We start from the raw sequence: 42,013 nt of genomic DNA on the forward strand, positions 1-42,013 counted from the left end.
CAAGTAACAGATCGTCTGTTTTCAAACTAATCAAAATTAGCAGTCTCCCTTCCATTATTCGAATTTTAGTAACCCTTTATTTGACTAATGGGTTACTAATAGCTATAATAACACTGTTTTTGAAAAATCCATACTTGGAGTGATCATATTGAAACGTAGTAACACCACAAGATTATTAACGTTATCTGCAATGATGGTAGCAATCTTAATTATATTAGGCTTCTTCCCTGGTATTTCGTTGGGATTTATTCCAGTACCTATCGTTTTACAAAACATGGGAGTGATGATGAGTGGTGAGTTGTTGGGACCTAGGTATGGGACCATCTCAGTATGTCTATTTTTATTATTAGCCTTCATCGGTATGCCCATACTTTCTGGTGGTAATGGTGGTATGGCTGTCTTTATTGGACCAACTGGCGGCTATCTTATAGCTTGGTTATTTACGCCATTACTAATTGGTCTATTAATTAATCGTTTTCAGATTTACAATAAGTCTTGGATATTTGAACTGCTCATTTTATTATTAGCCGGAGTGATTTTTATTGATTTGGTGGGTGCTATATGGCTCTCTTACCAGTCTCACATTACGCTGATTGCCGCTCTTATTTCAAACTTAGCATTTATACCAGGAGATCTTATTAAAAGTGCTTTAGCAGTTATTATTGTTCGCCGTATTAGAAAAGCAATGCATTTAAGCTTATTTTAGTTATTGTTTATCGCTATTTAATTAGGAGGTGGTTTGATGAAAAATAAATCAACCCAAGAAAAAGTGGTGTTAGAACTTTTGACTAATTTAGATACGTGGGTATCTGGTGACTATCTAGCTAAAAAGTTTCAAGTCAGTCGTGAAACCATCTGGAAGGCTATTAATAATTTAAAAAACAAACGAGATTATCCAATTGTTAGTCGTAAGAAACGTGGGTACATGCTTCATACAGCACCGTATTTAGAAGCCGACTTAATTAATATTTACAGCCATAAGCAATTAACAGATAATCTGCATGTCTTTAAAGAAGTTACATCAACCCAAGATTTAGCAAAGCAATTTTCTAGTAAGCACTGTATTACCAGGCCAACCGTTTTTGTTGCCGATAAGCAGACTAACGGTTATGGAAGACGAGGTCGCTCTTTTTATTCACCACCGACTACAGGCCTTTATCTCAGTATTATTCTGCCTAACCAACAACAAACTGTTATTCAACCCGGACTACTAACAACTGGGATTGCCGTGAGCATCACCCATGTGCTTGAAAAGTTTTATCCAAATAAAGAATTTCAGTTTAAATGGGTAAATGACATCTATCTAAATTATCATAAGGTGGGCGGAATTATTACGGAGTCCATTTTTGATCTTGAACTGGGGGCGGCCTCAGCTTTCATTGTTGGTGTGGGAATAAATTTAACAACTGTCAAGTTTCCAAAAGAGTTGGCAATCAAAGCCCAAGCTATCGATAATGACAATTCAGTTAACCGCAATCAATTAATTGCCGAAATAATCCAAGCAATTATAAACGGATTTTTAGACTATACGAACCCCCAACTATTGGCGGAGTACCGGAAAAAATCGATTGTTTTAGGAAAAGTGGTTTCTTTAAATACTGGGTCAGAAGTTATTCAGGGAGTTGCTCAGAAGATTGAAGATAATGGTGGTATAACCATTAAAAGGATAGATGGAACATTTCAAACCTTTACAAGCGGTGAAGTAATCAAAACTGGTTTTAAGTATAAAGGAGATCATATTGGATAGCTTAATTTATGGATTATGTGTTGATAATACGGGACGTTATGAGCACTACCACAATGATTTTGATATTGCCGCTTTAAACTGTAGCTACTATCGAAAGTGTTTTTCCTACTCTAAATAAGTTAATACTAGGGAAGGGCACCTGATTTAAAAAATGGAGTTTACTACAACTCATTTTTTAAACAGGTGCCCTTTTTTGAACATTATTTGAATAATTTTCCTAGTAATAGTTAATTATAAATGTAATTGCGTTTCATCGGCAATCCTGTACCACTAGGTGCATTCACTAATAAGTACTGAATAACATCTATATTGCCTGATTCGAAGGAAGCGGCACAAGCTTGTAAGTATAGACTCCACATTCGATCAAAACGTTCACCATATTTTTCGATGACTTGATTCCGAACCTTCTGATAGTTTTGGTACCAGATTTCCAATGTTTTTTGGTAATGGCGTCGTAAGGGTTCAATATCTGAAAATTGCAATTGGGCATCCATAATGTGCTTAATATTTTCAGCAACATTGGGAATGTATCCTCCTGGAAAGATGTATTGATTAATAAATGGATCCACACCAGCACCTTCATGTTGTCCAGTAATGCCGTGAATCAATGCTTGTCCTCCTGGGGCCAAAAATTCTTGAACCTTTTTAAAATATAGTCCTAAGTTTTCTTTACCAACATGTTCAAACATGCCCACAGATGTTACGTAATCGTATTGACCAGATACTTCACGATAGTCTTCCAATATTACGTGGACCTGATTTTCTAAGTGTCGTTCCTTTATTTGTGATTGTGTATAGTTATATTGTTCTTGGCTCAAGGTAATACCTGTTGCATCTAGTCCAAACTCTTCAGCAGCCATGAATAATAAAGTTCCCCATCCACTACCAATATCCAATAGTTTACGACCAGGATTAGTGGCTAGCTTACGTAAGATATACCGGACCTTGTTCAATTGTGCTTGTTTCAAAGTGTCGGATTCTTTCTCAAAATAAGCACAAGAATAGGTCATTGTGTCATCTAACCATAGCTTATAAAAATCGTTACCTATGTCATAATGTTTTTGAATATCTTTTTCACTATTTTTTTCAGAATGCGATATTTTGGGTAAGTGTTTTAAGAATGAATTATGAGTTAAAAAACTGTCTTTTTTCCGGTAAGCCGATGCGATTAATGTTTGTATACTTCCATCAATCTCTATGTCACCATTCATATAAGCCTCACCTAGAACCAAGGTAGGCTGACTGGTTAGCGATTTAATTGGAATTTCGTGTTTAAATTGTACCTTAATTTCAGGAACTCCAGCGCCATATTTTTCTTTTTTCCCATTCCAATAAGTTACTTCAATCGTTATGTCGAATGCTTTACTGAATAATTCCTTGTAAACCACTTTGTCTAGCACAAATATCCCTCCATTAAAAAAATAAATTATATAACTAAAATATCATATGGTAGATTGCAAATTTAATCCGAATTTTTGGACAAATTTGTCAGCATAACCCGATACGGTGTTTGCCAGTCGAGTATTTTAAGCGGTCGCTGGTTAATTTAGAGTAACGTCGTCGTTAAATCTTGAGCACTAATGTGCTCAAAACGAGTCCCTTTAGGATAAAAATAACGTAAATTCCGATTAAAGCGTTCATTACTACCACGTTCAGCTGGAGTATAAGCATGGCAGTAATAGGTCTTAATACCATATTGTGATTCAAGTGATACTAGCCCACTAAACTCAGTGCCACGGTCCACAGTAAAGCTGTGCACCGGACCATTAAAAGTGGTTAGGAACTTAGTTAGTGCTTCATTAACAGTCGCTGTCGTCCGATCTTTTAACCGGTATGCCCAAAGGAACCGTGATTTGCGATCGATTAAAGTTAATAAAACTGCCTTACTATGCCCACGAGGACCAACGACTGTATCTAGTTCAAAATCGCCGATGCGATTACGTTGATTAATCATCATGGGACGCTGTTCAATTGATCGCCCCAAAGATTGATTATATTTGGATCGTTGGTCAACGTTACGCCGTTGGCGTACGCCATGTTCAGGTAGATCATTCAAGGAGAAACCAATCCTCCCCTGATTTAGCCAATTATAAATAGATTTAGTAGCTAGTTTAAATTCGTGAGCAATCATTCCTGGTGACCAGCTTAGACATAAATGGTTGAGAATTTTTTGCTTTAACTCATCGCTCAGCTTAGTTTTCCGACCACATCGTGATCGCTTGTATTCGGCATCTGTTTGTGCTAATTCAGCCTGATAAGTTTTACATCGAGATAATTCATAAGAAATTGTTGACGGTGATCGGTTCAGCCGAACGCCCATTTGGATATTGGACAGCCCTAGTTCACAGAAGGTTTCGATTTTAATTCGTTCGGAATAGGTTATACTAGACAAAAGATCAGCTTCTAAAAGATGGGTTTGTGGTAAACACCATTTTAAAGGAAGCTGATCTTTTTTGTCCGAACAGCGTTCGGATTAATTTTACAATCTACCTAATAAGCACAACAAAACTTAAAAACATAAGAGCAAGCAGGTGGATCAAGGCGTGCAACGTTAACCAGTTGTTATGCTATACTGTGAGTGCCCATATGAACAAGGATTCCTATGTCGAGCTATATGACGATATTAAACAACCGCTAGCTTGCGGAGCTAAAGCGGCTATTTTTTATTAGCATGTAGGCACCATTATTTATGAAGACCACTTTTAAATTAAAAGCAGCTCATATTATGTATTATCTGGTGCTCAAATAACTCTTGAATTAGGAATCAAACTCATGTAAAACTGGCATTCACTAATTTATAAATGCTGTTATGACGGGGATCGTTTAGTGTATTCCCCACGTATGTGGGGGTGATCCCTAGGTAAGGGCGTATATAGCGATTTAAGGGTAGTATTCCCCACGTATGTGGGGGTGATCCTAATTGTTGTAACTTTTCGCTTGCTGTCATTTTGTATTCCCCACGTATGTGGGGGTGATCCCGCGTTATCTAATGCCCTTAAATCGCTATATACGTATTCCCCACGTATGTGGGGGTGATCCCAATTAATTTCCCCAATCTGGATCATAATTAAAGTATTCCCCACGTATGTGGGGGTGATCCCTTACTGGGACTCATGCTCAGCTGGTAGCTTTAGTATTCCCCACGTATGTGGGGGTGATCCTAACAAGTTACGGGCGATTAGTCATGAAGCTGGGTATTCCCCACGTATGTGGGGGTGATCCTTGCTAAATGGCCACAAAGCCCGTCATAATTTTGAACTTGTGATTTGTCGAGCCGCAAGTATTGCTTGGCAACTTTAAAGTAATTCTCAATTTGCCATCTTCGGGCGTATAGTTGAATGATCTCTTGTGGCTGAAGGCCTAACTGAGTCGTTGCCAGTACTAGGTAGTCATCTTGACGGGCCCGATTAGCCACAAATACCAAGCGAAGCTTGAATTTTTGGTTCCCGACGTGCGCTTCGACAAAGCAGCTGTATTGATAAGCTTGCTTGGGTTGATATTTTGAGGCCTGCAGTCGCTTGTATAATGCTTTAACTGAATATTGCCGTCCGCGATATTGATAGTAAATTTTGCTGGACCGTTTAAGCATGCCCACGCCGTTTAATCCCAACTTGGTTAATTCATAGAACATTTTTGGTGAGCTATACCAGCTATCAAATAACACATAGTCAGCTAGAACGCCATTTGCGAGGGCTTGCTTGACAAGTTGCAATGAAACGAGGTTCATTTTTTGCTGTGCTTGGCGACGTCTCCGGCCAGCAATTGTTCGTTGATCGGTTGTTTTAGCTGATTTTCCAAGGACGTTTTGTGGCTTCTTGGAAGACATTAATGCAAAGTTGATCGGTAAGAATGTATTGGCGTCACTCCAACCCAAAGTTAAAGCCCGGTATCCCTTAATATATAACTGTTTGTCATGGTCAAAGACTCGCGCTAGTAATTCGGTTTGGGTGGCGTACTCACGGGAAAAGAGTGTATCGTCAATGATCAATGCTAACCGCCGCCGGCGGTCAATAAACGGTCGTAAATGCTTGATTAAATGACTCCCAACTTGACAAATCAAGCGTTGCCAATTGATCCGGCCATCGTTCAAATTATTTCTGACGGTGCGACTGGTAAAGTTAGGTGTTTCATGGGCTCGATAAAGCGAGCGTCCCAGGAACTTTGTCGTGAGCAGCCATTCAATGACCTTCATCAAGCTGATTTCTGAATGCCGGCGATAATTCACCAACTTGGTGAGTTTAGATAGACCAATGAGGGAAGTAAATTGATGAACAATATTGTGAAGCTCGTTTTCTGTATTTTTTTGTCTTATAATATTCATGACGTAAGTCTCCTTTGTATCTTGGTTTTGGTCGACTAAAGTATACAACGCAGGAGAGCTTGCGTTTATTTTTTTGCCAAAAAAGCCAATAACCACACGCCTTTGGCGTGATTATTAGCTTTCAAGTTTCAGTTCTTAGTTTTATCGGTTATTACGCCATTAACCAAAATAGTTTGAATTTCAAACTATTTTAGGTTATGATGTGAGATGTTCAAAATTTGGACATGGATGAAGTGAAATCAACCAAATTTTTTTGACAATTTAGTTCGAAAGTCGAATTAATCTGGCGTGATACTTGATCAGTTTTGCAACCGAAAGGAAGAAAGCAATGAGTGTATTAGATGCAGCTAAAATTATGGATCTAATTCCCAATCGATATCCAATTTTGTTTATGGATAAAGTCGATGAATTAAATCCGGGTGAATCGATCGTTTGTACCAAAAACGTCACAATTAACGAGGAATTTTTCCAAGGCCATTTTCCTGGAAATCCAGTTATGCCCGGCGTATTAATTATCGAGTCGCTTGCTCAAGCAGCTTCGATTTTAATTCTCAAGACGGAAAAATATCGTGGCAAGACAGCTTACCTTGGTGCCATTGATAATGCCAAATTCAGAAAAGTTGTTCGTCCGGGTGATGTTTTGAAGCTACATGTTGAAATGGAAAAACAGCGTGACAACATGGGTAAAGTTAAATGCGCTGCCAAAGTTGAAGACAAAGTGGCTTGTTCCGCCGACTTAACGTTCATTGTTCCAAATCCAGATAAAAAGATTTAGACCGAGAGTGAATGAGGAGATTTAATGAATGAATTCGACGAGTGATGAAATTAAAGATGATTACAATTTCATAAGTGAGGCTTTGATAGATATTTATGATCAGATAATGCGAATTGAAGAGAGTGAAATTCGAAAGAGTCGATTTAAGGGCATCACTGCAAAAGAATTGCATCTTATTCATACAATTGGCCTTCATGATCGGAAAACAACTTCAGAAGTATCACGTGTTTTGAAGTTAAGTAAAGGGACGTTAACTGCCAATCTTAATAACCTTGAGAAAAAAGGCTACATCATTCGAATGATTAACCAACAGGACCGTCGGATTATCAACCTTGGGCTGACGAGTAAGGGCAGATTGCTTTATCGTGCCCACTATGCGTTCCATCGCCAGTTGGTTGAAAGTTGCTTAAAGGGATTTGACGGATCCGATATTCGAAAGATGCGGCAGGCATTGGTTAACGTTGAGAAATTTATTGACGAGGTTTCATCAAAATGAAATTTGAAGATTTTAAAATAGTAGCTACGGCGAGTCAAGTGCCTGAGCGAGTTGTTGATAATCATGAACTTTCAACGATGATGGACACCTCTGATGAGTGGATCGTTAAGCGAACGGGAATTAAGCGTCGGCATATTGCCGTTACTGAAACTACAAGCTCACTTTGTACCAGCGTTGCTCAGCAATTACTTGCTCAAAGCGAACTGCAGCCTGACGATATTGATTTGATCGTTGTTGCAACCATGTCACCTGATTATTTAACACCTTCTACCAGTGCAACTGTGCAAGGAAACATTGGTGCTACTAAGGCGATGGCGTTTGATATTGATGCAGCCTGCTCAGGGTTTGTTTATGGATTGAAGCTAATTCGGCAAATGCTGATGGCAGATCATAAAAAGAATGCCATTTTAATTGGTGGTGAAACGTTAAGTAAGCTTTTGGATTGGTCTGATCGATCCACTGCCGTTTTGTTTGGTGATGGTGCCGGTGGGGTTTTGGTTACGAACGAGACAACTGCTGATGGGTCATATCTTGCAGATAGTATGACAACCCTTGGCAGTCTTGGTGGCTATTTAACGGCTGGTAAGACTGGTCAGCCATCACCATTTTCATCAGATCATCAACCATTCAAGCCGTTCTTTAAGATGAATGGTCGGCGTGTTTATCAATTCGCGGTTAAGAATGTTCCCGATTCGGTTAACCATGCATTATCGGTGGCTAAATTAGCACCGACAGATGTTGACCACTATGTCCTTCATCAAGCGAACGTTCGAATTGTCGAGCGGATTGCGGATGAACTCGAGCTGCCAATGACCAAATTTCCGGTTAACATCGGTGAATTTGGGAATACCGCAGCTGCCAGCGAACCGATCTTGTTGGATCAGCTAGTAAAACACAACATTATCAAACGTGGCGATACAATTGCGTTAAGTGGCTTCGGTGGTGGCTTAACAGTTGGAACCATGTTACTGACTTATTAACGATATTGCTCATAGAAAATTAATTAATCAAATTAAAAACAAACAACTATATTGGAGGAAATTAATGATGACTAAAGAAGAAGTATTTAACAAGGTAAAGGATATTATCGTGGACCAATTGGATGTTGATGCAGACAAAATTAAAGAAGACACTAATTTCAAGAATGATCTTTATCTTGACAGTTTGGATATCTTCGAAGTTGTTGACAAAATTGAAGATACTTATGATATCGAAATTGAAACTGAAACTGACAAAGGTATGGAAACTGTTGGTGATTTGGTAGATTACGTTTTTAAACAACAAACTAAGTAGGTTGATACTTTGAGATTAAGTTATTTATTTAGCGGTCAGGGAAAACAATTTCCCGAGATGGGGCAGGACCTTTACCAACAAGAGGTAATTTATCGTCAAACCATTGAGGAAGCTTCTGCTGCACTTAATATGGATTTGAGTAAATCAGAGGTTATGGATGATCCCAATAATGTCCAGGTCGCCATTGTCGCAATGAGTACCGGTATTTTTCGGATTCTTGAAAAAGAATTCGGATCACCAGTGGGCGCTGCTGGATTGAGCCTTGGCGAATATAGTGCAATTATAGCTGCTCGTGGTGTTCAGTTTGCTGATGCGCTAAAGCTGGTTCGTGATCGTTCTCGCTATATGGATAAAGCAGGAAAAGATCATCCGGGTAAAATGGCAGCTGTTCTTAAGGCAAACGCTGATTTAGTCCGTGAAGCCTGCCGGGTTGGTGCTCAAGCAGGTGATATTTACCCAGCTAATTTTAATACCGATTCGCAGATTGTTATCGGGGGTACACAGGCCGGTTTGGACGCAGCAACCACTTATCTTCATGAACATGGGATTAAGCGGGTTGTTCCGTTAAAAATGACGGTTGCTTCTCATACTCCGTTTATGCAAGAAGCAAGTGATTTATTAGCTGATCGAATTCAAACTGTTGACTTTCATGAGTTTAAGTTTCCTGTTATTAGTAATACAACAATGACCCAATTTGATGTTGCCAATATGAAACAGACGCTGGTTGATCAGTTGGTTAATCCGACCCATTTCATTGATTGCCTCAAAGCCTTAGTCAATTTGGGCAGTGATACGATGATTGAAATCGGTCCGGGTGATACGTTGATGAAGTTTGCAAAATCGTTATCAACTGTTGACACACTACATATTGATAGTGTTAAGACATTGAATGATGTCAGATCAAATGTAAAGTTGGTGAAATAATGAGTGAAGCAAAACAAATTGCATTAGTAACCGGTGCCGCAAAGGGGATCGGATTAGCGATTGCCAAAAGGCTTTCAAAAGATGGTATGACAGTTGTTTTAAATACGCACCATGCTTTAGATGATGATGTGAAGCAGCAATTAAGTGATCAGGGAGTTACTTTTGATAATTTGGTTGGCGACGTGGCCAACGAAGATGATGCCCAAGCAATGATTGACAGTTTGCTGGAAAAATATGGTCAAATTGATGTTTTAGTAAACAATGCGGGCATTAACCGCGACAAATTATTGAGCCGCACTAAGCTGTCGGATTTTAAAGCAGTTATTGACACAAATTTAATTGGCGCGTTTAACATGACCAAGTTTGCAATGAAGTCAATGCAAAAGAGTCGTTCTGGTGTCATTGTCAACATTTCCAGTATTTCAGGCTTGCATGGTAATATTGGGCAGGCTAATTATTCCGCTAGTAAAGCTGGACTAGTCGGTTTGACAAAAACAGCCGCTCGTGAAGGGGCTTTACGTAATATTCGTTGTAATGCTGTTGCTCCGGGAATGATTGAAACCGATATGACTGGAAAAATGAGCGAACGTCGTCAAAAAGAATTCACTGATCAAATTCCGTTGAAACGATTTGGCCGACCGGAAGAAATTGCCGACGCAGTTTCGTTCTTGGTGCATAATGATTATTTAACAGGTCAAGTCATCACAATTGATGGTGGATTAACAATTTAATTGCTAAAGGAGATAAATTCATGAACAGAGTCGTTGTTACTGGAATGGGTGCCGTTACCCCACTCGGAAATGATGTTGATAGTTTTCTGACCAACTTATTAAATTCGAAGGTTGGCATTAATAAGATTACCAAATTTGATGCAGAAGCAACTGGAATTTCTGTTGCCGGTGAAGTCAAGGACTTTGACGCAATGAAGCGCTTGGACCGAAAAACCGCAAAGCGAAATGATCTGTTTGTCAATTACGCGCTATATAGTGCTCACGAAGCGATGGAAATGGCTGGCTTGAATGAAGACAATATCAAACCAGAGGAACTAGGCGTCATTTATGGTTCAGGAATTGGTGGTTTGACGACCATTCAAGAGCAAGTCATCAAGATGCACGACAAAGGACCTAAGCGGGTATCACCTCTCTTTGTGCCTAATTCCATTGTTAATATGGCTGCCGGTGATATTTCAATTGCCTTCAAGGCCCGTAACACCAGTCAAGCTATTGTGACTGCCTGTTCGTCAGGGACTAATGCAATTGGCAATGCCTTTGAATATATTAAAGAAGGAAAAGCTGAGGCAATGATTGCAGGCGGAACTGAAGCTTCAGTAAATGAAATTGGTATTTCAGGATTTGCTGCAATTACGGCATTATCGAAGACCGAAGATCCAATGAAAGCGTCAATTCCGTTTGATAAAGACCGAAATGGTTTTGTAATGGGTGAAGGTTCTGGAACCCTGGTCTTGGAAAGTTATGACCATGCCAAAGCACGTGGCGCTAAGATCCTTGCTGAGATTGTTGGTTATGGAACGACTAGTGATGCTTACCATATGACAGCGCCTGATCCAGAGGGAACCGGCGCTAAACGGGCAATGCAAATGGCCATTGACGAGGCTGAAATTGATGCCACTGATGTTGACTATATTAACGCGCACGGAACAAGTACTCATGCCAATGACAGCGCTGAATCCAAGGCAATCAATGTGGTCTTCTCAAAGAATGATCATGTTAAGGTAAGCAGTACCAAAGGTATGACTGGCCACGCATTGGGCGCAGCCGGTGCGATTGAGGCTGTTGCAACAATCGGCGCAATTCAAAGAAACCAAATGCCGGTAAATGTGGGTGTTGTTAACCAAGATGAAGAATGTGATGTTGATTTAGTTGATGACACCAATAAGAAAACAACTGTTAACTATGCAATCAGTAACTCATTTGGATTTGGAGGACACAACGCTGTAATTGCATTTAAGGGATGTGATTAAAGTTATGGACGAGAAGGAAATTGAACGGTTATTAGATAAGTTTGATAAATCATCACTCAAAAACTTTGAGTTAACGCAGGATGATTTTAAATTGGCATTGAGTAAACGTGAGGCTGGTGACCAAGTTGTTGTAGGTGAGCCAACATTAACAACACCTAATGACACTGTTAGCGCACCTAAACCGACGTCAAAACAATCACAGAATGAATCAACAACGCCAGCTGTTAATTCGGCAGCTGATGTCGCCGAAATTAAAGCACCGCTGGTAGGTGTTATCTATTTCGCGCCAAGTCCCGATAAGCCTGCCTTTAAAAAGCAGGGCGATAAAGTTGAAAAAGGGGACGTTGTCTGCGTTATTGAAGCAATGAAGATGATCAATGAAGTTAAGAGTGATGTTTCAGGAACAATTTCAAATATCTTGGTTGAGGATGGCAGTATGGTTGAGTATGATCAACCACTGTTTCAAGTCCTGAATTGTCAAATCAAGTGCAACACTCACAACCCATTCTTATCAGTTGGTCTAGCTTAGTCGAAATCGGGTAATAAGGACATGGCAGTCTGGTAGCCCAGAACCTTGCGGGGACGAGAGTTAAGGATATCCTGGATGGCCTGAACGTTCACAATACTTAGCTCTTTCATGGACTTACCCTTAGGAATGAACTCACGGATTTCACCATTCAGATGCTCGTTACTGCCACGTTCCCAGGGCGAGTACGGATGAGCAAAATAGACATCCGGTCCCTTGACCTGGGAAAGTTTGGAAAACTCAGAACCGTTGTCAAAAAGCACCGTTTTGAAGTGCTCCGGTCCATAGTCGTCAACAATGTTCTGAAGCGTATTAAGGCAGGTATCGGCGTGGTAATTCGGTATCTTGACAATGATGGCATACCGTTTTGCCCGGTCAATAAGGGTCATTAGTGCTGGTTCACTGGCCTCACGCTTGCCCTTAACCAAGTCGCCTTCCCAATGGCCAGCGACCTGACGTTCTTGGGCCTCTACGGGAAGCTCTTCGATGGATTTCCCGAAGTTACGCTTGTTTAGGCGTTTGTGTGAACGATAACCGGATCTAGCGTGTCGCCGCAGCTTCATGGGTAAATCGCCATTCTTTAATTTCAGGACACCCGCGTCGATATAGCGATAGACAGTGGGCACTGAAGGACACCGGTCGTCCGGGTGATTGACCTGATAATAGTGCACAAAGGTATCTACGCTTAAAAGACGTTGGCGTTTTTTGAGCGCTTTAGTTAGCTGTAGGAAGAATTGTGGTGCCTTGTCAAGCCAGCTCTGGGCGTGACAGGCTTCACGGGCTTTATTGTGTAGTAATTGGGCAGACTCAGCCCAATAGACCAGTGTAGGTCGTCGATTAGGGCCTAGCTGGTGAACGCTCCCTCGTCGAATTTCACGACTGATGGTGCTGGGACTTCGGTGCAACATTTGGGCGATCTGATGGCAAGAACGGCCATCAAATCGCCAGTTCATAATAAGAGTCCGTTCGGCAGATTGGAGTTGTTGGTAATGACTAGTCGTGGTACGCTTAGATTGGGTCATGAAGACACTTCTTTCTTAATTCGTCGTTGATTTAAGAATAGGTCTTCATGGCCTTTTTGGTCCAATTATTTAAGTGGTGCACTTGAATTGTAAATCAGGCCACTGTTTCAAGTTAAGAAGGGATAGATAATAATGACACCCAACGTAAATGATGTGATTCCCCAACGCTATCCTTTTGAAATGATTGACCGCTTTTTGGATGTTCAAGCAGGTGTTAAGGCAAGATCGGTGAAACTGATTTCCATTAATGAATGGTTCTTTGCCAACCAGCCGGTTAACCGGTTAGTTGTCCCACGGCCAATTATGATTGAGGCAATGGCTCAGACTGGGGTTGCTGCCATTCTGTCATTACCAAAATATCAAGGGAAAAATGTGTTTTTTGGCGGCATAAAAAACGCCACTTTTCAAGATGATTTTCGACCAGGCGACCGGTTAATCTTTGAAGTGGAAATGAAAAAGCTCAAAATGAACATTGGATTAGGTCACGGATCGATTATTCGAGACGGTCAAGTGATTTGTGAGGCCGACCTGATATTTGCGGTGGAATGAGAAACCTGGCTCATTTCGGGAATGAATCCAAATGGCGTTCCAAAACGTTTTTAAGTACAAGAAGGTGAGCATATGTTTAAAAAAGTATTAGTGGCAAATCGTGGCGAAATTGCTGTGCAAATTATCAGAGCACTTCATGACATGAATATTGAAGCAGTTGCTGTTTATTCCAGTGCTGATAAGGAGAGCTTGTTTGTTCATTTAGCTGATGAGGCGATCTGTATTGGCGGTGCCCAGCCGAGTGATTCTTATTTAAATATGGCCCAAATTATGAGTGCCGCAACTTTAACTGGTTGTGAAGCCATTCATCCCGGGTACGGTTTTCTCTCTGAGAATGCTGAGTTTGCGGAAATGTGTGAGTCTTGTCATATTCAATTCATTGGTCCTAGCCATCAATTGATTTCACTGATGGGTGACAAGGCTAACGCCAGAGAGGCAATGAAGTCCGCGGGCGTTCCGGTGATCCCTGGTAGCGAGGGTGATGTCACTTCAGTTGATCAAGCTGAACGGATTGCTGAAAAAATTGGTTTCCCAGTTTTATTGAAATCCGCTGCCGGTGGTGGTGGTAAAGGTATCCGTGAGGTTGATCGGCCAGAAGAGCTTCGTGATTCATTCGAGCAGTGCCAACGTGAGGCCAAGGCATCATTTGGTGATGATAGTATGTATGTTGAAAAACTAATCCGAGATGCCAAACATGTTGAAATGCAGGTGATTGCGGATAATTTTGGCCACGTTGTCTATTTACCGGAACGTGACTGTTCTCTGCAACGAAATCATCAAAAGGTAATTGAAGAAAGTCCATGTATTTTGATTTCTCCTGAAGAACGTCAGGAATTAGGTGAAATTGTTGCCAAGGCAACGCTTAAACTTGGTTATACAAATACTGGGACCTACGAATTTTTGATGGATCACGATCACCATTTTTACTTTATGGAAATGAATACTCGTCTTCAGGTTGAACATACGATTACCGAAGAAGTTACCGGCATTGAGCTGGTAAAGGGTCAGTTAGCCGTTGCTGCTAATGAAGTATTACCCTTTGTTCAAGCAGATGCGACTGTTAAGGGACATGCTTTGGAGTGTCGATTAAATGCCGAAGACCCCGAAAACAACTTTGCTCCTCAACCCGGGAAAATTACCCATTTATTTTTCCCTGATGGGTCATTGGGTGTCCGAATTGATGCTGGTGTGACCAACGGCAGTTTTATTTCACCTTTTTATGATTCAATGATCGCTAAATTAATCGTTCATTTAAATGACCGGAATGCGGTCATTGCGAAGATGAAACGGGTGTTAAGTGAGCTTGAAATTACGGGTGTCATAACCAATCAAGCCTTTTTATATGAGTTAGTTACATCTGATCGATTTAAACAGGGAACCTACTCGACTAGTTTTATTGAAAATGATGTTCTTGCTGGTAGGAGGGGATTAAATGCTGCAAAGTCGGTTTAAAATGCCCAGTCGTGATGAATTAAAAAAGCGAATGGATAAAATCCCCGATAACTTAATGAAAGAATGCCCAATTTGCCATACAACGTTTTTTTCGATGAGAATGGGCAAGCAGCGAACCTGCCCTAATTGTGGATTTGGTTTTCGAATTACGGCTCGCAGGCGGGCTAAGATTACGTTTGATACCTTTGACGAAATGGATGCAGACGTAACGGTTCCCGACCAATATGACGATAAGAAGTATCGGGGTAAAATTGCAAAAGCAAAAAAGGTAACCGGAATTAAGGAAAGTGTCTTGACTGGAATCGGGTCACTGGATCATCAAAAAGTGGCGGCCGGAATTATGGACCCATTCTTTATCATGGGTAGTCTTGGCAGTGCCACTGGTGAAAAAATTGTTCGATTGTTCGAAAAAGCAACCACTGAAAAGTTGCCGGTTGTCATGTTTACGGCTTCTGGTGGTGCGAGGATGCAGGAAGGGATCAAGTCACTGATGCAAATGGCAAAGGTGTCCCAGGCTGTTGAGGCTCACAGCAAAGCCGGACTGTTTTATCTGGTGGTTCTTTGTGATCCAACGACTGGTGGCGTTACTGCCAGTTTTGCAATGCAGGGCGACATTATTTTAGCCGAATCTCATGCTTTGGTTGGATTTGCTGGTCGCCGAGTCATTGAACAAACAATTATGAAGCAGCCACCCAAGAATTTTCAAAGGGCTGAAACTGTTTTGGATCACGGCTTTATCGATGCGATTGTTCCGCGGACCAATTTAAAGCAGACAATCTCTCAATTTTTGCGACTGCATCAGAGGGAGGCTAGTCATGGCTAAAAAAACAGCTTATCAACGTGTTCAGGCAGCCCGTGACAGTCATAAAATTTCAACGGATAAACTCATTCGTGGTTTGACAACTGATTTTTTTGAACTCCATGGAGATCGGTCTGATGGCGATGATCAAGCAGTAATCGGTGGCATTGGATTGTTAAAGGATGTACCGATTACGGTGGTTGGGATTCGTAAGGGTGCTGATACGGAAGAAAATATCAAGCGTCATTTCGGTAGCCCTGAACCGGAAGGCTATCGTAAAGCGCTTCGATTAATGCAACAGGCGGAAAAATTCCATCGACCGATTTTGGCGCTGGTGAATACGCCTGGCGCTTGGCCGGATGTGGATGCTGAATATCACGGTATTGGTTCTGCAATTGCCAAGTGCTTACAAGTGGGCATGCAACTAAAGGTACCGTACATTAGTATCATTGTTGGTGAGGGTGGTAGTGGTGGCGCGATTGCGCTTGCCTGTGGCGACAAAGTATTTATGTTTGAAGATAGTATTTATTCCGTTTTGTCACCTGAAGGCTATGCCAGCATCATGTGGAAGGATTCATCAAAGGTCCAGCAAGCAGCTGAAGCCTTAAATTTAACACCAGAATGGTTACAAGAAAATGGTATTATTGATCAGATTATTCATGAATACCACTCTGGTGAGAATTTAGGCCCACTACGTGACTTTCTGGCAAATCAGTTTAATGAACTGGCTAATTTACCGATTGACGAGTTATTACGCCAACGTGAGCAACGTTACCGGAATTTTTAAAAGAAAAATTATTTGGAGGCCGAATTAAATGAGTGGCTTTTTAGATGGAAAAACAATTGTGATCATGGGGGTCGCAAATAAACGCAGTATTGCTTGGGGATGTACCCAGGCAATTATTGATCAAGGCGCTAAGGTTATTTTAACTTATCAAAATGATCGAATTAAGAAGAGCTTACAACGATTTGTTCCTGAAGATTCAGAATTAGTAGAATGTGACGTTGCTGATGATGACAACATTAAAAATGCATTCGAAGAGATTGGTAATAAGTATGGCAAAATTGATGGTGTGATTCATGCAATCGCTTATGCTGACCGTGAGACATTGACGTCTGGGCTGGTACATACTACTCGTGAAGGATACGATTTGGCTCAAAACATTAGTGCCTACTCATTGATTGCAGTGAGTCGTTATGCACAACCAATCCTAAATGACCCTTCAAGTATTGTAACTTTGACTTATTTTGGTTCAACTCGGGCCATTCCAAATTACAATATGATGGGTGTTGCCAAAGCGGCCTTGGAAGCCAACGTTCGCTATTTAGCTTCAGATTTAGGGGTGAATGGGATTCGAGTAAACGCAATTTCTGCGGGTGCGGTTAAGACATTAGCAGTTACCGGCATTAAGCATCATGGTGAATTGTTAAAGGAATCGGAGTCGAGAACCGTTGATCAAAAGAGCGTTACAACAACCGAAATCGGAAATGTGGCTGCCTTTTTGATGAGTGATCTGGCAACTGGAATGACCGGCGACGTGGTTTACGTTGATAAGGGTGTGCATCTTATTTAAAGAGAGTGATCAAATCAGCGGTTAGATCCCAGAATATAAGCCAGCCCATCTAATATTCTGGTTTTGAATATTAGATGGGTCTCTGTCAAACATCCTAAAGTAAGAGGTATCAAGATTGTGACGACAATCTTGATACCTCTTTTACTATACTTAAATTGAGGTTGAGGTCGTCAACATCAGTGAAATATACATTCCGAGTGTCAAACTGGCCCAACAACACGTAGTGAACAGTTAGATTTAGGATGTGGGTCCTTGAGATCGAATATAGAAAATGAACGAATCTGCGAAGTTGTTACCTCAAAAATATATGGAAGGCGATAAAGTGCACGTTTTAGGTATTGATGTGAGTCGTGGAAAGAGTAATTGTGCTCTTTTGGTAGATTGTAAAATTAATCCGAACGCTGTTCGGACAAAAAAGATCAGCTTCCTTTAAAATGGTGTTTACCACAAACCCATCTTTTAGGAGCTGATCTTTTGTCTAGTATAACCTATTCCGAACGAATTAAAATCGAAACCTTTTGTGAACTAGGGCTGTCCAATATCCAAATGGGCGTTCGGCTGAACCGATCACCGTCAACAATTTCTTATGAATTATCTCGATGTCAACCTTATCAGGCTGAATTAGCACAAACAGATGCCGAATACAAGCGATCACGATGTGGTCGGAAAACTAAGCTGAGCGATGAGTTAAAGCAAAAAATTCTCAACCATTTACGTCTAAGCTGGTCACCAGGAATGATTGCTCACGAATTTAAACTAGCTACTAAATCTATTTATAATTGGCTAAATCAGGGGAGAATTGATTTCTCCTTGAATGATCTACCTGAACATGGCGTACGCCAACGGCGTAACGTTGACCAACGATCCAAATATAATCAATCTTTGGGGCGATCAATTGAACAGCGTCCCATGATGATTAATCAACGTAATCGCATCGGCGATTTTGAACTAGATACAGTCGTTGGTCCTCGTGGGCATAGTAAGGCAGTTTTATTAACTTTAATCGATCGAAAATCACGGTTCCTTTGGGCATACCGGTTAAAAGATCGAACGACAGCGAGTGTTAATGAAGCACTGACTAAGTTCCTAACAACTTTTAATGGACCGGTGCACAGTTTTACTGTGGACCGTGGTACTGAGTTTAGTGGGCTAGTATCATTTGAATCACAATATGGTATTAAGACCTATTACTGTCATGCTTATACGCCAGCTGAACGTGGTAGTAATGAACGCTTTAATCGGAATTTACGTTATTTTTATCCTAAGGGGACTCGTTTTGAGCACATTAGTGCTCAAGATTTAACGACGACGTTACTCCAAATTAACCAGCGACCGCTTAAAATACTCGACTGGCAAACACCGTATCAGGTTATGCTGACCAATTTGTCCAAAAATTCGGATTAAATTTGCAATCTACCTTTTACACGATCATACGGTTATTAAGGAGTTTCAGATTATCCATAATAAGTCTGGATTGGCAAAGCTCAAGTCAATAATTACGAGTGACCTGCCAGTCATGGCAGTATTTGAAACGACTGGTATTTATTCTAGAGTTCTGACTCGTTTTTTTATCGATGAAGGAATGAATTACCTTGAAATAAATCCTTTGGAGTCCTCAATTCGCATGGCGGGGTTGAGAAGGCAAAAAACAGACCGTTCAGATGCAGTTAAATTAGCGCTCCTGGGAATTGATCAGAAGTCACTGATTCATGGTCGTAGACCATATTCAAGGCCATATGAGCAACTTCATTTAATGGCACACCGCTATCTAGAAATAACTAAGGAGAGATCCCGGATTATCAATCATTTACATGCCGCACTTGATCAAACATTTCCCGAGTTAAACGATATATTTAACCCAATTCGATCAGTGCTCGGCTTAACTTTTGTTAGTCTCTTTCCCCACCCTGATTTTTTAACAGGATATATTCCAGGAACGATGGCAAAACAAATCATTGGCTTGGTAAGTCCTAAAATCCATTCGGATTTAATCGTACGTAGATGTAATGAGGTCTGGCAGGCAGGCCAATTATCGTACCCAGCACAACCTGCGAATTCATTTCTGACTAATCAAATCCATAGTTATTGTGAAGAGATTCAGCGATATAATCAGGCCCATGACTTATTAAAACGCCAATTGATCACTTACGCGAAAACTTTTCCGGAGTTTAAACTCATTGCGAGTATTCCTGGGGCGGGAGAGATATCAACTGCCCTGTTACTAGGATTTACAGGAAAAATAGCGAGATTCCCAAGCTATAAGCAGCTGAATGCTTACGTTGGAATAGATCTACGACGAATCCAATCCGGAGGGTTCAAAGAAGCTGACCGGATTAACCGGAGAGGTCAAAGTAGTGCCCGTTATATTATGTTTGAAATGATTAGATCCATGCTTAGAAATAAAGCACGCATTGATAATCACATTGTGGATTACTACTATAAGCTAAAAAAAGGACCACACCCTAAACCGGATATGGTTGCCATGATTGCTTGTGTGAATAGGCTTGATAGGACGATTATGAATTTGGTCCGCACAAACCAAATTTATAATTACGCAAGAACTTCCCATTAAGCAGACTATTTAAATACCAGTATATTTGATATGGTAGCGTCAAGAATCTTGTGTAAATGAAATGCCTTCGTACATATAATATGTATCTAACTTAAATAAATGATGCTTCCAAGGTGTCCTGGAGTCCTTTGAACCCTCGGTGGATCCGCTTCAGAGACTTCTCGTTATAAACATTAAACTGAGAAACCAGGAAGCGATCCAGTGAATCTTCCGTTGGAAATTGTTCTTTGTGGTGGGTGGTGCGCTTGAGATGCTTATTAAAGTTCTCAATCAGGTTAGTGGAGTATAGTGATTGCCGGATAGCTGGTGGAAAGTCCATGAAAGTGAGTAAATTCGGCATTTTAAGCAGATCTTTGATTAATTTGGAATAGTTCTGATGCCAGTTGTTGGCGAACTCATTCAGTTTCAGTTCGGCTGCTTCACGGTTGGCGGCCCGATGAACTTGTTTAAAGTCACTGATCACGGCCTTGCGGTCTTTTACGCGAACTTTGTTCATCAGATTCCGCCCAACATGAACCAGGCAACGTTGTCGTTTGGCTTTAGGGAAATACCGATTCAAGCCTTCATCCAAACCAACTAACCCATCGGCCACAAACAACAGCACATCTTTAACGCCCTGCTTGATCAAGGTTCCCAGCAGTTCAGTCCAGATTCCAGTCGATTCCGTTGGCGCCACTTGGTAGTTCAGCACTTCTTTCGTACCATCTGGACGAATGCCAATCGCAATATGAACGGCTTCTTTTTGAACGGTATCCCGCTTTAACGGCAAGTAAGTGGCATCTAAGAAGATGGCCGCATATTGTGATGCCAGTCGACGTTGCTGGAAAGCTTGAACCTGTTCATTGACGGCTTTAGTCATATTGGAAACCGTGGCTTTGGAGTAGTGAGCACCGTACATTTTCTCAATGAGTTCGGCAATTTCAGCAGTGGTAATTCCCTTGGTATACAACTGAATGACCGTTGTTTCTAAATTATCACTGTGCCGACCGTAGGCTGGCAAGGTATGATTTTCAAACCGGCCATTGCGATCTCGAGGAATGGTTAAGTTAAGTTGGCCGTACTTCGTATCAAACGAGCGCTCATAACTGCCGTTGCGGTTATTACCAGTGTTAATCCCAGCGTATGAGTAGCGTTCGTAACCCAAAAACTCTGCCAATTCGGTTTGAAGCAGCTGGTTAATCGCAATTTCGAGGTGGTGACGAAAAACTTCGTCCAAATCTTGCTTTTGGGCTAGTGCAGCGATAATTTCTGTGGTAAGTTCATTCATGGGGAATGCCTCCTGTGATGTTTTCTGTGGTTACTAAATATCATAAGGGAAGGCATTCCCTATTTCTATACAATTCAGAAATCTTTTATGCATTTACACAGGATATTTTACGCTCTCTTTGATATTTATGACAGCTTTTTTCTGTCAAAAAGCTATCACTGTTTAGTGTACTCTTTTTTAAATAAGTTGATACTTGACATCATATTAGAAATCGTATTGGTGGAGATTTTGAACGGCACATTCACTTCGGTGAATGTGCTTTTTGTTTACTCATGAATTAAACTAATCCGGATAAAGAAGTTGTCAATATTTCGAAAACCAAAACAGTTACGCTTTAATGCCTTGATTTTACGATTAAGTCCTTCAATTGGACCGTTGGAAAATGGATAACGACAACTGTTTAGAAGGGCTGAACCATTTTTGATAAACGTGTTGATCGTTATGTCCATTTGATTACTAGTGGGTTGGTAGTTAGTAAGTAAGGATTGGAACGCATTAGCATCCTTTTTGTATGGCACTTAAGATACCTTGATAGGTTTGATACACAGATCTAAATCTGGGAAAAGCGTCTAGAGCTAAATCAATGGCGTTTTGTTGCGTCATATACTCGTTAATTCCGCGTAAATAAACAGCCTTAGAATCATTAACTTTTATTGCCTGATTTACAATTCAAGTGCACCACTTAAATAATTGGACCAAAAAGGCCATGAAGACCTATTCTTAAATCAACGACGAATTAAGAAAGAAGTGTCTTCATGACCCAATCTAAGCGTACCACGACTAGTCATTACCAACAACTCCAATCTGCCGAACGGACTCTTATTATGAACTGGCGATTTGATGGCCGTTCTTGCCATCAGATCGCCCAAATGTTGCACCGAAGTCCCAGCACCATCAGTCGTGAAATTCGACGAGGGAGCGTTCACCAGCTAGGCCCTAATCGACGACCTACACTGGTCTATTGGGCTGAGTCTGCCCAATTACTACACAATAAAGCCCGTGAAGCCTGTCACGCCCAGAGCTGGCTTGACAAGGCACCACAATTCTTCCTACAGCTAACTAAAGCGCTCAAAAAACGCCAACGTCTTTTAAGCGTAGATACCTTTGTGCACTATTATCAGGTCAATCACCCGGACGACCGGTGTCCTTCAGTGCCCACTGTCTATCGCTATATCGACGCGGGTGTCCTGAAATTAAAGAATGGCGATTTACCCATGAAGCTGCGGCGACACGCTAGATCCGGTTATCGTTCACACAAACGCCTAAACAAGCGTAACTTCGGGAAATCCATCGAAGAGCTTCCCGTAGAGGCCCAAGAACGTCAGGTCGCTGGCCATTGGGAAGGCGACTTGGTTAAGGGCAAGCGTGAGGCCAGTGAACCAGCACTAATGACCCTTATTGACCGGGCAAAACGGTATGCCATCATTGTCAAGATACCGAATTACCACGCCGATACCTGCCTTAATACGCTTCAGAACATTGTTGACGACTATGGACCGGAGCACTTCAAAACGGTGCTTTTTGACAACGGTTCTGAGTTTTCCAAACTTTCCCAGGTCAAGGGACCGGATGTCTATTTTGCTCATCCGTACTCGCCCTGGGAACGTGGCAGTAACGAGCATCTGAATGGTGAAATCCGTGAGTTCATTCCTAAGGGTAAGTCCATGAAAGAGCTAAGTATTGTGAACGTTCAGGCCATCCAGGATATCCTTAACTCTCGTCCCCGCAAGGTTCTGGGCTACCAGACTGCCATGTCCTTATTACCCGATTTCGACTAAGCTAGACCAACTGATAAGAATGGGTTGTGAGTGTTGCACTTGATTTGACAATTCAGGCATTAACTTTTATTTCATCAAGATGAAATAAACGCCATTGAGATTTTAAAATATGATAAATTCGTGAATGCTTATCTTGGATAGTACGAATGGTCTGCGTGCGTTCATTATCTAAGGCACGCCCAGCCAGTTGAATAATATGGAAACGATCGATAATCGTGGCCGCATTGGGAAATAAGCGATGAATGAAGCTGCCATATTAATCGTCACTGATTGAACTTGGGCACGTTCTTGAACCGAAAAACGAGCTTCAAAGTAGTCAATGATATCTTTACTTAGCCGATCTTTTAAAGTAACAATTCGGCGATGACTAACGGCATCACAACAATTAAAGGACATCCAGTGATTACAGGAACGAAATTCATCAAAGCAAAGATTCTCTGGGAGATGTTTAACACGATAGGCTAAGTGAATATTGGCATTTAGGATTCGTTGAACACTGCTTGGCGAAATTCCACAAAGTTTAGCAATTTCTTTACTCGTCAACATATCGCGTGCCAAAACGATCACTTGATGTTTGATATTATGTGTGAAAGTTTCGTTACGATTAACCAACTTAGTTTTAGCACCACAGGTTTTTGAACAATCTTTACATTGGTATCTTTGACGTTTTAAATGCATTTCGTAACGACCACCGGATAAGGTTCCTAAACGCAGGTGACTCATGTGAGTTCCGTTTTTAATTAAGCTTTTATGGCCACAATGTGGGCACTTTAAAAGTTGATAAGACAAAGTTGCATGGACGACATGAATACGTTGGTTTGTGGAACACCGTTCTTTAGAAATACCAGTGACAATTAAGTTTGGGTCTGTTATTTCGAATAAGCATAAGATAGAATTAGTTAGGGACATCTGAATTTCCTCTTTTCGATTTGTTTTGGCGATTAAATCGTAGCACAAAGAGGACAGATGTCCTTTTTTATTTTTCTGATTTTCAAAACAGACAAAAAACCGGTATTAGTTATTCACCAATACCAGAAAGTGTAGACCCTAAAGAAGACAAAGGAAGTGGAATTTCCAAATCAGATGTTTTAGCGTTGCAAAAACGTTTGAAACAGCTAGAAAGTGAGAATGACATCTTAAAAAAAGCCTTAACCATATTCGCCAAAAAGTAAACCCAGATGACTGGCAGACAGCCGTTGATATTAATTTGAAGCACCATAGTATCAAAGAAACCTGTAAAGTACTCTCAGTTCCACGCTCAACTTACTATGAACATCAGCAGAATCATGTATCGCCACAAGCCAAGCGTCGTAAGACACTTAGCCAGTCGATTAAACGCATTTACTTTAATTCTAGACGTATCTACGGGGCACCTAAAATTCTAAAAGCGTTACAAAAAGAAGGTAAGACTGCCAGTATTAAGCTAGTTCAACGATTAATGCGCCAAATGGGGTTAAAATCAATCACGCGCAAGAAGTGGCATTATCAACAAACTAATGATATTGATGCGACTGATTATTCAAATATACTCGCGCAAGATTTTCGTACAACCAGTCCAAATCAAAAGTGGTGTGCAGACATAACTTATATTCACACCAAAGCCAATGGCTGGTGTTATTTATCAAGCATTCAGGATTTATATTCACGTAAAATCATTGCCCATAAAATCAGCCGTCATATGACTGCTGATCTTGTGATCAGCACTTTTCAACAAGCCTTTGAAACTAGAAAGACGACTAATAACTTAATTGTGCATACCGATCTGGGTAGCCAGTACCGCAGTGCTGGCTTTGAACAGATCTTAGCGCAACACCATATTCGCCATTCTTATAGCAAGCGTGGCTGTCCCTATGACAATGCATGTTTGGAATCATTTCACGCCAGTTTGAAAAAAGAAGAGGTTTACCAACACCATTATCAGGATTTTGAAGAAGCAAATGCTGCAATATTCAGCTACATTGAGAGCTTTTATAACAGTGCTCGAATTCACAGTAGCATTGATTATTTAACTCCAAATGAAAAGGAAAAATTAGTCGCTTAAATTATACATAAAATGTGTCCAGATTCTTGACCTAAATCCAAAGGATGTTAAATCAATAAGGTTAAACCCCATTATTAGGCATAATTCTAAAGTTTATGAGTTTTAGAAGGATGTTAAATCAATAAGGTTAAACCCCAAGTTTAACCATGAAAGTATTTCTGATGAGTTTTAGAAGGATGTTAAATGGCCACTAGGGTATACCCTAGTGGCCGTTTTTATTTTTGTGCTATACTAGGAAATACAGATGTTCATTAGAACTGTCCAAAAAGGAGCGGTAAAATGGCAACTATTGGTTATGCGCGCGTTAGTTCCAAAGAACAGCATTTAGATCGTCAATTAAATGCTTTAAAGAATGTTGATAAGCTTTTCACTGATAAATTAAGCGGTGCAACTACCAATCGACCCAAGTTGCAAAAGATGTTGGCCTATATCCGTGAAGGGGATATTGTTTTGGTCACTGAATTAGATCGATTAGGCAGAAATAATCAAGACCTAACCAAAATCATGAATAGCATTCAGGATAAGGGAGCTACATTAGATGTGTTAAATTTACCATCGATGACCGGCATCTCTGATCCGAACTTGCGCCAACTGATGACTAACCTCATTATTGAATTGTATAAGTACCAAGCCGAAAGCGAACGTAAACGAATTATTGAACGTCAACAACAAGGCATTGCCCTCGCTAAACAGCAGGGCAAATACCATGGCCGTAAAGCACAATATAACCAAGATGATCCCCGCTTACAACATACCTTTAAACTATATCAAGCCGGTATGAGTGATGTGGACGTGGCCCGCAATACCGGTATAAAGCGGACAACTTTTATTCGTTATCGAAAGAAATTTAAGATTGTGAGAGGTGGAGTACATGAAGCCACATAAAATTATCCTCACTTGTTTTGCGCTTCTTGTTTTGGGAGTGTGTAGCCTAGTAATAAACACCTCGGCTAACGCAGCAATCTGCCATAACGGCGTCCGGGCGGACTACCGAGGATTGATTAAATACACTAAGGCGGCCAAACGGGCTAAGTCCCACGTTGAGTGTGATACGATTTTGATAGATCAAGACAGTGCCAGCGATACTTTCCCGGTTAACGACATCGAAACGAGCGACGGTACGATTGAACACGAGGCTCACGTTTCGAAAATCTCTGAAGCCCAACTGTACTACTTGAAAAGTCGGGGATTAGACGAAGCGACCGCCTCCCAATTGATTATTATGGGATTTTTGGAGCCCTTCACTAAGCAATTGCCCATGGAATACGCCGTGGAATTAGACCGGTTGATTAAGTTTCAGATGGAGGGCAGCATCGGCTAAAGCTGTGAAATTTGCGAACGTTATGCAAAATTTTGCCCAATAAAAAGAACGGCGAATTAACGCCGTTCTTAAACGATCGATAATAAAATTAAATTAGAAAACATTTTTAAATAAGGCAAATTACAAGTTTAATCCGAACAAGCCCGGAAACTTTCAATGGCAGTTTGTTGATGATGGATTTTTAATGGCCGTTGGTTAATAAGTTCAAGCGCTGCCAGGATTTCATCTGTCGTTACCTGGCCAAAGTTAGTCTTTTTCGGGAAGAACCAACGTAACCGTCGATTGAAATATTCATTGGAACCCCGTTCCCATGGTGAATATGGATGGCAAAAATAAACTTTAATTTGATAGTCTTGTTCTATGGATTGATAATCGGCAAACTCTTTACCATGATCAACAGTTATAGATTTCACTTGGGAACCAAAGGTTCCCATAAACTTTTCAAAGGCGCTATTTAAGGCCTTGGCAGTTCGGTTAGGGGCTTTTATGGCCCATAGAAGTCGCGTCTTACGTTCTACAAAAGTGACCAGGCATGCTCGTGACGCTTTCCGGCCAGAAAGCACTGTATCTACTTCCCAATGACCAAAAGCTAACCGCTGATTAACAATTGTTGGTCGTTGTTCAATCGAAGTCCCACTTGTAAATGTGCCACGGTGTTCATTAACTCGACACTGTCGGATATTTCGATTAGGTAGATCAGCTAATTCGAAAGGTAACCAGCCACGATTAAGCCAATTATAAATTGAAGCGGTACCCAAGTTAAAAGCAGTCGCGACCGCTTCTGGTGACCAGGTTAATCGCAAGTGATTGGTAATTAAAGTCACTAATGATGATGTTAGAATCGAATGGCGACCGCAAGCCCGTCTTTTGCGGTCAGCATCTTGTTGGGCCAATTCAGGGTCATAAGGTTTAACCCGGTTCAATTCATAGTGAATGGTAGATTTGGCAACGCCTAAAGCGTCAGCCATATCTTGGTAAGTATGATGACCTTCACTGACTAGTTGTGCTAGCGCGCCACGTTGAAAACTTGATAAAGTAGAGATACCCAAAGTAATCGCTCCTTATAGTTGGTTGGAATTAGCTACTACCATTGTAAGAGATTGCTTTGGGCTTTTTTTAATTTTTGTTCGGATTAATTATAGAATTTACCATAATAAAGCCAAAACGTGCTCCCAAAGTCAGTTTGCGTCGCTTAATAGGTAATTGGTAACCATGTTCATGCATAACCAACGATTCCTTGTTAATGCTCACGAACTAGCCGACTTTGGGGGTGCGTTTTTATTTTAAAGGTGGAAGGCGGCTTGTACACCCACGATCAGCATTTTGACGCCGATGGTTGCTAAAATCAGCCCCATTAACTTGGTGATCACGTTCATGATGTTGTTGCCCAGCTTGTCCATGATTTGTTCACCGTAGATAAAAATGAAGTAAGCAATGACTGCTAAAACAACGAACGCGGCCACGACGATGAAGGGGGTAGTTCCACTAGCCAAGTTCATGGTGGTGGCAATGGTTCCGGGGCCGGCCAAAATTGGCATGGCTAGCGGAGAAATCGCGACGTTGGTGTTACTACTGTTGACGGAATCCTTAACGGATTTTTCGGGATCGTGCTGGATCGGCGAAACGTTACCTTGGATCATGTGGTAACCAATCAACCCCAAAATGATTCCGCCCATGATGCGGAGTGCAGCAAGGTTGATACCAAAAATGGTGAAGATGTAATTTCCGAGAAAGGCAAACAGTACCACGATGACGGTCGCCACGATAAAAGCCAGTCGGGCAATCGCGTTGATTTCCTTGCGACTGTTATCAGCAGTCAAACTGACGAATATTGGCAAGTTAGCAAAGGGGTTCATAATTGCAAAAAATGCGGTGAATGAAAGTAAAAATGCTTGAACTAAATGCATGGTCGTCCTCCTTGTTAAACGTTTTCAATGCAATGATTGTTTTTTAATTATATGGGTTAGGTGGGGAAATGCCAAGTTTGGTGATTTATGTACCGTTATTGAAAAATTAGACAATAAGTCATATTAATATTGTTCTTCTAAAGAGATGGTAGATTGCAAATTTAATCCGAATTTTTGGACAAATTGGTCAGCATAACCTGATACGGTGTTTGCCAGTCGAGTATTTTAAGCGGTCGCTGGTTAATTTGGAGTAACGTCGTCGTTAAATCTTGAGCACTAATGTGCTCAAAACGAGTCCCCTTAGGATAAAAATAACGTAAATTCCGATTAAAGCGTTCATTACTACCACGTTCAGCTGGCGTATAAGCATGACAGTAATAGGTCTTAATACCATATTGTGATTCAAATGATACTAGCCCACTAAACTCAGTACCACGGTCCACAGTAAAACTGTGCACCGGTCCATTAAAAGTTGTTAGGAACTTAGTCAGTGCTTCATTAACACTCGCTGTCGTTCGATCTTTTAACCGGTATGCCCAAAGGAACCGTGATTTTCGATCGATTAAAGTTAATAAAACTGCCTTACTATGCCCACGAGGACCAACGACTGTATCTAGTTCAAAATCGCCGATGCGATTACGTTGATTAATCATCATGGGACGCTGTTCAATTGATCGCCCCAAAGATTGATTATATTTGGATCGTTGGTCAACGTTACGCCGTTGGCGTACGCCATGTTCAGGTAGATCATTCAAGGAGAAATCAATTCTCCCCTGATTTAGCCAATTATAAATAGATTTAGTAGCTAGTTTAAATTCGTGAGCAATCATTCCTGGTGACCAGCTTAGACGTAAATGGTTGAGAATTTTTTGCTTTAACTCATCGCTCAGCTTAGTTTTCCGACCACATCGTGATCGCTTGTATTCGGCATCTGTTTGTGCTAATTCAGCCTGATAAGGTTGACATCGAGATAATTCATAAGAAATTGTTGACGGTGATCGGTTCAGCCGAACGCCCATTTGGATATTGGACAGCCCTAGTTCACAAAAGGTTTCGATTTTAATTCGTTCGGAATAGGTTATACTAGACAAAAGATCAGCTCCTAAAAGATGGGTTTGTGGTAAACACCATTTTAAAGGAAGCTGATCTTTTTTGTCCGAACAGCGTTCGGATTAATTTTACAATCTACCGTTAATCTACCTCTTGCTTAGATTTTATTCCAGAAAATCTTTGCCTTAAAAAAGCTCACTAGTTCCTTGCTAGAGTGCTTTTTTATTACATAAAAAAGTGTTAACATTAAGAAGCATGAGAGTGCTCTTTCATTTACGATTTGTAAGTCCCTACTGTCAGTTTGGTGAGGGCTTTTCTTATACTCTAAAAGTGTTACAATGTGAATGTGTGTATAATATGCAACATCTTCTTCTGAGTCCTCATTTTCTGGTTAATGGGGGCTTTTTTATTGTGACGGATTTACAATTCAAGTGCAACAAATTAGTCAAATAGAAAAGACTCATAGCCTGAGTCCTTGTAAAATGGAATCACCACAAGACCAACTACAAGGAGAACCCGACTATGAGTCCGTACACCCATCTTACCTTAAAAGACCGTGAATCGATACTGCTTGGTATCTCTACAGGCAAACCTCTTGATACCATCGCCAAAGAGATAGGTCGTTCCAAGAGTACAGTCAGCCGTGAAATTGCACGTAACGGCGGCTGGCGGAGTTATTCGGCAGGCACCGCTCAGGACCGCTACCGGCGGGTTCGCTTGGCTAGCAGGCGTCCTCGGATCCTCGATCGACCGGGGACTCGTGACGCTGTCATTCGATATATCACGGTGCTACATTGGTCGCCTGAACAGATTGCCGGTCGCTTGTCACTAGAAGGCAGTCCTATTCGCATCAGCTATTCGACTATCTACAGAGGTATCTACCTAGATAATCTCGGCGTTCCATTGAAGAGCCATGGTGCTCGCGGGCTACCAAGGCTGCTTCGACACCGAGGCAAGACGCGCAAAATCAAAGGCACCATAAATGAACGCCGGGGGCGCTTCAATGGCGTGCCATCAATTCACGACCGACCCCGGTCGGCAGAAAATCGCAGCTGGTTTGGTCACTGGGAAGGCGATACAGTACGCGGTAAAACAGGACACTCTGCATTAGTAACATTAGTTGACCGTAAATCACGCTATCTGCTTTCGAAGCGAACGGCCAACGCAAAAGCTGACACTGTTAGAGACGTCATGATTGAGCTGCTTGGTGCCTTACCAGCTAACCGAGTAAGAACAGTGACTCCTGACCGTGGAAGGGAGTTTGCCCGGTACAGGGAGCTGGCAGAACGTCTGAATACAAAGGTCTTCTTTCCTGACCCACACGCGCCTCAACAACGAGGAACTAACGAAAACACCAACGGACTGATTAGAGAATACTTTCCCAAGAACACAGACCTAGACCTTCAGAGCGACCAGGAAATTGAGACTTACATTGAACAACTGAATAATCGACCACGCAAGGTCTTAGGCTGGAAGACGCCATCAGAAGTCTTCATGGGTAAAAAGTTGCACTTGAGTTGACAATTCGTCACACTAAAAGTGCTATACTACCTACTGTAGCATTTCACCTCAAATACTACCTTCATCAATTTGTGCAGAGTTAAAAAGGCCCTCTAGTTTTATCGCTAGGGGGTCTTTTTATTATCTCGGCAAATTACAAGTTTAATCCGAACAAGCCCGGAATCTTTCAATGGCAGTCTGTTGATGATGTATTTTTAATGGTCGTTGATTAATTAGTTCAAGTGCTGCTAGGATCTCATCAGTCGTTACTTGGCTAAAATTGGTCTTTTTCGGGAAGAACCAGCGTAACCGTCTATTAAAATATTCATTGGAACCTCGCTCCCATGGTGAATATGGATGGCAAAAATAAACTTTGATCTGATAATCCTGTTCTAAGGCCTGATAATTGGCAAACTCTTTACCATGATCAACAGTAATGGATTTTACTTGGGGACCGAAGGCCCCCATAAACTTGCCAAAGGCGGTGTTTAGAGCCTTAGCCGTTCTATTAGGGGCTTTGATGGCCCATAGAAGTCGGGTCTTACGTTCTACGAATGTAACCAGACATGATCGTGACTCACTTCGACTAGAAAGCACCGTATCTACTTCCCAATGACCAAAAGCTAACCGTTGATTAACAGTTGTTGGCCGTTGTTCGATGGAAGTCCCACTTGTAAATTTCCCACGATTTTCGCTCACTCGGTGCTGGCGGACATTCCGATTGGGTAGATCAGTCAATTTGAAGGGGAGCCAGCCACGATTAAGCCAATTATAAATTGACGCAGTGCTCAAGTTATAAGCGGCCGCAATGGTTTCTGGTGACCAGGTTAATCGTAAGTGATTGGTAATTAAAGTCGCTAATGCTGCCGTCAGCATCGAACGACGACCGCAATTCCGCCTTTTGCGATCTGCATCTTGCTGAGCTAATTCTGGATCATAAGGTTTAACCCGGTCCAACTCATAGCTAATCGTAGCTTTGGCGACGCCTAAGGCGTCAGCCATTACTTGGTAAGATTTATTCCCCTCATTGACCAGTTGTGCTAGTGCGCCACGTTGAAAACGTGATAAAGTAGATGTACCCAAAGTAATCACTCCCTATATTGGTTGGAATTAGCTACTACCATTGTAAGTGATTGCTTTGGGCTTTTTAATTTCTGTTCGGATTAATTATAGAATTTGCCTCTCTTTATAATATACCAGATACATCCGAATGCTACCTTATGAAGCTGTCAGGGGCACTCAAAGTATCTCTTGAGAATTATAAAGTGACGACAAAAAAGGCCCCTACTCCGCATAATAGAGGGATTTTTTGTATGCATTCTGCTTCATTTAAACGGACAAAGTATACGTCTAAAAGCTGAACGTGTCGTCTATGGGTGCTTTGAACTACGGTTTTGGTATGTCTTCATATACATTTCGAACATTATTTTTTGCTCATTTGATAATTCACGCTCAGCTTTGTCCAACAGTGCTGATATAAGATCATCTTGAGTAATATATCCTAACGAATTTTGAATGGAGTTAATTCTATTTACATTATTTTTTTGAAGTCTAACAGTTCCATACTTTTTGTTTTTTCGAGGGCGACCAACGGGATTCTTATTCGTTTCATTTTTTTCCATATCTTTTATATCAAATGTTTTACTAGGACGAGATATGACAGTTTCTTCTACGGGTTTTGTTTGTTTTAACTGGTTTCTATCTTGCTTTTTGAATTCCATTTTAGCCATTGCTATTTGCCCCCAGTCCGAGCAATGATTTCTTCCGTTAATTTGCCGTACAATGCGTGTAGCCTTATATCGTGGAAGTCGTTTACACTAGTTAGCCCTTTTTCTGATATTCCTTTTCTATCGTAGCGCTTCAATCTTTCCATATGGTGCATGATGTTTTCAAAAATCATATCTTTGCCAAAAGTTTCTCTAGCATCTTTTATGATTTGATTGTCAATTCCGGAATTGTTTTTTAACAGGACTGGCAAGATCCCAGCAATATCGAAGTCTATAGCTGTGTGATTGTTGTAGAATTCTTGAAGATATTCCCAAAATGCTTCTGCACCGTCTAATGATCTTTGCTGAGTCTGAAGAACAATAATAACATAATCTGTATCGTATAAAGCAGTGTCTGTAAATATTGATAGTGTAGGCGGAACATCAAAAATAATGTAATCAAATTTATTCTCTACTTCAGATAGAAGAGTACCGAAATATGACATTCTTTTTTCTTTATAGTTTGGCACGTTAGGCATAAATTTCATTTCCAAGAAATCCGGGTAGCTAACGAAGTCTTTGTAAGAAGGCAATAAGTACAGGTTATTCATTATCTCAACGATGGCATCGGGGAGTTTTTCTTCTTGAATTGCAACCATCATAGTTTTATCAATCTTTAATTCAGAGTTATGCTGCAATCCATATGTTCTTCTCAATAGTTGAGTGGAGTTTGATTGAGGATCTAAGTCACATACAAGGGTTTTATACCCTTTCTTTGCTAATTCATAGGCAGTCATCACGGAATTGGTTGTCTTGCCTACACCGCCCTTAAAATTTCCGAATAATATTTTCTTAGTCAACATGTCCCCTCCTTACTACAAAAAATATTACCACATATTTGTTTTGATTTGTGTGTTTATTTAAATTTACTATTTGTATATCTGAATATTGGACTATTTGTTTATTTGAATATTTGAATATTTGAATACAAATATTCAAATAAAACAACCGCTTTGTTCTTGATATACCAGTACATATTTTTTTACTATCCGTATATTTGAATATCGTACTAAATGTATATTTCACTATTAGGATATTCGTATAAATTACTATTTGAATATTAGTATACAAAAACTAATTTTATCTTTATTTTCTTGCTAAGGTGGGGTATTATTAAAAATATAAAATAGAACATAAAAAAACACCCACTGACTGGAATCGGTGAGCGCCACAAAGATAAATTTAATTTAGTTATTATTATATCATGGCCGGTGCGATTTTTAAAGCCCTAGGGGACAAGCTGGGGTCTAAATCCAAGGGGACACGTTTGCCAGTGCGACTTCAATAAGTCTGGCTATACCACAACAAGGTCATCTGTACGGCTGGGTGGTGAATGGTGAGCGCGACCATTAACGGCGCGGGTGGTAAAACGAAGCTTCGGCTTGGTGCCACTGATTAGTTGGTGATCGAACAAACACAAATACGTATCATCAACGCCTGCTAGGGCGTTTTTTAGTAGGTTAAACCGAAAACGTAGGTTTATAATGAGTGGTGGTAGCAATACCGCAATTGTACAGACAAGCGACGGGCGTTAACGACCGACGAACTAAGGGAAAACCTTAGCGTAGAATTGTACTCTGGTTCAGTTATTCCAAATAGCTGATTCCAGGGAACAATTCTGCGCTCAAAACGTCACTCCCTCTAAACTGAACGGAAAACCGTAACCCGTCAACATTAAATTCATAAGGGTTAGGAGTTTTTTTGTTGAGTACACATGCTATTTATTTAAATGATTTGTTAGGTTTGTCTAACCTAGAAAATGTAAAAATTAAGTTTAATCAATGGAATACCGAAGAAGATCCAATAGACGTGTTTCAAGCGAATCCTGAGCTGATTAATAATCAATGGTTATTTTGGAGAAATCAGAAACGTTATTTTAATGTTAATGATGTTGCAATTAATTTGGTTAGAGTAAAGGGAGATATTTATCTTCTGACAACAGTTAAATTGGTTACGGAAGAGTTAGGTGTAATTCATGGAATAAATTATGCTGGAAAGGAATTAAAACGGTATCGTCCACTATATGGAAGGGTTTTAATTAAATATCATAAAGATTTCCAAGCTTCAGTTGTTAACGCGGAAAGTAAACTTGAAAAATTGGTTGTTTCTCAAGTTTTACCAGATGTATATAAGAATGATGGTTTTCCAGGTTATGATAGTGTATGCCTTTCATATCAGCAGTTAAAGTTGGTATTAGAAAAAAATAAAAGTGAGTGGATTACCGCTCTTTCAAATCAAAAAGCGGTATATTTAATTCGTGATGTATCTAATGGAAAGCTATATGTTGGTTCTGCAACTAGTAAAAACGGCATGCTTTTAGATAGATGGAGAAGCTACATTAGTAATGGTCACGGTGGGAATAAGTGCCTACAGGAGCTTATTAAAGAAGCTGGATTTGAATATGTGAAAAAGAATTTTCAATATTCAATATTAGAAAATTATAATTCAAGAGTGGATGATTCATTTATTTTGCGTCGTGAGTCTTGGTGGAAGAAAGTGTTTGATTCCAGAAATAAAAAATTTGGATACAATGAAAATTAGAATAATTTTCATTGGTTTATACACTGATTATAGGTAAAGGTATAGCCGTTTGAATGGCTAACTTCACAAAGTGGATTTTCTGATTTTTCGGGCGATTTTCACCTATACCAATCCCACATCGGCAATTTTCACAAAGGCCAAATAACGGATCGTTGTTTTATCAGGGAGTGAAGGGTTTACTTGGGATAAGCCCCATTATGTTAAGTAGAAATTGGTATACTAAAAAAGGCTCCCGGTTTAACACTGGAGGTCTTTTTTCTAGGTTACATATTTTGAGGATGAATGTTTTTATCTTCGTAGCTTTTACTTGGGTGCTGTAACATGATGAATACTGCTTAGTTTGTTTTTGGTGCCGTACCCCGCAACAGATGCGTCGCTTCGTTGGTATTATCTTAAATGCTAAGTACCGAGTTGAGAAGGATCATAAAGATATTGGCGTCATAATCCCACTGGACGACGAAGAACTTAAATTTTTAATGACTAAAGCCTTGAGACGTTACTTTAACGCCCTAAGAAGCAATGAGAAGCACATCAAGAACGTGGAAAACTACCTGTACGGCACCATGCAAAATCTATTTGGTGTTTGGTGGAATAAATAAGCGGCTAGAGAATACGCGGCCAAACACCCCGAAGAAGAAAAGCCGGCCGACAACGACAACAGTGGGTTGTACTACTAGTCCTAAAAGGCTACAAAATCCTTTCTAAGCAGTTTTAAGACTCACTAACCTATTTTACTTAGGTTAGATTTAAATGGCTTAAACAGAAGAATAGGGGCTTTTAAATGAGTGCCAGAGCTAACCAGCTCAAAAGTTCAGCCTTTAGATCAACGCCAAGCTCAAGTGATTTGAGACTAGGGCTTTATCTATTGATAAGGTACTCAAAAGGTAGTATAATGGTAGTATTAAAAGAGAGGAGATGAGACAATCATGGCAGGTAAGGAAAAGAAACGGGTCCAAGTCAAGATTGATAAAGATTTGGCCGATGATACCGAAGCAGTTTTAAGCGAATTGGGCTTAAATCCAACCACGGCCATTAACATGTTTTACAAGCGGATTGTTGCTAATGGTGCTTTACCTTTTAATGCGTCTTTAAGCGAAGAAGAAAGAGCTAATTTACGCTTTTTAAAGGCGACCGAAGGGACACCAGTCACCGAGTTCAAAGACGCTAAAGAGGTCGCTGATTGGCTCAACGATCCAGATGAGGACTAATGACTTAGTCAGCCTATACGTTAGTTTTGTAGAAACTAACGGTGGTAAGTCTCGGCCAGTTTTAATTCGTCGGGTATCAGAACAGATGGTCGAGGCTTTTAAAATTACTAGTCAGTATGAAAAGAAGTCGGCTTATATCAAGCAACAGTATTATCCGATTCAAGATTGGCAATCCGCTGGGTTGAAGAAACCTTCTTGGGTCGATCTTGGTAATATTTATCGCTTTCCCAAAGCTGGGTTAAACTTTAAAGAAATCGGTCATTTAAGTAAGCTAGATCAAAATAAAATTTCAGATTTTACGCTTGACCTAAAATCAAAAAGAAGAGGTAAGGGTCAAAAGATAATTCAACAGCGATCAAGTAAAAGGAAGCACAAAGAAAGTAAAGCAGAGCTTACACAAAGAATTCAAAAACAGTTAAAAAACTTTGCTAAACATAATCCTGAAAATAAAAACGATCGGCCTAGTTATTAGGTTGATCGTTTTTGAGTTTATTCGGTTTATGGGCATTAACGTAATCGGCGAATGTTTTTAAAAGCTCTTCGGTTTGTTCGATCGAAAGGTTATCAGCTTGGAAGTATTTTTCTAGCAAAGCTCCTTTTTGAATTAATCCGAGAACGGGCTTTGCGGGCTTGCCGATTTTCATAGTATTTAGATTGCCGTAATTTAAAATCTTCCCGCTCAATTTTTTGTTTTAAACGCGCTTGCTGCTCGACTAGTTTTTCATATTGATTAGACATGGAATTTCCCCATCTCGTATGGCTAATGATCTACGGACTTTACCTTTAAAAATTCAGAAAATTGCTTGGATAAAAGCTTAATCTGATCGTTAGACAAATTAGCATAATCTAAATTGGCTTGACTGATGATTTGTTTACCTAGCCGTTGTTCAATCTTATTTTTTTCGTCCTTAATTTTTTGATTAAGGGCTTTTAATTTAGCTTCTTGTTTTTCTAAGTTACTTTGAGACATAACGATCCCTCCAATCATATTAGAAATAATCACCGACACTATATCATAAGGGAAACGTTAAGTCAAAGTATAAAAGTTGAAATAGCGAAGCGGAAGGCATACACTAAGTTAAAGTTAATAGAATCAGAAGACCGAGTGAAACGAGGTCAATGCGCACTTACACGTCATCTTCGATGACATTGTGCTAAACCCATTAAAACCTGTATTAGAAGTCGCCGATGGCGACAACAAAGTCAAACCCATAAACCCAAAGAAAGGTGGTGACCGACATGGCAATTTTTCACATGAGTTTTAGTAATATTAGTGCTGGTAAAGGACGAAGTGCGATTGCCAGTGCCGCTTATCGAAGTGGTGAAAAGCTATTTGATGATAAGGAAGGTCGCCACTATTTTTATGCCCGCTCGGTTATGCCAGAAAGCTTTATTTTAACCCCCAAAAATTCACCAGAATGGGCCAGTGATCGAGAGCGGTTGTGGAATGAAGTTGAAACGAAAGATCGTAAATCAAACTCACGGTATGCAAAAGAGTTTAACGTGGCTTTACCGGTAGAATTAAGTGAATCCGAACAGAAAGAATTACTGACAAAATATGTGCAAGAAAATTTTGTTGATGAGGGCATGGTAGCCGACGTGGCAATTCATCGCGACCACCCAGATAATCCGCACGCTCATGTGATGTTAACCAATCGCCCATTTAACCCCGATGGTACTTGGGGACAGAAAACAAAAACCGAATACATTTTAGATAGTCATGGTAATAAAACTAAGACCCCTGCAGGGAATGTGAGAAACCGAAAAATTTGGTTGGTTGATTGGGATAAAAAAGAAAAAATAACTGAATGGCGGCACAATTGGGCGGTTAGTGTAAATCAAGTTTTAGAGCAAAAAAATATTCCCGATCGGATCAGTGAAAAATCCTTTGAAGATCAAGGAATAAATGAAGTTCCAACTCAACATGAGGGAATCAATAGTAAGCGGCATGAAAGAAAAGAATTTAACCAACAAGTTAAGGACTATCGCAAGGCCAAAGCCAGTTATAAAAATAACCAAGAAAAAGTAATCAATAGAGGTCATTTAGATAGCCTAAGTAAACACTTCTCATTTAATGAAAAACGGGTAGTCAAAGAGTTAAGCCATGAACTGAAAACTTATATCAGTTTGGAGAACTTAGATGATAAGCGGCGCATGCTATTTAATTGGAAAAACAGCACCTTAATTAAACATGCGGTTGGTGAAGATGTGACTAAACAATTATTGACAATTAACCAACAAGAAAGCTCACTCAAAAAAGCAGATGAACTCTTAAATAAAGTAGTTGATCGCACTACGAAAAAACTTTATCCAGAGCTTAATTTTGAACAGACCACGCAAGCTGAAAGACGAGAATTAATTAAGGAAACCGATAGCGAACAAACAGTTTTCAAGGGTAGTGAATTAAACGAACGTTTAATGAACATTCGTGATGATTTGTTGACCCAACAATTATTGACCTTTACTAAGCGGCCATACGTTGGTTTTAAGTTATTAATGCAACAAGAAAAGGAAGTCAAAATCGAGCTTAAATATACGCTGATGATTCATGATGATAGCTTAGAAAGTCTAGAACACGTTGATCAAGGTCTACTAGAAAAGTATTCACCAACCGAGCAGCAAAAGATTACTCGCGCAGTCAAAGATTTGCGAACAATCATGGCTGTGAAGCAAGTTATTCAAACCCAATACCAGGAAGTTTTAAGAAGAGCCTTTCCTAACGGCGATTTAGATGAATTACCAATGACTAAACAGGAACAAGCCTATACAGCCGTGATGTACTATGATCCTGTTTTAAAGCCATGTCAGGCTGAAACAATTGAACAGTGGCAAGCAAATTCACCACAGGTGTTCAGTCCCCCAGAACATCAACAAGGACTAGCTTATTTATCGGGACAGCTTAGCTTAGATCAGTTAGAAAATCATCACTTACAACGGGTTTTAAAGCATGATGGCACTAAACAACTCTTTTTTGGCGAATGCAAAGCTGATCCGACGATTAAGAACAGTCAGATCGAGAAAATTCAAATGCAGTTAAAAGAGCAACAAGCCAAGGACGACCAGTACAGAAAAGCAAATATCGGACATTATCAACCACTGAACTACAAGCCAGTTAGTCCAGACTATTACTTAAAGACGGCCTTTAGTGACGCGATCATGACTGTTCTATATGCTCGTGATGAAGATTACCAACGGCAAAAACAAGAACGCGGCTTAAAAGAAACCGAGTGGGAAATGACGAAAAAGCAGCGGCAACACCAAACTCGAAACCGGCATGAAGATGGGGGCATGCACTTGTAATCACAAAATTAGCGATTGGCTAATTGGAATGAATGGCAGCCCTTTATACACCTTGCTATTAAGACAAAACGGGGTGCGCGGGGTGTACTCGATTGGTCGAGTACAGACGCCAACTTTGTATATGGTTTATCAAAGAGACCAGGCAATCAAAAACTTTAAGCCGGAACCCTATTTTGAACTAAATGCTGAAATTCTTGCTAATCAGCAAAAATTCGTCGCAAAATTAGACCCCTATCAGCGATTTAAAGATGAAGCAGGACTAATAACATTCATGCAAGCTAAGCACGTTCAGAAAGGCTCGCAGGCCGGTTTAATCAAGGACGTCCAAAAACAAGACAAAAAGCGTGCTAGTCCACAACTATTCTCACTATCCAGTCTGCAAAGTGCCATGAATAAACGGTATCATGCCAGTGCCGGCCAAACCTTAGCCGCCATTCAGAGTTTATACGAAGCTAAGTTCCTTAGCTATCTCCGAACCGATTGTGCTTATATCACTGATGAAGAATTTGAGTATTTAGTGGCTAATCTGACGAAGTATCTGGGGTTAGTCTCTAAGCAAGTCGCTTTAACCAATACCACGCCAAATAAGCGTTATGTTAATGGAAAAAAAGTTGAAGAACACTACGCCATTATCATGACAAAAGTTGTCCCGACGAAAGATCAATTAGCTGCCTTACCTAAATTACAGCAACAGGTCTATGATTTGGTTTTAAGAACCACATTAGCCATGTTTTCTGATCCGTACGAGTACGAGGAAACCACCATTATTACCCAAGTTGGTGACGCCAATTTTAAAGCAACGGGTAAGGTCCCAACTAAGCAAGGTTGGCAAGCTTTATTTGATGATCACAAAGCCGAACAGCAAGAGGCAGCCACCCTACCGCTCGTTCACCAAGGCGATCAAGTCCAAGCAAATCTGCAAACGCCGCAAAAAGAAACGACCCCGCCGGTACCATTTACCGAAGGTACCCTGATTACGGCCATGAAGACGGCCGGTAAAACGCTTGATGATGAAGCAGCCCAGGCGATTCTCAAAGACGTGCAAGGCATTGGAACAAGTGCGACCCGGGCAAATGTACTGGAAATATTAAAAAAACGCGGCTATCTCGTCACTGAAAAAAATAAGCTGCACGTCAGTGAAGCCGGGATAACATTATGTAAAGCGGTCGAACTCGAACCCTTGCTAACTAGTCCAGAAATGACGGCTAAATGGGAGCAAGCGTTACAGCAAATCAGTACCGAAGAACGCACCCCGGATAACTTTTTGAGCCAAATTAAGAAGTTCGTAGTGAAATTGATCGCTGATGTCCCAACACAATTAACTGGCAGTGCAGCCATTAAGCAACAAATCAATCACCAACAGCAAGCGCAAAAAGTTGCCGAGGTGTTCTTAGAAACACCACAAGTAACTGTCATAAATAAACAAAAGTTTTACATTGTGAAACCCAAGCAAGGCGAGGACTTTACCCTACCCAAGAAATGGAGCAGCAAAACATCACGATTGAAGTATATCGGAATCATGGGAACCGGTTATGATGTCGTTGATATTTTACGCTCTCCTATTTACCTTGTAGACTCGATTATTGAGCACTGAGATAAAAATAAAACATAGTTTTTCCAAGATTATAAGGCAAACTATTTACATCCAGATAGCCGTATTAACCAGCTATCTAGATTGTAGTCTTTTTAATATCAGGGATATGGGATATCCAGCAAGATCGTGTTTTAAACTCACGTAATCGTTCACCTAAATGGCCAAATAATTGTCTGTATTAAAAGTCAGCTGTTGATAGCTCCTATAAATTTGAGATGGCCTTGGCTAATTAGTGAGTTCGGACTACTCCCTAACTGACCATTAGGTACCGGCAAGTCTAAATTTTCATAATACTGTTGCCATTCAGGCAAAACAGAGCCGTTAGGGCCAAATACCATTGGGGATAGATGAAATATATTTTCATCTTTAAATGCATTAACCACGTAGTCCGAACAGTAATATCCTGGCTGATCTAATCTGAAGCTCGGATTGTATGGTGCTTCTAACATGGACTTGGCTCGTTTTAGTATTTTGAGGGGATTTATTAAAGGGCTACTCTTCCGATAAACGTCAATCAATCCTTCTTCGGAAATAAATAGATCTAACGGTTGACGAATGCAACCATGGTCTTTGGTTGCATGGAGAACAAAAAAGTCAGTGCCTTCTTTTTCTACTATCCCGATATGGTAATAAGCTAGTGGTCGATCTAAAAACGTTTGTTTTGTGCCTCTAATGATCATCTCTGACAGTTTATTTTGTGCTTTTTTAA

General features: G+C 40.5%; 38 protein-coding genes, 7 pseudogenes and 1 CRISPR repeat array. Of the genes and pseudogenes, 28 read left to right on the forward strand and 17 right to left on the reverse strand.

Annotated features, from left to right (window positions below; genetic code table 11):
- The first annotated feature begins 190 nt into the window (after positions 1-190).
- Entirely contained in the window at positions 191-706 is a 516-nt protein-coding gene (locus RI501_RS12870) for a biotin transporter BioY (protein ID WP_181407284.1), read from the forward strand.
- A 36-nt stretch (positions 707-742) separates the two neighbouring features.
- Positions 743-1,747, forward strand: coding sequence for a biotin--[acetyl-CoA-carboxylase] ligase (locus RI501_RS12875; RefSeq protein WP_007124647.1), 1,005 nt, complete (start codon positions 743-745; stop codon positions 1,745-1,747).
- Between the two features lie 227 nt (positions 1,748-1,974).
- Here RI501_RS12875 and RI501_RS12880 read toward each other — a convergent pair whose 3' ends face one another.
- The 3 genes and pseudogenes from RI501_RS12880 to RI501_RS12890 form a co-directional block, all read right to left on the reverse strand.
- Positions 1,975-3,147, reverse strand: coding sequence for an SAM-dependent methyltransferase (locus RI501_RS12880; RefSeq protein ID WP_010010282.1), 1,173 nt, complete (start codon positions 3,145-3,147; stop codon positions 1,975-1,977).
- 62 nt (positions 3,148-3,209) lie between these two features.
- A pseudogene (locus RI501_RS12885) lies at positions 3,210-4,139 on the reverse strand (IS30-like element ISLpl1 family transposase).
- A 436-nt stretch (positions 4,140-4,575) separates the two neighbouring features.
- A CRISPR array of direct repeats spans positions 4,576-4,969; the repeat unit is 28 nt; unit sequence GTATTCCCCACGTATGTGGGGGTGATCC.
- Between the two features lie 31 nt (positions 4,970-5,000).
- Positions 5,001-6,068: pseudogene (locus tag RI501_RS12890) on the reverse strand (IS4 family transposase); the annotation flags it as partial.
- Positions 6,069-6,396: 328 nt separating this feature from the next.
- Between RI501_RS12890 and fabZ the strand changes: the two are divergent.
- The 8 genes from fabZ to accB all read left to right on the forward strand — a co-directional run bounded on the left by fabZ (position 6,397) and on the right by accB (position 12,066).
- Positions 6,397-6,843, forward strand: coding sequence for a 3-hydroxyacyl-ACP dehydratase FabZ (gene fabZ / locus RI501_RS12895; protein WP_056973862.1), 447 nt, complete (start codon positions 6,397-6,399; stop codon positions 6,841-6,843).
- A 28-nt stretch (positions 6,844-6,871) separates the two neighbouring features.
- Positions 6,872-7,339: a MarR family winged helix-turn-helix transcriptional regulator gene (locus RI501_RS12900; RefSeq protein ID WP_313823407.1), complete on the forward strand. Its 468-nt coding sequence runs from the start codon at positions 6,872-6,874 to the stop codon at positions 7,337-7,339.
- A complete protein-coding gene (locus RI501_RS12905) occupies positions 7,336-8,319 on the forward strand; it encodes a beta-ketoacyl-ACP synthase III (RefSeq protein WP_056973858.1) in 984 nt (327 codons plus the stop codon). Before RI501_RS12900 ends, RI501_RS12905 begins: the two co-directional genes overlap by 4 nt.
- Positions 8,320-8,386: 67 nt before the next feature.
- Positions 8,387-8,632 (forward strand): acyl carrier protein, encoded by a 246-nt coding sequence (gene acpP / locus RI501_RS12910; RefSeq protein WP_056986348.1) that lies wholly within the window; start codon positions 8,387-8,389, stop codon positions 8,630-8,632.
- A 9-nt stretch (positions 8,633-8,641) separates the two neighbouring features.
- Positions 8,642-9,556 carry an ACP S-malonyltransferase gene (locus tag RI501_RS12915; protein WP_056986344.1) on the forward strand — a complete coding sequence of 305 codons (915 nt, stop codon included), beginning with the start codon at positions 8,642-8,644 and terminating at the stop codon, positions 9,554-9,556.
- Positions 9,556-10,287, forward strand: a complete 732-nt coding sequence (gene fabG, locus RI501_RS12920) for a 3-oxoacyl-[acyl-carrier-protein] reductase (RefSeq protein WP_056973854.1) — start codon at positions 9,556-9,558, stop codon at positions 10,285-10,287. Before RI501_RS12915 ends, fabG begins: the two co-directional genes overlap by 1 nt.
- Positions 10,288-10,307: 20 nt before the next feature.
- On the forward strand, positions 10,308-11,537 hold the full coding sequence (gene fabF, locus RI501_RS12925) for a beta-ketoacyl-ACP synthase II (protein WP_057877457.1): 1,230 nt from the start codon (positions 10,308-10,310) through the stop codon (positions 11,535-11,537).
- Positions 11,538-11,541: 4 nt separating this feature from the next.
- Positions 11,542-12,066, forward strand: a complete 525-nt coding sequence (accB, locus tag RI501_RS12930; RefSeq protein WP_313823413.1) for an acetyl-CoA carboxylase biotin carboxyl carrier protein — start codon at positions 11,542-11,544, stop codon at positions 12,064-12,066.
- On the opposite strand, the gene RI501_RS12935 is transcribed toward accB, so the two are convergent.
- Entirely contained in the window at positions 12,063-13,085 is a 1,023-nt protein-coding gene (locus RI501_RS12935) for an IS30 family transposase (protein ID WP_233742108.1), read from the reverse strand. The genes accB and RI501_RS12935 overlap by 4 nt on opposite strands.
- A gap of 132 nt (positions 13,086-13,217) precedes the next feature.
- Here RI501_RS12935 and RI501_RS12940 point away from each other — a divergent pair, with 132 nt between their 5' ends.
- From RI501_RS12940 to RI501_RS12970, 7 genes are all read left to right on the forward strand, one after another.
- Positions 13,218-13,634: a 3-hydroxyacyl-ACP dehydratase FabZ family protein gene (locus tag RI501_RS12940; RefSeq protein ID WP_056973850.1), complete on the forward strand. Its 417-nt coding sequence runs from the start codon at positions 13,218-13,220 to the stop codon at positions 13,632-13,634.
- A gap of 72 nt (positions 13,635-13,706) precedes the next feature.
- Positions 13,707-15,086: an acetyl-CoA carboxylase biotin carboxylase subunit gene (locus tag RI501_RS12945; protein WP_056986346.1), complete on the forward strand. Its 1,380-nt coding sequence runs from the start codon at positions 13,707-13,709 to the stop codon at positions 15,084-15,086.
- On the forward strand, positions 15,067-15,909 hold the full coding sequence (locus tag RI501_RS12950; RefSeq protein ID WP_056973843.1) for an acetyl-CoA carboxylase carboxyltransferase subunit beta: 843 nt from the start codon (positions 15,067-15,069) through the stop codon (positions 15,907-15,909). The genes RI501_RS12945 and RI501_RS12950 overlap by 20 nt, the downstream gene beginning before the upstream one ends.
- Positions 15,902-16,672 (forward strand): carboxyltransferase subunit alpha, encoded by a 771-nt coding sequence (gene accA / locus RI501_RS12955; protein ID WP_313823421.1) that lies wholly within the window; start codon positions 15,902-15,904, stop codon positions 16,670-16,672. The genes RI501_RS12950 and accA overlap by 8 nt, the downstream gene beginning before the upstream one ends.
- A gap of 28 nt (positions 16,673-16,700) precedes the next feature.
- A complete protein-coding gene (gene fabI, locus RI501_RS12960; RefSeq protein ID WP_056973839.1) occupies positions 16,701-17,459 on the forward strand; it encodes an enoyl-ACP reductase FabI in 759 nt (252 codons plus the stop codon).
- A 474-nt stretch (positions 17,460-17,933) separates the two neighbouring features.
- Positions 17,934-18,863: an IS30-like element ISLpl1 family transposase gene (locus RI501_RS12965; RefSeq protein WP_313819825.1), complete on the forward strand. Its 930-nt coding sequence runs from the start codon at positions 17,934-17,936 to the stop codon at positions 18,861-18,863.
- Positions 18,841-20,031, forward strand: coding sequence for an IS110 family RNA-guided transposase (locus RI501_RS12970; protein WP_463673220.1), 1,191 nt, complete (start codon positions 18,841-18,843; stop codon positions 20,029-20,031). Before RI501_RS12965 ends, RI501_RS12970 begins: the two co-directional genes overlap by 23 nt.
- 91 nt (positions 20,032-20,122) lie before the next feature.
- On the opposite strand, the gene RI501_RS12975 is transcribed toward RI501_RS12970, so the two are convergent.
- Positions 20,123-21,298: an IS256 family transposase gene (locus RI501_RS12975; RefSeq protein WP_313823425.1), complete on the reverse strand. Its 1,176-nt coding sequence runs from the start codon at positions 21,296-21,298 to the stop codon at positions 20,123-20,125.
- A gap of 266 nt (positions 21,299-21,564) precedes the next feature.
- A pseudogene (locus tag RI501_RS13775) lies at positions 21,565-21,699 on the reverse strand (transposase); the annotation flags it as partial.
- Positions 21,700-22,053: 354 nt separating this feature from the next.
- On the opposite strand from RI501_RS13775, the gene RI501_RS12980 reads away from it, so the two are divergent.
- Positions 22,054-23,076, forward strand: a complete 1,023-nt coding sequence (locus RI501_RS12980) for an IS30 family transposase (protein ID WP_233742108.1) — start codon at positions 22,054-22,056, stop codon at positions 23,074-23,076.
- Between the two features lie 52 nt (positions 23,077-23,128).
- Here RI501_RS12980 and RI501_RS13780 read toward each other — a convergent pair whose 3' ends face one another.
- Positions 23,129-23,320, reverse strand: a complete 192-nt coding sequence (locus RI501_RS13780; protein WP_396442539.1) for a transposase — start codon at positions 23,318-23,320, stop codon at positions 23,129-23,131.
- Positions 23,245-23,985, reverse strand: coding sequence for a helix-turn-helix domain-containing protein (locus RI501_RS12985; protein WP_313823427.1), 741 nt, complete (start codon positions 23,983-23,985; stop codon positions 23,245-23,247). Before RI501_RS12985 ends, RI501_RS13780 begins: the two co-directional genes overlap by 76 nt.
- A 238-nt stretch (positions 23,986-24,223) precedes the next feature.
- Here RI501_RS12985 and RI501_RS12990 point away from each other — a divergent pair.
- The 3 genes and pseudogenes from RI501_RS12990 to RI501_RS13000 all read left to right on the forward strand — a co-directional run.
- Positions 24,224-25,117: pseudogene (locus RI501_RS12990) on the forward strand (IS3 family transposase); the annotation flags it as partial.
- Positions 25,118-25,396: 279 nt separating this feature from the next.
- A complete protein-coding gene (locus RI501_RS12995; protein WP_313823429.1) occupies positions 25,397-26,002 on the forward strand; it encodes a recombinase family protein in 606 nt (201 codons plus the stop codon).
- A gap of 67 nt (positions 26,003-26,069) precedes the next feature.
- A pseudogene (locus RI501_RS13000) lies at positions 26,070-26,438 on the forward strand (SufD family Fe-S cluster assembly protein); the annotation flags it as partial.
- 128 nt (positions 26,439-26,566) lie between these two features.
- Here the strand turns inward: RI501_RS13000 and RI501_RS13005 are convergent.
- The 3 genes from RI501_RS13005 to RI501_RS13015 all read right to left on the reverse strand — a co-directional run bounded on the left by RI501_RS13005 (position 26,567) and on the right by RI501_RS13015 (position 29,436).
- Positions 26,567-27,487: an IS30 family transposase gene (locus RI501_RS13005; RefSeq protein ID WP_054519348.1), complete on the reverse strand. Its 921-nt coding sequence runs from the start codon at positions 27,485-27,487 to the stop codon at positions 26,567-26,569.
- Between the two features lie 234 nt (positions 27,488-27,721).
- Positions 27,722-28,345: a MarC family protein gene (locus RI501_RS13010; protein WP_024855776.1), complete on the reverse strand. Its 624-nt coding sequence runs from the start codon at positions 28,343-28,345 to the stop codon at positions 27,722-27,724.
- Positions 28,346-28,506: 161 nt separating this feature from the next.
- Complete coding sequence (locus RI501_RS13015) at positions 28,507-29,436, reverse strand: IS30-like element ISLpl1 family transposase (protein WP_313819825.1); 930 nt, start codon at positions 29,434-29,436, stop codon at positions 28,507-28,509.
- A 481-nt stretch (positions 29,437-29,917) separates the two neighbouring features.
- Between RI501_RS13015 and RI501_RS13020 the strand changes: the two genes are divergently transcribed.
- Positions 29,918-30,916: an IS30 family transposase gene (locus RI501_RS13020; protein ID WP_313823434.1), complete on the forward strand. Its 999-nt coding sequence runs from the start codon at positions 29,918-29,920 to the stop codon at positions 30,914-30,916.
- Between the two features lie 141 nt (positions 30,917-31,057).
- On the opposite strand, the gene RI501_RS13025 is transcribed toward RI501_RS13020, so the two are convergent.
- The 3 genes from RI501_RS13025 to RI501_RS13035 form a co-directional block, all read right to left on the reverse strand.
- Positions 31,058-31,978: an IS30-like element ISLsa1 family transposase gene (locus RI501_RS13025; RefSeq protein ID WP_011373852.1), complete on the reverse strand. Its 921-nt coding sequence runs from the start codon at positions 31,976-31,978 to the stop codon at positions 31,058-31,060.
- Between the two features lie 287 nt (positions 31,979-32,265).
- Positions 32,266-32,625: a hypothetical protein gene (locus RI501_RS13030; protein WP_057868372.1), complete on the reverse strand. Its 360-nt coding sequence runs from the start codon at positions 32,623-32,625 to the stop codon at positions 32,266-32,268.
- 2 nt (positions 32,626-32,627) lie between these two features.
- Positions 32,628-33,461, reverse strand: a complete 834-nt coding sequence (locus RI501_RS13035; RefSeq protein WP_065928790.1) for a ParA family protein — start codon at positions 33,459-33,461, stop codon at positions 32,628-32,630.
- Between the two features lie 904 nt (positions 33,462-34,365).
- Between RI501_RS13035 and RI501_RS13040 the strand changes: the two genes are divergently transcribed.
- The 4 genes and pseudogenes from RI501_RS13040 to RI501_RS13055 all read left to right on the forward strand — a co-directional run bounded on the left by RI501_RS13040 (position 34,366) and on the right by RI501_RS13055 (position 36,882).
- Positions 34,366-35,202, forward strand: a complete 837-nt coding sequence (locus tag RI501_RS13040; protein ID WP_057879082.1) for a GIY-YIG nuclease family protein — start codon at positions 34,366-34,368, stop codon at positions 35,200-35,202.
- 335 nt (positions 35,203-35,537) lie between these two features.
- Positions 35,538-35,879, forward strand: a pseudogene (locus tag RI501_RS13045) (replication initiator protein A); the annotation flags it as partial.
- 249 nt (positions 35,880-36,128) lie between these two features.
- Positions 36,129-36,410, forward strand: coding sequence for a type II toxin-antitoxin system RelB/DinJ family antitoxin (locus RI501_RS13050; protein WP_239309833.1), 282 nt, complete (start codon positions 36,129-36,131; stop codon positions 36,408-36,410).
- On the forward strand, positions 36,400-36,882 hold the full coding sequence (locus RI501_RS13055) for a hypothetical protein (RefSeq protein ID WP_313823447.1): 483 nt from the start codon (positions 36,400-36,402) through the stop codon (positions 36,880-36,882). Before RI501_RS13050 ends, RI501_RS13055 begins: the two co-directional genes overlap by 11 nt.
- Here the strand turns inward: RI501_RS13055 and RI501_RS13060 are convergent.
- Together RI501_RS13060 and RI501_RS13065 are read right to left on the reverse strand one after the other, a co-directional pair.
- A pseudogene (locus RI501_RS13060) lies at positions 36,872-37,148 on the reverse strand (hypothetical protein). The gene RI501_RS13055 and the pseudogene RI501_RS13060 sit on opposite strands and share 11 nt — an antisense overlap.
- Before the next feature lie 22 nt (positions 37,149-37,170).
- A complete protein-coding gene (locus RI501_RS13065; protein WP_084995208.1) occupies positions 37,171-37,398 on the reverse strand; it encodes a hypothetical protein in 228 nt (75 codons plus the stop codon).
- A 251-nt stretch (positions 37,399-37,649) separates the two neighbouring features.
- Between RI501_RS13065 and mobQ the strand changes: the two genes are divergently transcribed.
- Together mobQ and RI501_RS13075 are read left to right on the forward strand one after the other, a co-directional pair.
- Complete coding sequence (gene mobQ / locus RI501_RS13070) at positions 37,650-39,710, forward strand: MobQ family relaxase (RefSeq protein ID WP_313823449.1); 2,061 nt, start codon at positions 37,650-37,652, stop codon at positions 39,708-39,710.
- Positions 39,685-41,304, forward strand: a complete 1,620-nt coding sequence (locus tag RI501_RS13075) for a DNA topoisomerase (protein WP_463673219.1) — start codon at positions 39,685-39,687, stop codon at positions 41,302-41,304. Before mobQ ends, RI501_RS13075 begins: the two co-directional genes overlap by 26 nt.
- Positions 41,305-41,489: 185 nt before the next feature.
- Here RI501_RS13075 and RI501_RS13080 read toward each other — a convergent pair.
- On the reverse strand, positions 41,490-42,013 hold a 524-nt coding region (locus RI501_RS13080), incomplete at its 5' end, for a YiiX/YebB-like N1pC/P60 family cysteine hydrolase (RefSeq protein ID WP_313823451.1).

Origin of the sequence: Levilactobacillus zymae (assembly GCF_032190635.1) — a bacterium.
Classification (GTDB): Bacteria; Bacillota; Bacilli; order Lactobacillales; family Lactobacillaceae; genus Levilactobacillus; species Levilactobacillus zymae_A.

Coding starts and splice junctions, on each gene's coding strand:
- RI501_RS12935 (WP_233742108.1), bottom strand. CDS start 13,085: ATGACCCAATCTAAGCGTACCACGACTAGTCATTACCAACAACTCCAA.
- RI501_RS12985 (WP_313823427.1), bottom strand. CDS start 23,985: ATGTCCCTAACTAATTCTATCTTATGCTTATTCGAAATAACAGACCCA.
- mobQ (WP_313823449.1), top strand. CDS start 37,650: ATGGCAATTTTTCACATGAGTTTTAGTAATATTAGTGCTGGTAAAGGA.
- RI501_RS13020 (WP_313823434.1), top strand. CDS start 29,918: ATGAGTCCGTACACCCATCTTACCTTAAAAGACCGTGAATCGATACTG.
- RI501_RS12950 (WP_056973843.1), top strand. CDS start 15,067: ATGCTGCAAAGTCGGTTTAAAATGCCCAGTCGTGATGAATTAAAAAAG.
- acpP (WP_056986348.1), top strand. CDS start 8,387: ATGACTAAAGAAGAAGTATTTAACAAGGTAAAGGATATTATCGTGGAC.
- fabG (WP_056973854.1), top strand. CDS start 9,556: ATGAGTGAAGCAAAACAAATTGCATTAGTAACCGGTGCCGCAAAGGGG.
- RI501_RS13030 (WP_057868372.1), bottom strand. CDS start 32,625: ATGGCTAAAATGGAATTCAAAAAGCAAGATAGAAACCAGTTAAAACAA.
- fabZ (WP_056973862.1), top strand. CDS start 6,397: ATGAGTGTATTAGATGCAGCTAAAATTATGGATCTAATTCCCAATCGA.
- RI501_RS12870 (WP_181407284.1), top strand. CDS start 191: ATGATGGTAGCAATCTTAATTATATTAGGCTTCTTCCCTGGTATTTCG.
- RI501_RS12940 (WP_056973850.1), top strand. CDS start 13,218: ATGACACCCAACGTAAATGATGTGATTCCCCAACGCTATCCTTTTGAA.
- RI501_RS13055 (WP_313823447.1), top strand. CDS start 36,400: ATGAGGACTAATGACTTAGTCAGCCTATACGTTAGTTTTGTAGAAACT.
- RI501_RS13050 (WP_239309833.1), top strand. CDS start 36,129: ATGGCAGGTAAGGAAAAGAAACGGGTCCAAGTCAAGATTGATAAAGAT.
- accB (WP_313823413.1), top strand. CDS start 11,542: ATGGACGAGAAGGAAATTGAACGGTTATTAGATAAGTTTGATAAATCA.
- RI501_RS13065 (WP_084995208.1), bottom strand. CDS start 37,398: ATGATTGGAGGGATCGTTATGTCTCAAAGTAACTTAGAAAAACAAGAA.
- RI501_RS13010 (WP_024855776.1), bottom strand. CDS start 28,345: ATGCATTTAGTTCAAGCATTTTTACTTTCATTCACCGCATTTTTTGCA.
- RI501_RS12975 (WP_313823425.1), bottom strand. CDS start 21,298: ATGAATGAACTTACCACAGAAATTATCGCTGCACTAGCCCAAAAGCAA.
- RI501_RS12995 (WP_313823429.1), top strand. CDS start 25,397: ATGGCAACTATTGGTTATGCGCGCGTTAGTTCCAAAGAACAGCATTTA.
- accA (WP_313823421.1), top strand. CDS start 15,902: ATGGCTAAAAAAACAGCTTATCAACGTGTTCAGGCAGCCCGTGACAGT.
- RI501_RS12945 (WP_056986346.1), top strand. CDS start 13,707: ATGTTTAAAAAAGTATTAGTGGCAAATCGTGGCGAAATTGCTGTGCAA.
- RI501_RS13075 (WP_463673219.1), top strand. CDS start 39,685: ATGAAGATGGGGGCATGCACTTGTAATCACAAAATTAGCGATTGGCTA.
- fabI (WP_056973839.1), top strand. CDS start 16,701: ATGAGTGGCTTTTTAGATGGAAAAACAATTGTGATCATGGGGGTCGCA.
- RI501_RS12900 (WP_313823407.1), top strand. CDS start 6,872: ATGAATTCGACGAGTGATGAAATTAAAGATGATTACAATTTCATAAGT.
- RI501_RS12875 (WP_007124647.1), top strand. CDS start 743: ATGAAAAATAAATCAACCCAAGAAAAAGTGGTGTTAGAACTTTTGACT.
- RI501_RS12980 (WP_233742108.1), top strand. CDS start 22,054: ATGACCCAATCTAAGCGTACCACGACTAGTCATTACCAACAACTCCAA.
- RI501_RS12905 (WP_056973858.1), top strand. CDS start 7,336: ATGAAATTTGAAGATTTTAAAATAGTAGCTACGGCGAGTCAAGTGCCT.
- fabF (WP_057877457.1), top strand. CDS start 10,308: ATGAACAGAGTCGTTGTTACTGGAATGGGTGCCGTTACCCCACTCGGA.